General features: G+C 69.2%; 63 protein-coding genes, 1 tRNA gene and 1 pseudogene. 36 read left to right on the top strand and 29 right to left on the bottom strand.

Annotation, left to right across the window (positions count from 1 at the left end):
* Positions 1-54: 54 nt before the first annotated feature.
* The 4 genes from cofC to G9C85_RS07605 all read right to left on the bottom strand — a co-directional run bounded on the left by cofC (position 55) and on the right by G9C85_RS07605 (position 3,849).
* Positions 55-687 carry a 2-phospho-L-lactate guanylyltransferase gene (cofC, locus tag G9C85_RS07620; RefSeq protein ID WP_166038498.1) on the bottom strand — a complete coding sequence of 211 codons (633 nt, stop codon included), beginning with the start codon at positions 685-687 and terminating at the stop codon, positions 55-57.
* 16 nt (positions 688-703) lie between these two features.
* A complete protein-coding gene (locus tag G9C85_RS07615; RefSeq protein ID WP_205254315.1) occupies positions 704-1,531 on the bottom strand; it encodes a hypothetical protein in 828 nt (275 codons plus the stop codon).
* Complete coding sequence (locus G9C85_RS07610) at positions 1,500-2,669, bottom strand: tubulin/FtsZ family protein (protein WP_166038494.1); 1,170 nt, start codon at positions 2,667-2,669, stop codon at positions 1,500-1,502. Before G9C85_RS07610 ends, G9C85_RS07615 begins: the two co-directional genes overlap by 32 nt.
* A gap of 262 nt (positions 2,670-2,931) precedes the next feature.
* Positions 2,932-3,849, bottom strand: coding sequence for a complex I NDUFA9 subunit family protein (locus G9C85_RS07605; protein ID WP_166038492.1), 918 nt, complete (start codon positions 3,847-3,849; stop codon positions 2,932-2,934).
* Between the two features lie 155 nt (positions 3,850-4,004).
* Here G9C85_RS07605 and tmk point away from each other — a divergent pair.
* A pseudogene (gene tmk / locus G9C85_RS07600) lies at positions 4,005-4,580 on the top strand (dTMP kinase); the annotation flags it as partial.
* 147 nt (positions 4,581-4,727) lie between these two features.
* On the opposite strand, the gene G9C85_RS07595 reads toward tmk, so the two are convergent.
* Positions 4,728-5,051, bottom strand: a complete 324-nt coding sequence (locus tag G9C85_RS07595) for a hypothetical protein (protein ID WP_166038486.1) — start codon at positions 5,049-5,051, stop codon at positions 4,728-4,730.
* Between the two features lie 454 nt (positions 5,052-5,505).
* On the opposite strand from G9C85_RS07595, the gene G9C85_RS07590 reads away from it, so the two are divergent.
* Positions 5,506-6,555 (top strand): thiamine pyrophosphate-dependent enzyme, encoded by a 1,050-nt coding sequence (locus G9C85_RS07590; protein ID WP_166038484.1) that lies wholly within the window; start codon positions 5,506-5,508, stop codon positions 6,553-6,555.
* A gap of 49 nt (positions 6,556-6,604) precedes the next feature.
* Here G9C85_RS07590 and G9C85_RS07585 read toward each other — a convergent pair whose 3' ends face one another.
* Positions 6,605-6,835 (bottom strand): Lrp/AsnC ligand binding domain-containing protein, encoded by a 231-nt coding sequence (locus tag G9C85_RS07585; RefSeq protein ID WP_166038482.1) that lies wholly within the window; start codon positions 6,833-6,835, stop codon positions 6,605-6,607.
* Between the two features lie 99 nt (positions 6,836-6,934).
* Between G9C85_RS07585 and G9C85_RS07580 the strand changes: the two genes are divergently transcribed.
* Together G9C85_RS07580 and G9C85_RS07575 are read left to right on the top strand one after the other, a co-directional pair.
* Complete coding sequence (locus G9C85_RS07580; protein ID WP_166038480.1) at positions 6,935-7,627, top strand: TrkA family potassium uptake protein; 693 nt, start codon at positions 6,935-6,937, stop codon at positions 7,625-7,627.
* 1 nt (position 7,628) lies between these two features.
* Positions 7,629-7,862: an Lrp/AsnC family transcriptional regulator gene (locus tag G9C85_RS07575; RefSeq protein WP_166038478.1), complete on the top strand. Its 234-nt coding sequence runs from the start codon at positions 7,629-7,631 to the stop codon at positions 7,860-7,862.
* Positions 7,863-7,910: 48 nt separating this feature from the next.
* Here G9C85_RS07575 and G9C85_RS07570 read toward each other — a convergent pair whose 3' ends face one another.
* Together G9C85_RS07570 and G9C85_RS07565 are read right to left on the bottom strand one after the other, a co-directional pair.
* Positions 7,911-8,492 (bottom strand): DUF5813 family protein, encoded by a 582-nt coding sequence (locus G9C85_RS07570; RefSeq protein WP_166038476.1) that lies wholly within the window; start codon positions 8,490-8,492, stop codon positions 7,911-7,913.
* A 108-nt stretch (positions 8,493-8,600) separates the two neighbouring features.
* On the bottom strand, positions 8,601-8,978 hold the full coding sequence (locus G9C85_RS07565) for a hypothetical protein (RefSeq protein ID WP_166038474.1): 378 nt from the start codon (positions 8,976-8,978) through the stop codon (positions 8,601-8,603).
* A gap of 389 nt (positions 8,979-9,367) precedes the next feature.
* Between G9C85_RS07565 and G9C85_RS07560 the strand changes: the two genes are divergently transcribed.
* Both G9C85_RS07560 and G9C85_RS07555 read left to right on the top strand, forming a co-directional pair.
* A complete protein-coding gene (locus G9C85_RS07560; RefSeq protein WP_166038472.1) occupies positions 9,368-9,619 on the top strand; it encodes a hypothetical protein in 252 nt (83 codons plus the stop codon).
* 144 nt (positions 9,620-9,763) lie between these two features.
* Positions 9,764-9,934 (top strand): DUF1059 domain-containing protein, encoded by a 171-nt coding sequence (locus tag G9C85_RS07555; RefSeq protein ID WP_166038470.1) that lies wholly within the window; start codon positions 9,764-9,766, stop codon positions 9,932-9,934.
* Between the two features lie 46 nt (positions 9,935-9,980).
* On the opposite strand, the gene G9C85_RS07550 is transcribed toward G9C85_RS07555, so the two are convergent.
* The gene (locus tag G9C85_RS07550) at positions 9,981-10,724 is read right to left on the bottom strand and encodes a sensor domain-containing protein (protein WP_166038468.1); all 744 of its coding nucleotides are present in this window, start codon (positions 10,722-10,724) and stop codon (positions 9,981-9,983) included.
* A 246-nt stretch (positions 10,725-10,970) separates the two neighbouring features.
* On the opposite strand from G9C85_RS07550, the gene G9C85_RS07545 reads away from it, so the two are divergent.
* From G9C85_RS07545 to G9C85_RS07535, 3 genes are all read left to right on the top strand, one after another.
* Entirely contained in the window at positions 10,971-11,315 is a 345-nt protein-coding gene (locus tag G9C85_RS07545; protein ID WP_166038466.1) for a helix-turn-helix transcriptional regulator, read from the top strand.
* Positions 11,312-11,704 carry a hypothetical protein gene (locus G9C85_RS07540; protein WP_193570608.1) on the top strand — a complete coding sequence of 131 codons (393 nt, stop codon included), beginning with the start codon at positions 11,312-11,314 and terminating at the stop codon, positions 11,702-11,704. Before G9C85_RS07545 ends, G9C85_RS07540 begins: the two co-directional genes overlap by 4 nt.
* A gap of 114 nt (positions 11,705-11,818) precedes the next feature.
* Complete coding sequence (locus G9C85_RS07535) at positions 11,819-12,103, top strand: hypothetical protein (RefSeq protein WP_166038464.1); 285 nt, start codon at positions 11,819-11,821, stop codon at positions 12,101-12,103.
* Positions 12,104-12,122: 19 nt separating this feature from the next.
* Here G9C85_RS07535 and G9C85_RS07530 read toward each other — a convergent pair whose 3' ends face one another.
* Positions 12,123-12,953, bottom strand: coding sequence for a DUF4097 family beta strand repeat-containing protein (locus G9C85_RS07530; RefSeq protein WP_166038462.1), 831 nt, complete (start codon positions 12,951-12,953; stop codon positions 12,123-12,125).
* Between the two features lie 106 nt (positions 12,954-13,059).
* Positions 13,060-13,144: transfer RNA gene (locus G9C85_RS07525), tRNA-Leu, on the bottom strand.
* A gap of 95 nt (positions 13,145-13,239) precedes the next feature.
* Between G9C85_RS07525 and G9C85_RS18570 the strand changes: the two genes are divergently transcribed.
* Together G9C85_RS18570 and G9C85_RS07515 are read left to right on the top strand one after the other, a co-directional pair.
* Entirely contained in the window at positions 13,240-13,785 is a 546-nt protein-coding gene (locus G9C85_RS18570) for a hypothetical protein (protein WP_193570607.1), read from the top strand.
* A gap of 180 nt (positions 13,786-13,965) precedes the next feature.
* A complete protein-coding gene (locus tag G9C85_RS07515; RefSeq protein WP_166038460.1) occupies positions 13,966-14,412 on the top strand; it encodes an SRPBCC family protein in 447 nt (148 codons plus the stop codon).
* A gap of 96 nt (positions 14,413-14,508) precedes the next feature.
* Here the strand turns inward: G9C85_RS07515 and G9C85_RS07510 are convergent, their stop codons facing one another.
* Complete coding sequence (locus G9C85_RS07510) at positions 14,509-14,913, bottom strand: ferredoxin (RefSeq protein WP_240148786.1); 405 nt, start codon at positions 14,911-14,913, stop codon at positions 14,509-14,511.
* 128 nt (positions 14,914-15,041) lie between these two features.
* Between G9C85_RS07510 and G9C85_RS07505 the strand changes: the two genes are divergently transcribed.
* Positions 15,042-15,257, top strand: a complete 216-nt coding sequence (locus tag G9C85_RS07505; protein ID WP_166038458.1) for a hypothetical protein — start codon at positions 15,042-15,044, stop codon at positions 15,255-15,257.
* Positions 15,258-15,399: 142 nt separating this feature from the next.
* Here G9C85_RS07505 and G9C85_RS07500 read toward each other — a convergent pair whose 3' ends face one another.
* On the bottom strand, positions 15,400-15,978 hold the full coding sequence (locus G9C85_RS07500; protein ID WP_166038456.1) for a peptidylprolyl isomerase: 579 nt from the start codon (positions 15,976-15,978) through the stop codon (positions 15,400-15,402).
* Between the two features lie 222 nt (positions 15,979-16,200).
* Here G9C85_RS07500 and G9C85_RS07495 point away from each other — a divergent pair, with 222 nt between their 5' ends.
* The 3 genes from G9C85_RS07495 to G9C85_RS07485 all read left to right on the top strand — a co-directional run bounded on the left by G9C85_RS07495 (position 16,201) and on the right by G9C85_RS07485 (position 18,748).
* The gene (locus tag G9C85_RS07495) at positions 16,201-17,169 is read left to right on the top strand and encodes a succinylglutamate desuccinylase/aspartoacylase family protein (RefSeq protein WP_166038454.1); all 969 of its coding nucleotides are present in this window, start codon (positions 16,201-16,203) and stop codon (positions 17,167-17,169) included.
* A 183-nt stretch (positions 17,170-17,352) separates the two neighbouring features.
* Positions 17,353-18,027: a cyclopropane-fatty-acyl-phospholipid synthase family protein gene (locus G9C85_RS07490; protein WP_166038452.1), complete on the top strand. Its 675-nt coding sequence runs from the start codon at positions 17,353-17,355 to the stop codon at positions 18,025-18,027.
* A gap of 106 nt (positions 18,028-18,133) precedes the next feature.
* The gene (locus tag G9C85_RS07485) at positions 18,134-18,748 is read left to right on the top strand and encodes a methyltransferase domain-containing protein (protein WP_166038451.1); all 615 of its coding nucleotides are present in this window, start codon (positions 18,134-18,136) and stop codon (positions 18,746-18,748) included.
* A 131-nt stretch (positions 18,749-18,879) separates the two neighbouring features.
* On the opposite strand, the gene G9C85_RS07480 is transcribed toward G9C85_RS07485, so the two are convergent.
* A complete protein-coding gene (locus G9C85_RS07480) occupies positions 18,880-19,950 on the bottom strand; it encodes an anthranilate phosphoribosyltransferase (protein WP_166038449.1) in 1,071 nt (356 codons plus the stop codon).
* A gap of 108 nt (positions 19,951-20,058) precedes the next feature.
* Here G9C85_RS07480 and G9C85_RS07475 point away from each other — a divergent pair, with 108 nt between their 5' ends.
* Positions 20,059-20,745 (top strand): HAD family hydrolase, encoded by a 687-nt coding sequence (locus tag G9C85_RS07475; RefSeq protein ID WP_166038447.1) that lies wholly within the window; start codon positions 20,059-20,061, stop codon positions 20,743-20,745.
* A 103-nt stretch (positions 20,746-20,848) separates the two neighbouring features.
* Here the strand turns inward: G9C85_RS07475 and G9C85_RS07470 are convergent, their stop codons facing one another.
* The 4 genes from G9C85_RS07470 to G9C85_RS07455 form a co-directional block, all read right to left on the bottom strand.
* Positions 20,849-21,793 (bottom strand): M48 family metallopeptidase, encoded by a 945-nt coding sequence (locus G9C85_RS07470; protein WP_166038446.1) that lies wholly within the window; start codon positions 21,791-21,793, stop codon positions 20,849-20,851.
* Positions 21,794-21,897: 104 nt separating this feature from the next.
* The gene (locus G9C85_RS07465; protein WP_166038444.1) at positions 21,898-23,592 is read right to left on the bottom strand and encodes a GTPBP1 family GTP-binding protein; all 1,695 of its coding nucleotides are present in this window, start codon (positions 23,590-23,592) and stop codon (positions 21,898-21,900) included.
* 101 nt (positions 23,593-23,693) lie between these two features.
* The gene (locus G9C85_RS07460) at positions 23,694-25,586 is read right to left on the bottom strand and encodes a PAS domain S-box protein (RefSeq protein ID WP_166038442.1); all 1,893 of its coding nucleotides are present in this window, start codon (positions 25,584-25,586) and stop codon (positions 23,694-23,696) included.
* A gap of 52 nt (positions 25,587-25,638) precedes the next feature.
* Positions 25,639-26,235: a J domain-containing protein gene (locus tag G9C85_RS07455; RefSeq protein WP_369680775.1), complete on the bottom strand. Its 597-nt coding sequence runs from the start codon at positions 26,233-26,235 to the stop codon at positions 25,639-25,641.
* A gap of 119 nt (positions 26,236-26,354) precedes the next feature.
* On the opposite strand from G9C85_RS07455, the gene G9C85_RS07450 reads away from it, so the two are divergent.
* Entirely contained in the window at positions 26,355-26,567 is a 213-nt protein-coding gene (locus G9C85_RS07450; protein ID WP_166038440.1) for a hypothetical protein, read from the top strand.
* Between the two features lie 33 nt (positions 26,568-26,600).
* Here the strand turns inward: G9C85_RS07450 and G9C85_RS07445 are convergent, their stop codons facing one another.
* The 3 genes from G9C85_RS07445 to G9C85_RS07435 all read right to left on the bottom strand — a co-directional run bounded on the left by G9C85_RS07445 (position 26,601) and on the right by G9C85_RS07435 (position 28,223).
* A complete protein-coding gene (locus tag G9C85_RS07445; protein ID WP_166038438.1) occupies positions 26,601-26,966 on the bottom strand; it encodes a hypothetical protein in 366 nt (121 codons plus the stop codon).
* Positions 26,963-27,268 (bottom strand): hypothetical protein, encoded by a 306-nt coding sequence (locus G9C85_RS07440; protein ID WP_166038436.1) that lies wholly within the window; start codon positions 27,266-27,268, stop codon positions 26,963-26,965. Before G9C85_RS07440 ends, G9C85_RS07445 begins: the two co-directional genes overlap by 4 nt.
* A gap of 73 nt (positions 27,269-27,341) precedes the next feature.
* Positions 27,342-28,223, bottom strand: coding sequence for a homoserine kinase (locus tag G9C85_RS07435; RefSeq protein WP_166038434.1), 882 nt, complete (start codon positions 28,221-28,223; stop codon positions 27,342-27,344).
* A gap of 144 nt (positions 28,224-28,367) precedes the next feature.
* Here G9C85_RS07435 and G9C85_RS07430 point away from each other — a divergent pair, with 144 nt between their 5' ends.
* Positions 28,368-29,756 carry an NAD(P)/FAD-dependent oxidoreductase gene (locus G9C85_RS07430; RefSeq protein WP_166038432.1) on the top strand — a complete coding sequence of 463 codons (1,389 nt, stop codon included), beginning with the start codon at positions 28,368-28,370 and terminating at the stop codon, positions 29,754-29,756.
* Positions 29,757-29,927: 171 nt separating this feature from the next.
* Here the strand turns inward: G9C85_RS07430 and G9C85_RS07425 are convergent, their stop codons facing one another.
* A complete protein-coding gene (locus G9C85_RS07425; protein ID WP_166038430.1) occupies positions 29,928-30,500 on the bottom strand; it encodes a DUF6149 family protein in 573 nt (190 codons plus the stop codon).
* A 269-nt stretch (positions 30,501-30,769) separates the two neighbouring features.
* Here G9C85_RS07425 and G9C85_RS07420 point away from each other — a divergent pair, with 269 nt between their 5' ends.
* From G9C85_RS07420 to G9C85_RS07400, 5 genes are all read left to right on the top strand, one after another.
* On the top strand, positions 30,770-32,014 hold the full coding sequence (locus G9C85_RS07420; RefSeq protein WP_166038428.1) for an NAD(P)/FAD-dependent oxidoreductase: 1,245 nt from the start codon (positions 30,770-30,772) through the stop codon (positions 32,012-32,014).
* Positions 32,015-32,152: 138 nt separating this feature from the next.
* The gene (locus tag G9C85_RS07415; protein WP_166038426.1) at positions 32,153-32,377 is read left to right on the top strand and encodes a hypothetical protein; all 225 of its coding nucleotides are present in this window, start codon (positions 32,153-32,155) and stop codon (positions 32,375-32,377) included.
* Positions 32,378-32,583: 206 nt separating this feature from the next.
* Complete coding sequence (locus G9C85_RS07410) at positions 32,584-33,003, top strand: hypothetical protein (RefSeq protein ID WP_166038424.1); 420 nt, start codon at positions 32,584-32,586, stop codon at positions 33,001-33,003.
* Positions 33,004-33,127: 124 nt separating this feature from the next.
* A complete protein-coding gene (locus G9C85_RS07405) occupies positions 33,128-33,667 on the top strand; it encodes a DUF5815 family protein (protein ID WP_166038422.1) in 540 nt (179 codons plus the stop codon).
* A gap of 118 nt (positions 33,668-33,785) precedes the next feature.
* Positions 33,786-34,007, top strand: coding sequence for a hypothetical protein (locus tag G9C85_RS07400; protein ID WP_166038982.1), 222 nt, complete (start codon positions 33,786-33,788; stop codon positions 34,005-34,007).
* 29 nt (positions 34,008-34,036) lie between these two features.
* Here the strand turns inward: G9C85_RS07400 and G9C85_RS07395 are convergent, their stop codons facing one another.
* Positions 34,037-35,068, bottom strand: a complete 1,032-nt coding sequence (locus G9C85_RS07395) for an LD-carboxypeptidase (protein WP_166038420.1) — start codon at positions 35,066-35,068, stop codon at positions 34,037-34,039.
* A gap of 172 nt (positions 35,069-35,240) precedes the next feature.
* On the opposite strand from G9C85_RS07395, the gene carB reads away from it, so the two are divergent.
* From carB to G9C85_RS07355, 8 genes are all read left to right on the top strand, one after another.
* The gene (gene carB / locus G9C85_RS07390; protein WP_166038418.1) at positions 35,241-38,414 is read left to right on the top strand and encodes a carbamoyl-phosphate synthase large subunit; all 3,174 of its coding nucleotides are present in this window, start codon (positions 35,241-35,243) and stop codon (positions 38,412-38,414) included.
* Positions 38,415-38,524: 110 nt separating this feature from the next.
* The gene (locus tag G9C85_RS07385; RefSeq protein WP_166038416.1) at positions 38,525-39,031 is read left to right on the top strand and encodes a hypothetical protein; all 507 of its coding nucleotides are present in this window, start codon (positions 38,525-38,527) and stop codon (positions 39,029-39,031) included.
* Between the two features lie 148 nt (positions 39,032-39,179).
* Positions 39,180-40,748 (top strand): methyl-accepting chemotaxis protein, encoded by a 1,569-nt coding sequence (locus G9C85_RS07380; protein ID WP_166038414.1) that lies wholly within the window; start codon positions 39,180-39,182, stop codon positions 40,746-40,748.
* Complete coding sequence (locus G9C85_RS19335; protein ID WP_240148784.1) at positions 40,745-41,779, top strand: 2Fe-2S iron-sulfur cluster-binding protein; 1,035 nt, start codon at positions 40,745-40,747, stop codon at positions 41,777-41,779. Before G9C85_RS07380 ends, G9C85_RS19335 begins: the two co-directional genes overlap by 4 nt.
* Positions 41,776-42,450 (top strand): hypothetical protein, encoded by a 675-nt coding sequence (locus G9C85_RS07370; RefSeq protein WP_166038412.1) that lies wholly within the window; start codon positions 41,776-41,778, stop codon positions 42,448-42,450. Before G9C85_RS19335 ends, G9C85_RS07370 begins: the two co-directional genes overlap by 4 nt.
* Positions 42,447-43,118, top strand: coding sequence for a plastocyanin/azurin family copper-binding protein (locus tag G9C85_RS07365; RefSeq protein WP_166038410.1), 672 nt, complete (start codon positions 42,447-42,449; stop codon positions 43,116-43,118). The genes G9C85_RS07370 and G9C85_RS07365 overlap by 4 nt, the downstream gene beginning before the upstream one ends.
* Before the next feature lie 445 nt (positions 43,119-43,563).
* On the top strand, positions 43,564-43,854 hold the full coding sequence (locus G9C85_RS07360) for a hypothetical protein (protein ID WP_166038408.1): 291 nt from the start codon (positions 43,564-43,566) through the stop codon (positions 43,852-43,854).
* Between the two features lie 72 nt (positions 43,855-43,926).
* A complete protein-coding gene (locus G9C85_RS07355; RefSeq protein WP_166038406.1) occupies positions 43,927-44,667 on the top strand; it encodes an NAD(P)H-binding protein in 741 nt (246 codons plus the stop codon).
* A gap of 78 nt (positions 44,668-44,745) precedes the next feature.
* Here the strand turns inward: G9C85_RS07355 and carA are convergent, their stop codons facing one another.
* Positions 44,746-45,810, bottom strand: a complete 1,065-nt coding sequence (gene carA, locus G9C85_RS07350; RefSeq protein WP_166038404.1) for a glutamine-hydrolyzing carbamoyl-phosphate synthase small subunit — start codon at positions 45,808-45,810, stop codon at positions 44,746-44,748.
* Between the two features lie 105 nt (positions 45,811-45,915).
* On the opposite strand from carA, the gene G9C85_RS07345 reads away from it, so the two are divergent.
* On the top strand, positions 45,916-46,329 hold the full coding sequence (locus G9C85_RS07345; protein WP_166038402.1) for an Lrp/AsnC family transcriptional regulator: 414 nt from the start codon (positions 45,916-45,918) through the stop codon (positions 46,327-46,329).
* A gap of 111 nt (positions 46,330-46,440) precedes the next feature.
* Here the strand turns inward: G9C85_RS07345 and G9C85_RS07340 are convergent, their stop codons facing one another.
* A complete protein-coding gene (locus G9C85_RS07340; RefSeq protein WP_166038400.1) occupies positions 46,441-46,806 on the bottom strand; it encodes a hypothetical protein in 366 nt (121 codons plus the stop codon).
* A gap of 668 nt (positions 46,807-47,474) precedes the next feature.
* On the opposite strand from G9C85_RS07340, the gene idi reads away from it, so the two are divergent.
* Positions 47,475-48,059, top strand: a complete 585-nt coding sequence (gene idi, locus G9C85_RS07335) for an isopentenyl-diphosphate Delta-isomerase (protein ID WP_166038398.1) — start codon at positions 47,475-47,477, stop codon at positions 48,057-48,059.
* A gap of 216 nt (positions 48,060-48,275) precedes the next feature.
* Positions 48,276-48,599 carry a hypothetical protein gene (locus G9C85_RS07330; RefSeq protein WP_166038396.1) on the top strand — a complete coding sequence of 108 codons (324 nt, stop codon included), beginning with the start codon at positions 48,276-48,278 and terminating at the stop codon, positions 48,597-48,599.
* Positions 48,600-48,751: 152 nt separating this feature from the next.
* Here the strand turns inward: G9C85_RS07330 and G9C85_RS07325 are convergent, their stop codons facing one another.
* Both G9C85_RS07325 and G9C85_RS07320 read right to left on the bottom strand, forming a co-directional pair.
* Positions 48,752-49,093: a hypothetical protein gene (locus G9C85_RS07325; protein WP_205254335.1), complete on the bottom strand. Its 342-nt coding sequence runs from the start codon at positions 49,091-49,093 to the stop codon at positions 48,752-48,754.
* Positions 49,083-50,132, bottom strand: a complete 1,050-nt coding sequence (locus tag G9C85_RS07320) for a zinc-binding dehydrogenase (RefSeq protein WP_166038394.1) — start codon at positions 50,130-50,132, stop codon at positions 49,083-49,085. The genes G9C85_RS07325 and G9C85_RS07320 overlap by 11 nt, the downstream gene beginning before the upstream one ends.
* 145 nt (positions 50,133-50,277) lie before the next feature.
* On the opposite strand from G9C85_RS07320, the gene G9C85_RS07315 reads away from it, so the two are divergent.
* A complete protein-coding gene (locus G9C85_RS07315; protein WP_166038392.1) occupies positions 50,278-50,955 on the top strand; it encodes a molybdenum cofactor biosynthesis protein B in 678 nt (225 codons plus the stop codon).
* 382 nt (positions 50,956-51,337) lie between these two features.
* Complete coding sequence (locus G9C85_RS07310; RefSeq protein WP_166038390.1) at positions 51,338-52,309, top strand: hypothetical protein; 972 nt, start codon at positions 51,338-51,340, stop codon at positions 52,307-52,309.
* 19 nt (positions 52,310-52,328) lie between these two features.
* On the opposite strand, the gene G9C85_RS07305 is transcribed toward G9C85_RS07310, so the two are convergent.
* Together G9C85_RS07305 and G9C85_RS07300 are read right to left on the bottom strand one after the other, a co-directional pair.
* Entirely contained in the window at positions 52,329-53,069 is a 741-nt protein-coding gene (locus G9C85_RS07305; protein ID WP_166038388.1) for an FkbM family methyltransferase, read from the bottom strand.
* A 106-nt stretch (positions 53,070-53,175) separates the two neighbouring features.
* On the bottom strand, positions 53,176-53,496 hold the full coding sequence (locus G9C85_RS07300) for a CTP synthetase (protein ID WP_166038386.1): 321 nt from the start codon (positions 53,494-53,496) through the stop codon (positions 53,176-53,178).
* Positions 53,497-53,556 lie beyond the last annotated feature (60 nt).

The raw sequence follows: 53,556 nt of genomic DNA, 5'->3' as shown, positions 1-53,556 counted from the left end.
GCGGAGTCGCGGGTCGTTCCCGGCGCGGAGTCGCGGGTCGTTCTCGGCGTCGACTCAGGACTCGTGTCGACGCGCGTGCACGGTCCCGTCAGCGCGCTCGCCGACCTCGAACCCGTGGTCGCGCAACCAGTCCGCGGCCGCCCCCTCGCCGTGGGCCAGCACCTCGACGAGGTCCGCTGGCTCGTCCACGTCCGTCGCCAGCCGATGCGAGTCGACGACCGCGACGTCCGCGCCCACCGACGCCGCCGCCGCCCGGTGGTCGAGGAACGACGCGCCGTGGTAGTCGACGCGGAACGCGGGGTGCCTGGCGACGATCGCGTTCGTCCCCACGCGCCGCCCCGGCGCCAGCACCACGTCCGCGTCCGGGGCGAACAGCCGCGAGAGCGCCGCCGGCGTCGCCAGCGCCAGGTCCGCCATCACCACCGCCACCGGGTCGCTCGACGACGCGAGGGCGTCGTTCACCGCCGGCGTCAACGCTCGGTCGTCCACGCGCACCGGCACGCCCGGGTCGACCTCGAGCGCGGCCGTCGACAGGACTGTGGGCTCCGGAATGCCGGCCGTCGCCGCGAGCGCGGAGAGTACGTCCTCGAGTAGCACGCGAGCGAACTCGCGGCGCTCGCGCGCCGTCAGTACTGGCGACAGTCGCGACTTCGGATCGGTCGGCGAGAACGGAACGACGACGTCCACGAAAAGCCCCCTCGATTCAGCCCAGACGACTGGTGTCCTGCTGGTTCTGCCGGTACCAGTAGACGCCCCCACCGACGAGGAGGAGGACGACTATGCCGACGCCCGCGTACATCAGCAGCTGCTGGGTCTGCTGGCTCGACTCCTGCTGACTCACCGCGTCGTTCGCGAGCTCCTCGGCCTCCTCGGCGTTCGTCACCGCCTGGTCGAAGTCGTCGTTCCGGTAGAACGCCTTCGCGTCACCGAGCGCGCTCTCGGCCTGCGAGACGTCCGCCCCTGCGTCCTCCGCGCTCGCGATGGCGTCCTCGGCCGACTCGATCGCTTCGCGGGCCTCCTGCGAGTCCGCCGTGAAGTGATGGACCTCGTACGACTCGACCGTCGACGGTGCGCCCGTCGACCCGTCGCTCGTCACCGGCACCTGCGCGACCGACATCGCCGCGAACGTCTCCTCGTTCGCGTACGAGTAGTTCCCGACCTCGGGCACCTCGCCCTCGACGGTCAGCCGCACCTTGTCGACGGGCGACGAGATCGTCGTGTCGCTGAACGTCACGTTCTGCCCGGTCAACGTCACGGTGTCCGTGACGTCGCCGTCGTCGATCAGTTCGAGCGTCCACAGCGGCTGGTTCTCCAGTTCGGTCGTTGCGTTCACCTGCCACTGGTCGTTCTGGCTGTAGAGGTCCTCGAAGGTCACCGTCGCCGAGTAATCGGAGCCCACCTCCGCCTCCTCCGGGACGTCTGCTTCGGCGACGCTCACGGCCGCCGCCGGGACGGCGACGGACAGCGCGAGCACCGCGACCAGACAGCACGTCAACAGTTTAGAATAACGGGTCGAGTTCATCTTCGTCATCTTCCACCAAGTCCTCCAAATTATCTTCGCTCTCCTCCCGGATCGACTCGATGTTGTCCTGCGCTTCGATCGCGACCTGCTGGAGCTCCTTGATGCGGGGCACGTCGTTCACGCCCGACAGCAGGATGCACGCCGCGACCTGCGGCTCGTTCACCGGGAAGTCGCCACCGCGGACCTCCATCGACCCCGTCTGCTCCTCGAGCCACTTCCGCCCGCGCTCTATCCCCTTCCGGTTCAGGTGCTTGGGCGGACCGCTCATGACGAGCAGCGCACGCTCCGCGCCCTCGATCTCGCAGGGGAGCGTCAGCCGGCCGAGCGCGGCCTTCCGGACGAGGCTCGTGATGCGGTTCGTCGTGTGCGCGGTGTCGACCTGCTCCTCGCTGCCCGTGAACCGCGACAGCAGCCCGCCGCTGTCGTCCACGTCCACGCCCTCGCTCGCGTACCCGACCGTCGAGACGCCACCGCCCGCGAGCGTGTTGATGATCTCGCTGGAGTCGACGACGCTCTCGGCGACCTCGTCGCCCTCGCCGACCTCGCCCGCGCCGAAGAGGACGCCGAAGCGCGTGACGATCTCCTTGTTGATGTCGTCGTACCCGCCCTCGACGGACTCGCCGGCCTGCCGCCAGGAGTCGTTGTCGAACACGAGGAGGTTGTCGACCTCGCGCACGAACGTCTGGAACGAGCGCGCGGCGTTCAGCGTGTAGATGCCGCCCTCGTCGCTTCCCGGGAGGACGCCCAGCCCGTAGACGGGGATCGTGTAGATGCGCTTCAAGTGCTTCGCGAGCACCGGCGCACCACCCGACCCCGTCCCGCCGCCCATCCCGGCGACGACGAGGAACGCGTCGACCTCGTGGGTCGGGATCGCGTCGATCGCGCCCTGAACCTCGTCGACGTCCTCCTCGGCGATCTCCGCGCCGAGTTCGTTGTCAGCACCGACGCCGTGCCCTTTGACGCGGCTCTGCCCGATGAGTACCCGGTTCTCCTGCTCGATGTTCTCCAGACCCATCAGGTCTGCCTTCGCGGTGTTCACCGCGATGGCGGCACGGACGATGCCGCTCCCGGTCCGCTCGTCGTATTGGACGAAGCGGTCCACGATCTTCCCGCCTGCCTGACCGAATCCAATCATCGCCAGTTTCATAGGTTGAGGGGGCTCCGTTGGCTTGAGTAGAGAGTGAAGAACGACATAAGGCTTTGGATGGTGAGAATACATATCCTACGCCACGTCGACGCCTGAAAACACGCGACTGCGCCGGGGTAAATCGATTCGTAGGCGGAGATTATAGATAAAATTCCGTGACAAGAACCACCTCTATTTAAGATAACGTGCGCTTACCGGCGCGAGCCGACCCGAGCGTCCCCAGCGACGGCCTGTAGCGACCCCGAGACGGGTTGCGTCGGCGTCACGCCGCCGCGGCTTCCGGTCGGCCTGCGTCGGCGTCTACGCCGAGGTAGTCCGCGAGCGTCCGCATCTCCGCGGGGTCGACGCCGAAGGCGGTGACGTCGTTCTCGTCGACCGTGTTCTGGATCTTCAGCGCCTTCGCCTGCTCGGGTCCGAACGGGAAGAACGGCACCGGGCCGGCGACGGTGAGGCCAGTCCGCATGAACCACATCGGTAACGTCACCATCTTCGGGTGCTTCCCCTCCGCTGCCCACGCGAGCTCCGTCACCTCCCGCATCGTGAGTACCTCCGGGCCGCCAATCTCGTAGATCTCGCCGCGGTGGGTGTCGTCCTCGATCGCGTCGACGACTAGGGGCGCGAAGTCCTCGATCCAGATCGGCTGGAACTCGTTCGTCCCGCCCGCCGGCAGCGGCGCGACGACGCCGGTCGTCAGCTGCTTCGTGAACTCGACGAACTCGCCGCCCTCCCCGAAGATGACCGACGGCCGGAGGATCGTCCACGCCAGGTCCGAATCTCGAACGATCCGCTCGGCCTCGCCCTTCGACCGGATGTACGACGTCAGTCCGTTCGGGTCCGCGCCGAGCGCGCTCTGCTGGACGAGGTGCTCGACCCCGTGGTGCTCGCACGCGTCGACGACGTTCCGCGTCCCCTGCGTGTGCACGAGGTCGTGAGTCAGATTCTTGGGCGGCTTGAACAGTGGGGAGAGCGCGACGAGGTTCACCGCCGCGTCCATCCCCTCGAAGTGCGGTTCGATCGAGTCGTACGCCGTCACGTCCCCCATCGCGGTGTCGACGACGTCCGGGAGGTCGGCGTCGTCCGGGCTGCGCGCGAGCGCGGTGACGTCGTGGCCGCGGTCGGCGAGTTCCGTACAGACGTGCCGTCCCACGTACCCGGTGCCGCCAGCGACGATAACTCTCATATCTCGAATACTATTCGCGGCGAGCGGATAAACCTACGGCCAACGAGACGCCCAGTCTCGCCGGCCCGGGGAGCGAAGCAGGCGCCGGCCGGGGAGGAGGACAGTGCCGGCCGGGGAGCGGAAGCGTAAGGTGGGCGCGCCCGCAACCCCGTCGCATGCTCGTCACGCTCGAAGGCCTCGACGGGAGCGGGAAGACCACCGTCTGGGAGGCGCTACGGGACGTCTACCCGGACGCGGTCTTCACGCGCGAACCGACGGAGTCGTGGTACGGCGACGCCGTCGCCCGCTCCATCGGGGACGACGACGCCGACCCGCTCGCGGAGCTGTTCACCTTCGTCGCGGACCACGCCGACCACCTCTCGCGGGTCGTCCGCCCGGCGCTCGCCGACGGCGACCTGGTCGTCTCGGATCGCTACGTCGACTCGCGCTGCGCGTACCAGGGTGCGTCGCTCGACGGCGTCGTCGACCGTCCAGTGGAGTACATTCGCGGCATCCACCAGCCGTTCACGGTCCAGCCGGACCTGACGATCTATCTCGACGTCGACCCGGAGACGGCCGTCGACCGCTCGGGGTCGACGAACAAGTTCGAGCAGTTCCAGTACCTCTCGGCGGTCCGCGAGAACTACGAGCAACTCCAGGAGTGGATGCCCGAGCGGTTCGTGCGCGTCGACGCGACCCAGTCGCCGGAGGCCGTCCTCGACGAGGTCGAGTTCGTGCTCGAACGCGCGATCGACGCCCACGACCCGGTGACGTCGCGGGGGTACGACCCGCTCGACGCCGGCGACGAGGCCGCCCACGACGACGTCGGCGACGGCCTCGGCGACGGCGTCCGCGACCCCGACGCCTGACTGGAGGTCGACCGCGTTCTCTCGGATGGGCTACGAGTCGAGCGACTCGGGGAGGTCGACCTCCTCGGGCGACGGCATCCAGAAGTAGTCGACCGTGATGCCGAGGACGAGTGGCGCCGCGATCACGACGAGCACGGTCGCGTACCGCGACCCGAGGTCGCCGCCGATGCCGAAGATTCCGGAGAGGACGAGCGTCGACGCGAACAGGACGAACCCACCACCGAGTGCCGCGTAGATCGCACCGCCCCACGCCGTGTCGAGTCGGTTCCTGCAGAGTCGCGTGACGACGGCGGCGAGCGCGGTATGCACCACCACCAGCACGACGATGCCGACGAGCCCGACGGTCGAGACCATACCCGAGCGTGAGGGCTCCGTGAACTAACCCGTGTCGCCACTCGCTCGCCGATCTCGACTCGCGGCCGCCAGCCCGCGGCCCGCCCGCGGCCCACCCGCCACTCACCACTCGGACCCCGACACCGCACGCCAGCCGGCGCTCGAACGCTCCATTCGCCGACCCACCAGGCCGCGAGCAGCGCGCGCAGAACTGCGCGCGCGCTGCGAGCAGGGGAAGGGCAGGGCGCGGTGCGGTGGCGGGGCGGTGCTGTCGCGGTGCGGTGGCGGGGGCGGTCGCTGTCGCGGTGCGGTCGCGGTTCGAGTGCACCCACCGCGAGTGCGCCCAGCGGGCGCACGAGCGGCCTTTTTTCATCAACGTTTTTTCAAGGAGCGGTGCGCCGAAGGCGCACCCGACGCAGAAAAAAGGTTGTCGTCGACCGGAAGTGACTTTTCTTGCGGGCGGGCATGGCTGCGTATGCACCGGGTTATCGGCGAGCGCGACCTCGCGGAGACGCCGTTTTCGGCGGACGAGGCGCGTGCGCTCTATCGGGATATGGTTCGAGCACGGCGGTTCGACGAGCGTGCGTTGGCACTCCAGCGTCGTGGGTGGATGAGTGGGTATCCGCCGTACAAGGGCCAGGAGGCGTCGCAGGTCGGGGCGGCGCACGCGATGGCGGCGGCGGACTGGTTGTTCCCGACGTATCGGTCGAACGGGATGCAGATCGCGCGGGACGTCCCGATGAGTGACGTGCTCCTGTTCCGGCGGGGGTTCCCGGAGTACGAGAGCGGGCACGACGTCCCGAACTTCCCGCAGGCGGTTCCGATCGCGACGCAGATTCCGCACGCTGCGGGCGCGGGGATGGCGATGAACTACCGCGGGGAGGAGGAGAAGGCGGCGCTGTGTTACTTCGGTGACGGCGCGACGTCCGAGGGCGACTTCCACGAGGGCCTGAACTTCGCGGGCGTGTTCGAGGCGCCCGTCGTGTTCTTCTGCGAGAACAACAACTGGGCGATCTCGCTGCCGCGGGAGCGCCAGACGGCGGCGGACTCGATCGCGCAGAAGGCCGACGCGTACGGGATGCTGGGCGGGCAGGTCGACGGGAACGACCCGCTCGCGGTCCGGGAGTTCACGGAGAGCGCGCTGGAGTCCGCGCGCAACGGCGAGCCGGTGCTCGTGGAGAGTCTCACGTACCGGCAGGGCGCGCACACGACGAGCGACGACCCGTCGCGGTACCGCGACGAGGAAGCGGACCTCCCGGAGTGGCGAACCCGCGACCCGCTCGAGCGGTACGAGGAGTACCTCTACGAGCAGGACGCGGTCACCGACGAGTGGATCGAGACGATCTACGAGGAGGCCGACGAGGAACTCGACGACGCGATCGAGCGCGCGGAGAGCGCGGACGCGGAGACGGTCGCGGACGTCTTCGAGCACGTCTACGACGAGATCCCGGACGGTCTCCGCGAGCAGCAGGCGTTCATGGAGGCCTTCGCTGCCGAGCACGACGTGATGGAACTCGACCACTGAGCGAGGGCGGCGGGCGGTCGTGGTCGAGTGCGGTTCGACTTCGGCGGTGCTAGTTCATCGAGATGTAGGTCTTGGTGTCGGCGACGCCGTCGAGTTTCTGCATTTCGCCGGAGACGGTGTGGAGGACGTCGTAGACTTCGGGGGCGTCGACTTCGCTGATGATGTCGTAGTTCCCGGCGACGATGTGGGCGGCGTGGACGGGTTCGAGGTCGCGGATCTGCGCGAGGAGGTCCTCGGACTTGCCGGCGGCGGTCTTGACCATGATGAACGCGTGAACCATCGGTGGTGTGGTACACGGTGGCACGCCAAAAAGGTTCCCCCTCGACCGGGAGACGGCGACGGGGTAACATTATTGAGGGGTCTCCCCGTACGCCATACCATGCGGTTCGTTATCATAGGCGGTGGTCGAGTCGGGCTTCGCACGGCCCGCGTCCTCCGCGAGGAAGGTCACGAGGTGACGCTCGTCGAACGCGACGACCGGAAGGCAAGCCGCGCCCGCGAGCAGGGATTCACGGTCGTCGAGGGCGACGGCTCGCGCGAGGACGTCCTCGAGGAAGCCGGCGTCGTCGACGCCGACGCCGTCGGCGCGCTCACCGGCGACCTCAACGTGAACTTCGCGGCGTGCATGATCGGGAAGCACCACGGTGCCCGCACCATCATGCGGATCGACGAGGACTACCGCGAGAACATCTACCGGAAGTACGCCAAGGACGTCGACGAGATCGTCTACCCCGAGCGACTCGGCGCCATCGGCGCGAAGAACGCCCTGCTCGGCGGCGACATCCGCGCGATCGCCGACATCGCCCAGAACCTCCAGATCGTCGAACTCTCGATCACGACTGAGTCGCCGGTCAAGGGCTACACCATCAGCGAACTCCAGCTCCCCGCGGACGCGACCGTGCTCGCGTTCGGGAAGGAAGGGTCGCCGGTGACGATCCCCGACCCCGACGAGTCGCTCGAACTCGGCGACCGACTCGTCGTCCTCGCGGACTTCGACGTGCTCGGGGACGTCCGGCAGATCGTCGTCGGCGACGCCGGCGGCCGCGCGAAGACCGCACCAGGAGGTGTCTGAGATGCCAGTGACCGCGTACATCATGATCAAGGCGAACACGGGCGAGGCGGATCGACTCAGGGACGACGTCGAGGCCATCGACGGCGTCGAGCACGCGTACATCGTCGCGGGCGACGTCGACCTCATCGCGAAGGTCAGCGTCGACTCTCCGGGCGAGGTCAAGGACGTCGCCGCGACGAAGATACAGGGTATCGCGGGCGTGGAGGACACGCAGACGTACATCGCGATGGACTGACCGAGCGCGACCGTCAGCCACACGTTTTGGGCCGTCTCCGCGAACGACCTACAGCGGCGTGCCGCTTCGGTCGCTCCCACCGTCGTCGCCGGCGGTGTTCTGGGAGGCCTGCGAGCGCAGTTCCGCGGCGACGCCGACGTAGTCGTACCCGGGGATGAGTCCCTGGACCCACGTTCCTTCGACGTACTCGGCGAGTGCCTTCGCGTCCGCGACGCCCTCGCTCGCGTCCCAGGATTCGTAGGATAGCGTCACGGTGACGACGTCGGTGTCCCGTTCGACGACGGGGTCGTCGCCGTAGCTCGTCTTCGCGACGTCGAACGCGTCCTCGAGACGCCGTTCGAGCGTCTCGAACCAGCCGTCCTCGACGACGGCCGCGACGTCGTCGGGGTCGGCGACGGTCGCCGAGAGCGTCGGCACGGGGACGACCACCGCGAACGCCGCCGCCTTCTCCGAGTCGACGGGCGTCGCGGTGACTGTGACGTCGAACGCGGTCGAATCCAGCCGGTACGCGTCGCCGTCGCCCGCGACCGCCTCCTCGAGGTCGACCGCCTCGTGGCGTTCGAACGCCTCGTGGCGCTCGAACGCCTCGGCGACGGCGGCCGGCACTGTCGCGTCGTCGGTGTCTGTCATCGATGCCGCGTACGGGCTGCGGCCGAAAGGAGGTTGCGTTCGGGACCCGGCACTGCCGGGCTCGGCGAGCGCTCGCCCGCGGTCACACCGAGTCGAGGTGGGCCGCGGTCACCGCGAGTCGAGGACTTCCCGGAGCGCACCCGCGACCTCCTCGAAGTCCTTGAGCGTGAGGCCGTCCGTGGTGACGAACACGCCGCCGCGGTCGACGGCGACGCGGACGAGGAACCCGTTCTCGAAGACGCGGATCGTGTACTCGTGCGCGCCGAGCTCGGAGCCAGCGTACGCGGACTGCGTGGTCTCCCACTCGCGCCACTCGTGACCGACGAACGTCCCCAGGTCGGCGTCGCGCTCCAGGTCCCCGCGGAGGTACAGTTGCTCGTAGTCGTCCCGCGAGAAGTACGTCACCGAGCGGAGACTGTCGCCGACCGCGGTCCGCGCGGCGGTCACCACCTGGTCCGCGACGTCGTCGTCGAGCAGGGTCGTCATATCGACCCCATCCAGCTACACGGACAAAAACCACCCGCCGCGTGGCCGCACTCGCCGCAGTTGCCGTACTCGCTGCGTTCGTCCGTCTGGTTGCCACCACCAGGGAATCGAAGCATTCGGCCGGTGAGACCCCCGACCGAGAGATTTACTTGCATTCGGCGAACATGTCCACGTGGTCTTCGAGGATTCGGGGGCCCAGTCGTCGACCGATTCAGGCACAGGTCGTCGACTGCGGGCGGTCACCCCTGCCATGCCCACTTCGGGTGGCCGCCAAGACGATTCGACGAGCGACCGCCACGGCGAGCACCGAACGCGCCGACGGGACCTCGAACGCGGTGACCTCGCTACGACCGGAACCGTTTTCTGCGCGTCGCGTGCGTCCCTCACGCATGGTTCTCGACCTGTTCGTCGCCGCCGGCCTCGGCGTGATGCTCGTCGCCGTCGTTCAGACGGGCACGGCGCCGATGCCGACTGCAGAGCCCGTGCCGCACGTCCTCGGGGCGACGACCGCCGCCGCGACCGTCGCGTACTCGATCGGGAGTTTCGGGACCCTCCGCGGGTACGCGCTCCTCGCCGCCGCCGCGGTCGTCGCCTTCCTCGCGGTCGCGCTCCGAACGCCCCCCGCGACCTCGGCCGCCTGACCGACCAATCGACCGGCTTCGAGCGCACTCGCCGGCGAGCGACCCGTTCGGGACACGAAGTCGATTCAGGCGGGCGATTCACGTCACGTTTCCACGCGAAACAGGGTCATAACGATACCCGCCCGCTGCCATCGTCCTCGCGTCATGCCACGACACTTCGAGTGCATCGTCGACGGCTGCGACGCCGTCATCGAAGCCGACACCGACGACGCGATCGTCGAACAGGCACAGGCGCACGCCCGCGAGAACCACCCGGACCTCGAGATGGACGACGAGATGGAGCGACGCATCCGCTCGGAGATCACGACGATCTGACGATTGCCGCCGCGACCGATTCGATCACGCAATCGCTTCTCGGTTCCTAGCGGCCGACGCCGAGGACGTCGTAGGCGTCGGCGAGCATGAACGCGGTGTACCACTTCGAGACGCGAGCGAGCGCGTTCGTGATGTGCAGGCCGGCGAGGAGGAGGAGCGCGCCGAGGGCGGCGACGACGACGGCCTCTGCGAGCGTGGATACGCGCCACGCGCCGAGCGTCCACACTGCCTCGAACCCGACGAGGAGCGTGTCCCACGCGACGTACAGCGTCGGATGCAGCTCCACGGGCCGGTCGCTCACCACGCCGACGTACAGTCCCGGTTCGTGGTAGTAGAGTGGGACGAGCAGCATGCTGACGCCCGTCGCGATCACGCCCGTTCCGACGACGAGCGTCGCCAGGCCGAGGGCGAACTTCGTCGGCAGGTAGACGACGGTCTTCCACGTCCCGACGTCCGTCGCGAGCGCGACGGCGCGCTCCGTGATCGACGCGTCCGCGTCGAACGCGCGAGCCTCGACGTCCAGGTCGAGCAGGAACGCCGCGAGCGCTCGCTCCAGCGAACCGAGGCCGAGTGCGACGACGAGCACGCCGAGCAGGAGCGGGACGCCGACGAGCACGACGGCGAGTCCGACGCCGAGACCGACGCCGAGCGCGACGAACAGGAGGTACGCGAACCCGAGCGGGAGCGACAGCGAGAGGTAGAGGAGGTTCAGGTACGTCTGTTGTCGCACCGGCACGGCGAGGAACGCCCCGGCGTACTCGCGGACCCGAGCGGACGCCATCGCGACCATTCGTATATAACGCAGCCCGGAGTTCGAGCATAAACGTTCGGGTCGAGTTGCCGACGCGACAACTCGACGCGGGGATACGTGGAGGTCCGGTCGCGACGTCGACGCGGTGTGGAACGCACGACCACCTCGGTCGACGCAGGCGACGGCACTTGCGACGTAGCCGCCGGCACTTGCGACGCAGCCGACGCAGCCGCCGGCGCTCGCGACCCGGACGCTTTTGTCGTCGGTCCAAGTAGTCGCGTAACGATGCCCGAGGAGGCCGAAGTCGACGACGTCGTCGACCTCCTCAGCGACGGCTACGCGTGGCGCATCCTCGTCCAGACGCGGAACGAGGCGAAGTCCGTGGACGCCCTCAGCGACGCGTGCGACGCCGACCCGTCGACGATCTACCGGCGCGTCGAACGCCTCCAGGAGGCGGACTTGCTGACGGACGATCAGGTACTGGACCCTGACGGTCACCACTACAAGGTGTACGCCGCGAACCTCGACGCCGTCCACGTCTACCTCGAAGAACACGGGTTCGACGTCGAGGTCGACCGTCGCGAAGCACCGAGCGACCGCTTCACGCGACTCTACGAGGGATTCAAATGACGCCCGACGCCGCACTCCCCGTCGTCGCCATCGGGCCGGGCACGCCGCTCCAGACGACGCCGGGCGGCGACGTGGGCGCCGCGCCACTCCAGACGACGACGGGCGGCGACCCCGTCGTGGTCGTGCTCGCGCTCGCCGCGCTGTTCGTCGCGACCGCGCTCTCGCTGTACCTCGCCGCTCGCCTCTACCGCGGGTACCGGGACGGCGGCGAACCCGGGATGGCGGTGCTCGGCGTCGGCCTCGTCCTCCTGACGACCGTCCCGATGACGCTCCGGGTCGCGCTCGCGACCACGCCCGGCGTCTCCGGAACGACCCGCATCCTCGCCGTGACCGCGAGCCAGCTCGCCGGCTTGCTTCTCATCCTGGGGGTGGTCTACGGTGGACGATGAAGCGTACGGCCGCCTCCGGGCGGCCGTTTCCGCCTGGATGGAGGTGGTCTACGGTGGACGATGAAGCGTACGGCCGCCTCCGGGCGGCCGTTTCCGCCTGGATGGAGGTGGTCTATGGCGGGCGTTGACGTCGCGACGCTGGCGGCGCTCTCCGCGGCCGCGACTGCGCTCGCGGGCAGCGTCGTCGCCGGGCTCGCGTACCGCGGCGGCCGACGGAACGACAGCGCGGCTATGCGCTACCTCGCCGTCGGCATCGCGTGCATCGCCGTCCTTCCCGGCGTCCTCGTCTACGGCCTCACGCCACTCCTCGCGCTCTCGGACGCGATGGTACTCCTCGCGGTGATGCTCTCGAACGTCGCCGGCCTGCTCGCGATCCTCTACTCGCTCGAGGGCACCTGAGAGCGACCCGCCGCTCCGCCTACTCGAGCGTCTCCAGCCGCACGTCGCCGGTCCGCGTCTCGAATCGCAGCAGCGGCCCGCCGCCGCCGAGCGTCCCCGACGCCGACGTCTCGCCGACCGACGCGTCGTCGAGCGCCAGATTGCCGACCGCGACGTCGCCGGTGTTCGTCGACGCCCGCACGTCCGCGTCCATGCCCGCGCCGATAGCCGCGGAGACGTCCCCGGTACTCGTCTCGACAGTCGTGTCGCCGTCTATCGAGGGAATCTCCACGTCGACGTCGCCCGTACTCGACTCCGCGCCATCGAACCCGTCGACGTCACCGACGACGACGTCGCCCGTGCTCGTCTCCGCACGAGCCGTGCCCGACACCGACCGAAGCGTCACGTCGCCCGTCGACGTCCTCGCTCGAACGTCCCCGCGAACGTCCTCGACGTCCACGTCACCGACGTCCGTTCGCACCCGCGTCACCGCGAGCGACCGCGGCACCACGACGTCCAGATCCAGCGACGGCTGCCCTGACAACCCGCTGTCGCCCGTCCACTCGCCACGCAACCGCACGCGGTCGCTCGGGCGCTCCACGCGGAACTCGAGCTTCGACAGGTCCGCGTTCACCGAACTCGACTGCTTCACCACGTCCACGCGAACGTCATCGCGGTCCGCGGACCGAACCGAGACGTCGCCGACGTCCACGACCGCCGACAGCGCGCTCACGCCCTCGACGCCGACGCTACGACTCGACTCCTGACGCTTCCCGACGAACGGCGTCAACCCGCTACAGCCAGCGAGCGCCGCCGCAAGCGCCGTTCCCGTCCCCGCGAGCAGCCGCCGTCTGGAGAGCATTCGTTCCATATCCAACCGAACGGACGACACATACTTCAACCGGTCTTCACGACTGACGAGCGAACAACTCGCCCGAAGACTTAAATACACCTTCCGACACCGCTCGCGACGGCGATGCGAGGGGAGGGATTCGAACCCACGAACTCCTACGAGAGCGGATCTTAAGTCCGCCGCCTTTGGCCTGGCTCAGCCACCCTCGCGCACCCTCGGCTACCGGCGCGGATGCCAAGTCGGTTTCGCTTGCCCCGGCGCCCAACCGCCGCGCTTATGAAAGCATACTGATTAGACGTGGTCGATGCCCTCCGAGACGCCGTTCGTCGACCGTCGAGACGACACGCTCGATACCGACCAGATCCTCCTCGAAGCCGTCAGGCTCGCGAAACTCGTCGGGCTGTTCGTCGCCATCGCCGTCGTCCCGTTCGTCTTCGCGCTCCTCCTCGGCCCCTCCGGGATCGGCTTCGTCTTCGGGGTCGTCGGCCAGTTCGTCCTCGCCGTCGGCACCGGGATCGTCCTCATGTACGTGATCGCGCGCGCCATCGCCATCGCGACCGGCGGCACCGACGAACACGACCGTCGCGATCACCGCGACCGCCACGATCGCGGCGACGACCACCCTCGTCGCGCCGACGCCGCGAACGCCCGGAACGACCGCGCCGATCGCGACGGCAGGGAGGGCGACTCGAGCGCCGACGACACCGACGAGCCGTCGCCACGCGCCGACGACACCGACGAGCCGTCGCCACGCGCCGACGAAACGACGGAACAATCCGACGACGAACCGACGGTCGACGGGTCGAACCCGCCCGCAGACCGCGGAGACGACGGTAGCGGCGAGGAGTAACCGCGATTGCGCCCGTGGCCAGCATGATCGTCCCGCAGAACGAACGAGAACCACTTGATAACTTATGAGTAGTATCTATTTAAGTTCTCAGGGCTCCTCTTGGTAGGTGTACAACTCCCTTTCTCGCATCCGTCCACCGTCTGGGAACTGCGCGAGTCGGTTTGGTACAGAGCAATCACAATGCCCACATTCGAGCACACGATCGAGATCGCAGCGCCCATCGACCAAGTCTTCGCGTTCAACGACGACCCCAAGAACTGGCTCCGGACGAACCCCAGCCTCGTCTCCGTCGACGTCGGCGAGGAGACCGACGACGGCATCTGGATGGACACCACGTACAGGATGCTCGGTATGGAACTCGACGGCGGCCTCACCCTGCGCCGCGTCGAACCCACCGAACACATCATGACGTTCGAGAACGGCGGGATGAGCGGCGACATCCACTTCGAGTACGCCGAGACGCCCAGCGGGACGACCGTCGTCCAGCGCGCCGACTACGAGTTCGGCGACCGGCTCCGGGACCGCATCGTGGCACCCGTCGCCAAGCGGTACAACAAGCGCCAGTTCTCGCAGAGCCTCGAACTCACGAAGGACCTCGTCGAGGCCGAAGCGAAGGTCGCGGCCTGACGCTCCACGCTCGGAGCTCTCTCCTCGAATCGGTTTCTCCTTATAGCGCTCGACAGCGCTCCTTCTGCCGTCGGCCGACCCCCTCGAGCGAGCGCTCTACCAGTCCACGCTGAGCGTCCCGTCGCCGTGGGGGTCGGGCGCGATCTCCTCGTCGGTGCGGCGGTCGACGACGTGGATGATCCCCTGGTCTTTCTTCGCGGGACACGCCTCGGCCGCGGCGACGTTGTGCTCCAGGTCCGCCTCGTCGAAGAAGTACGCGCGCGGGGTCCCGAGGCCGGTGTCGATGCTGAGCTCCCAGTTCGTCGACTTCTCCGCGCACTTCCCCGCGCCGAAGCACTTGTTCGCCTCGAAGATGAGCTTGTACGGTGCCTCCTCGACGGGTGGCGCGTTCGCCTCCCCGATCTCGCTCGCTGCGTGCGCGTCCGCGTCATCCCCGGTGCCCTCGGCGTCCGGAGCGTCCGCGGCATCCGTAGCGTCCGCGGCGTCCTCGGCGTCACTCATGTGCCTCACTCGGGACTCGGCCACCTTTCGGTTGTCGGTATCCCACTGCCCCGAACCGACCCCTGAGCCGTGGCACGCAGTCGCAAGCAACGTGGCTTTTCGCCGCAATCGCCGACTCTCGGATGGACATGGCACGACACGACTTCGGGTGGCTCGGCTGGTTCTCCCTCGCGGGCGTCCTCAGCCTCGGGCCGCTCCTCCTGGTGGACGTCTACGTCGCCGACGTCTGGCCGTACTCGCAGTACTGGACGTTCCTCGTCCTCGTGCTCTCGGCCATCGGTACGGTCGCGCTGTACTACGGGAACGACCCGAGCGACGGCCTCAGCAGGGAGAGCACGACCTGACGCCACCCCTGACCGCGTCCCCATCCGCTACGCAGGGAGAGCAGTCGCGTCGCTTCCGGCGATCGAGAACGTCGCCAGCGGGAAGTCCGCACACCGCTGGGGTTACGAGAAACCGAATGCGTGGTCGGCTGCGGGTCCGCCGTCAGGCGTCGGCGGTCGTCAGGTCGAGGTGGTCGACGTCGTCGTGGATCGTGACGGACTCGATGCCGGCCTCTTCCTGGGGCTTGTCGCGGCCGTCCGTCGGGAGCGACCCGAGTTCCTCGACGACGTCCATCCCGTCGGTGACTTTCCCGAAGACGGCGTGCTTGCCGTCGAGGTGGGGCTGGGCGTCCAGGGTGATGAAGAACTGGCTGCCGTTCGTGTCGGGGCCGGCGTTCGCCATCGAGAGGACGCCCGGGCCGTCGTGGGAGAGCTCGTCGTCGAACTCGTCGTCGAACTGGTAGCCGGGGCCGCCGCGACCGGTGCCCTCGGGGTCGCCGCCCTGGATCATGAAGTCGGGGATGATGCGGTGGAAGTCCGCGCCGGCGTACAGCGAGTCGCCGCGGATCTCGCTCGTGTCGGGGTCCTCCCACGTCGTCGAAAGCGGCGACGGCTCGAAGTCAGCGGCCGGATCCTGGAGCGCGAGGCCGACGAAGTTCGAGACCGTTCGCGGGACCTTCTTCTCGTAGAGTTCGACGTCGACGTCGCCGTGTGTCGTGTGGATGGTTGCAGCTATCGTCATACCAGAAGGGAGGTGTCCCTTCGGGATAACGTTGCCCCATCTGGCTCACCAGCATCCGGCGGCCTCTTGGCCGGTGGTTCCGGTCGGGAGGGCGTGGTTCCATCTGGCTCACCAGCATCCGGCGGCCTCCGGGTCGGCGGTTCCGGTCGGCGGTGCCGTTTCCGACCTGTCCTTCGTCGGGGTGAGATTCAAGACTGCGCCCGTCGAACGTTCGCGTAATCGATGACGCGTTCCGCTCGTCACCGTCGCGAGGACGTCGCGCTCGCTCGGCTCCCGTCGGGCGTCCGCGTCGCGACGACGGTGCACGTGTACGAGGGCCCGGAGGCGGGGCCGACGGTGTACGTGCAGGCCGCTCAGCACGGCCGCGAGGTGAACGGGACGGAGGTGCTGCGGCGCGTTCACGACGAACTCCCGCTCTCGGAGCTGTCGGGGCGCGTGATCGCGGTCCCGGTCGCGAACCCGGTGACGTTCGACCGCGTCGGGTACACTGCGCCGGCGTCGCTGGACGCGGTGAACTCGAACATGAATCGGGTATGGCCGGGTGACGCCGAGGGGTCACTACACGAGCGCATGGCGGCGCGCCTCTGGGAGTTCGTCGCAGACGCGGACGCGGTCGTCGACCTCCACACGGGGAGCCCGGACTTGCTCTCGCACGTCGTCTACCCGCACGAGGATCGGGAAGCGCGAGCGCTCGCGGAGGCGTTCGGGACCGACCTCCTCCTCGGCGAGCGCCGCGGCGACGACGCGCCCGACGAGTGGCATCGCCGCGACTTCGACGGCAAGTTACGAGTCGCCGCCGCTCGCGAGGGCATCCCCGCCATCACGCCCGAACTCGCGCACTCCCGCCAGATAGTCGAGCCGGCGGTCGAGGCCGGGGTTCGAGGCGTCCTGAACGTCTGCCGGCACGTCGGCGTCCTCGACGGCCAGCCGATCACGACCGACCCCGTCGTCGCCCGCAACCACCTCGGCAGAGTGGACGCCACCGACAGCGGCCTCTTCCGCCCGAACCCCGCGCTCGAACTCGGCGAGCGCGTCGCCCCAGGCGACGACGTCGGCACCGTCTACGATCCGACGACGTACGAGGTCCTGCAGCGCCCGACGTTCGACCGCGACGGATTGCTGTACGCCATCACGCGCGAAGCCACGGTGAAGGCCGGGGACCGACTTGCGAGTGTGGCGATCACCGACTGACAAGCGTACGGCGACCGTGAGGTCGGCGTTTCCAATACTGACTGACAAGCGTACGGCGACCGTGAGGTCGCCGTTTCTGTCGCCGTCTGGGGAGAGGAGCGTCGTGGTCGTCGACTGTCTGGATCGCGTGCGTTCGTCGTCGACCGGTGGCTCTATTTCCCCGTGCCGAGTGCTCTCGTTTCCATGTCCGACGAGGACTCCGGCACCGGCTGGGAGGGCGCGTACGCGAGCAACGACGAGGTCGGCTGGGACACTGGCGATCCGCAGCCGGTCGTCAAGGCGCTCGTGGCGAGCGACGCGATCGCGAATCCGGTCCTCGACGTCGGCTGTGGACTCGGCACGGAGTCGTGCTTCCTCGCGAGCGAGGGGTACGACGTCCTCGGGGTCGACGTCGCGCCGACGGCCGTCGAGCGCGCCCTCGCCCGCGCCACCGAGCGCGGCCTCGACGACCGCGTGGAGTTCGCGGTCGGCGACGCGCTCGAGTTCGGGACGACCGGGGGCGTCGTCGACGCGAACGAGGCCGCGACGGTTCTGGACGTCGGCGTCTTCCACGCGCTCGGCGGCCCGGACAGCGATCACGACGACGGCCGGAGCGCCTACGCCGACGCGCTCGCTCGCGTCCTCGAACCCGGCGGGCGCGCGTTCGTCCTCTCGTTCGCTCCCGGTGCGCCAGAGGACTGGCCGCCGGACCTGATCTCGCGGCGCGACGTCCGTGACGCATTCGACGCCGACGGAACCGACGGTGACGGTTCGGACGGCGACTGGCGCGTCGTCGAGTTCCGGGACGAGACGTTCGTCTCCCGCGGCGGCGAGGTCCCCGCGCTACTCTCGGTACTTGAACGGAAACGGGGTCCCTAGAACCACCCCCAAGCGTTGTTTCCACCGGTAATTCGGTGACTTAGCCGTTAGAACGAGAGTGCGAATGTATCAGAGCCGTTAAGATGCCTGATGGAACGGTTGAGCCATGAAGTTCGCCGACCGAGAACGAGTATACGGGCTAGATGAGTATTACTGGGGTACAGAGCCAAACGGGATGGCCGAGAAGACGACGGAGATTGCTTCACAGGCTAATTCTGGCATCACGGCGATTGACGTTGGAGCCGGTGAGGGACGGGACGCGGTGTTTTTTGCTGAACAAGGATGGAACGTGTATGCGTTGGAGGTTTCTCCCAACGGCCTGGCGAAGGCCGAGCGTCTTGCCAACGAGCGAGAGGTCCCCCTCCAGACGATCGAAGCTGATGCAAACGACGCCACCTTCCCCGAGGCGGTTGATGTAGTTTATTCGGCCGGTGCGATTCAATATATTCGACCTGAGAACCGGGATCGACAGTTCGATCACTTTAAACAGAAAACGACTGCCGACGGGATTCACGCAATGTTCGCTTTCGTGGACCATCCCGACGTTCCGACGGCACCGGACTGGACGGAACGCGAGTATTTCTACGCCCGAGGCGAGTTGATGGAATACTATCGTGACTGGGAGGTCATCGAATCTGAGGAGATAATCTTCGACGACAACTCGGGGGGTGAACCCCACCGACACGCAGCAGAGATACTGTTCGCCCGGAAACCGAACTAACCCGTCAATCTATCCTTCCACCTGCCCCATCTGTTACACGTGGATGCTGTATCTACCGATTCACGTCGTGAGGACTGGTGGAGGCTGTGAATCGTTTTGTTCTGGTCTTCGGGAGTGCTGGACCGGGACGTTCAGAAGTCCCGCAGGTCCTCGAGGACCGCCTGCGCGCTGCCGTCGTCGACCGCCGCGCGTGCCTCGTCGATACCATTCTGGATGCTGTCGACGTCGTCGCGAGCGTACATCCGGAGTGCGGCGTTGAGCGCGACGGCGTCCGCGAACGCGTCGTCGCGCTCGCCGGCGAGCACCGCCTCGGTGATCGCGGCGGATTCCTCGGCGACGTCCTCGACCTGGAGGTCCTCCTCCTCGACGTCCATCCCGTACTCGGCGGTCTCGATCTCGTAGTCCGAGAGGTCGTCGCCCTCGCGACGCCACTCGGCGACCTTCGTGTAGCCGGGGCGGACGTCGTCGTAGCCCTCCATCCCCTGGAACATCACGACCTTCGAGACGTCGCTCTGCTCGCTCGCCTGGAACGTCTCGCAGACCTTCTTCGCGAACGCGAGGTGGTAGAACGACCCGAGGTGGACGTCCGCGTTCGCGGGGTTCGCGAGCGTCTCGACGGTGTTCACGAACGTCCGGACGCCCATGTTGTCGCGGCGCTCGAAGAGGTCGTCGATGCCGGGTGCGAACGCTGGCTGGTAGTAGAACCCGAACCCGGTCGAGTCGACCATCTCCGCGGACTCCTCGGGCTCGAGTTCGGTGCGGACGTCGAGTTCGTCGAGGACGTGCTTGTACGCGTCCTGCTTCTGCGTCGGCACCCTATCGCCACTGTGGGCGACGACGGGCGTGCCCGCGGCGGCGGCGACGACGCCGGCGGCGACGCCGAAGATCATCGACCGGCCCTTGCCGTCGTAGTTCGCACCGCAGTCCACGGGGTCGCAGTCGGGTTCGGCGGTCTCGACGGTCTCCTCGCGCATCACGTCGACGTACGCGCCGAGTTCTTCGGGATTGTTGCGCTTCCAGCGGTTCGCGAGCCAGAACGCGCCGAGCGTCGTCGGGTCGGGTTGGTCCGCGAGGATGCGCTGGAACGCCTCTCGCGCCTGGTCGCGGGTCATGTCCTCCGCGGACTTGTGTCCGGACCCGACGACTTCCGTCATCAGTCGCTTCAACGGCCACTCGCCGAACCGCTGCTCGCCTGTTGCCATGCACGGGGGTTGGGACGGTCCGCGCAAAAGCGTCTCGGAAGTCCTGAGTGCTCGGACACGGTCGAGAAACCGGGAATCCCAAGAGGGATCGAGTACGTACCGTATCGTATGACCGACGCCGTCGACGCCGTCCTCTTCGACCTCGACGACACGCTCTGTGAGTACCGGCGGACGAGCGCGGACCTCCTCCGGGCGAGCTTCGAGGCGGTCGGCGTCGAGCCGTTCTTCGACGTGCAGGAGTACTACGACGCCTACGAGCGCGTGGTGAACGACGACGACGAGCACGACGGGATGCGCGAGCTCCGCGAGATATGTTTCGCGAACCTCGCCGACGAGTACGGGCGCTCTCGGGACCTCGCGTACGAGATGGCGGACCACTTCGCGGAGGCGCGCGACCACACGAACGTCGACCCGCTGCCGGGCGCGCAGGCGGCCGTGGAGGCACTCGCCGAGGACCACGCGCTTGGCGTGGTGACGAACGGCGCGCCGGAGATGCAACGCCGGAAGCTCTCCGCGCTCGAGTTCTCGGACACGTTCCAGACCGTCGTCTTTGCGGGCTACGACGCACCCGCGAAGCCCGAGCCAGACGCGTACTACGCCGCACTCGACGATCTCGGGACGACTGCGGACCGCGCGGTCCACGTCGGGAACTCCCTCCAGACCGACGTTCCCGGCGCGCACGCCGCGGGCGTCCGCTCCGCGTGGCTCCACGACGGCACCACCGAACCCGACCCGGAACCGCACTTCACCGTCGAACGACTGGACGAACTCGCGACACCGCCGTGGCGGAACTGACTGCTATAGCATACGGCGGCCTCCAGGCCGCCGTTTCCGGTCGGTACTGACTCGTGTAGCATACGGCGGCCTCCAGGCCGCCGGTTCGGGTGGATACTGACCGCTACTCGACGTCGACCGTGATTCGCTGGCGGTCGTCGGCCATCGCTCGGAGGCGTTCGATGCGGTCGTCCATCGATGGGTGCGTCGCGAGCAGTTCCGTGAGGGCGTCCTCTTCGCCGTGGACGAATAGCGAACTCCAGAGGCCGCGGTAGGGGTCGCTGGCGCGCTGGATGCGTCGGAGGCCGCGGGCGAGCGCGAGCGGGTCGCCGGTGACGTCGACGGCGCGGTCGTCGGCGGCGAGTTCGCGGCGGCGGGAGTGTGCGCGGAGTGCGAGCGTGAACGCGAGGAGTGCGAGGACGACGAGCTGGCCGACGCGGTAGTGCGTACGCTGGAGGTGGACGCGGAACGGCTCGGGTTGCTGGCCGGCGAGGTAGGTCGCCGTTCTGGACAGTCCGGCGAACAGGAAGCCGACGGGGAGAATGGCGAGGAACGCGATGCCGGCGACGGTCTGGAGGACGCTCGCGGCGAGGGTCTGGACGAGGCCGTCGTACCCCTCGAGGTGCGCGAGTTCGTGCGCGAGGATGGCGTCGAGTTCCTCAGGGCGAAGGATGCGCGGGAGGCGGTGGTCGAGGACGACGACGCCGCCGCCGCGTGCGCCGACGGCGAGCGCGTTCGGTGCGTCGAGCGCCGCGACGTACACCGACGGCGCCCGGACGTCCATGCGGTCGGCGATCGCCTCTAGGCGCTCGTGGAGCCGTGGCGCGGTCGCGCGCGGCACCGGTCGTGCGTCGAGCGCCCCGAGGATGCGCGTCGGGCCGGCGCGATAGCTCAGGTACCCGAACGCGAGGCCGCTCGCGACGACCGCGGCGACGAGCACCCCCGGTGCTGGCGGGTCCGCGAGCACCACGGTTGCGACGTTCGCGAGGACGACCGCGATCGCGACGTAGAACAGGAAGGAGAGCACGCCCGTCAGGACGAGCAGCGCGCGACGGGCCCCGTCGGTCATGGTCGAGGGTAGGCGACGGCCGACCAAAACGTCACCGGGGTCGCCCCTCTCGTCGTCCGCGTCACCGAGTCGTCGGGCAGTCGCTCGACCGTACGCCACTGCACTCAGTCGTCGTCGGTGTGGACGCCGGTGACGGTGCCGACGCCCTTGCTCTGGCCCTCGCGGAACACGAACCGCTGGCCCGCCTCGACGAGGTACGGACGGAACTTGAACCGGACTCGCGTGTTCCCCTTGTCGCCGGGAAGCAACTGGCCGCCTTCGGGGTGGAACACCGCGGCTTCGCTGATGGTCTCCAGGTGGACGACCGGCTCGTAGCCGTCGCCGATCCTGGTCGGGTGATTCAGCACCATTACTTCGGCTTCGAACTCGCGGACCGGCTTCGGGTCGCTGTCCGCGGGCACGAGCACCATCCCGCGCTCGATGTCGGCCTCGTCGACGCCCTTGAGTGCGATGCCGACGATGCGCCCGGCCTTGGCCTCGTCGACGCGATGGTAGTGCATCTCGATGCTGCGAGCCTCGACCTCGCGGAACGAGCCGTCGGGCATCGGCCCGAGCAGGAGTTCGTCGCCGGCCTCGACCTCGCCGCGCATGATGGTGCCGGAGGCGACCGCGCCCACTCCGGTCACGGAGTAGGTGCGGTCGATGTACATCCGGAAGTCGCCGTCGTCGCCCGCGGTCTTCGGGAGGCGACGGAACACCTCGTCGAGCGCGTCCAGTCCGCGCCCCTCGACGGAACTCGTCACGAACACGGGGACGACGCCGTCGCCGACCTCGTCGACGGCCGCGTCGACGCCGTGACGACCGATCCGGAGCGGCGTCTTCCCGACGTCCCGCAGGAGCGTCTCGACCTCGCGCTCGACCGCCGCGAGGCGCTCCTCGGAGACGAGGTCGGCCTTCGTGATAGCGACCATCGTCGGGAGCTCGGTCGCGAGCAGGACGCCGAGGTGCTCGCGGGTCGTCTTCGTCGGCCCGTCGTCGGCCGCGACCGTCAGCAGGCCGTAGTCGAGCTTCTGGCCGACGAGGCCGCGGATCGTCGTCCGCAGCCACGGCTCGTGCCCGACGGTGTCGACGAACGACACGAGCTTCTCGGACTCGTCGACGACGCGCGCCCGGTCGGTCTTCCGGTGCGGGTTCTGCATCCGAACGGGCTCGTCGTCGCCGTCGAACCCGTAGACGGCGTAGGAGAGGTCAGCGGAGAGACCGCGCTCGACCTCGTGGGGCTTCACGTCGAGGTACGAGCGCGTGGCGCCCTCGCCGTCGTCCGCCTCGCCCGTGACGAGGGACCCGACGAGCGTCGACTTCCCGTGGTCGACGTGGCCCGCGGTCCCGACGACGATGTGCTCGTCGTCCGTCTCGAGGACCGCGCCCTCCTGGATCGTCGCGACGCCGACGATGCCGTCGGCGCTGTCGTCGTCGTCCGTCGCCGATCCGCTGCCCGCTTGTGCGCCCGCAACGTCGACGTCCGTACCGGCGCGTGCACCAGCATCGTCGACGCTCCACGTCTGCACCTCGTCGATGTGCGCGCCCGCCTCCTCGGCGAGCAGACTCAGGACGTCCATGGACTCCGAGAACTCCGCGGGCGGGACGCCCGCGAGTCCGCCGTCGTCGGTGACGCCGACGACGTACGTCGCTTCGCCGTCGCCCGAGAGGACGCGATGCCGGAGCTGCGCCGCGAGGGACTCCCGGCGGCCGTCAGAGAGGTGGAGGTCCTTCCGGAGTCGCTCCTTGAACTCGACGCTCCCACCCTCGCGCTCGCCGCGGTCGAGGGCGCGCTGCAACACGGCCCTGTCAGGGCTCATATCGCGTCGTTAGTGAGAGACTCGCATAAGGCTTCCCGTCACACGGGTGCGTTTGGCACACCAGCGTCTCGATTGCTCGGGTGGACACCGTGTGCGTGCTATCAGGCGTCGTCGGCGACGGCGTCGGCGTCCGCGCGAGCGTCCGCGACCGGCTCGACGTCCGCGACTTCGATGCGAGCACCGCCGTCTTCGCTCTCGGTCGCCCCGACCCGCCACTCGTGCGCGTCGGCGATCTCCGCGACGATCGCGAGCCCGAACCCGGTCCCGTCCGGGCTGTTCGTCACGCCGGACTCGAACACCGCCTCGCGCTCGCCCTCGGGGATGCCGGGACCGTCGTCGGCGACGTAGAATCCGGTCTCGTCCTCGAGCGCACCCACAGTCACCGTCACCGACCCGTCCGCAGTCCCGTGCTCGACCGCGTTCCTGAAGCAGTTCTCGAGCAGGCGCTTGAGTCGGTTCTCGTCGGCGCGGACGTGCGCGTCGTCGTCGAGGACGAACGACGCGTCGCCGGTGTCGACGACCGTCCACGCGGCGCTCGCGACCGACGAGAGGAAGACCCCGTCCGGGTCGACGACCGTACTCCCCTCGCGAGCGAGCGCGAGGACGTCCGTGACGAGCGTCGACATCCGATCGAGGGCCTCGCTCGCGCTCTCGAGGTGCTCGTCGTCGCCGGTCTCACGCGCCATCTCCAGGTTCCCCTCCGCGACCGCGAGCGGGTTCTTGAGGTCGTGACTGACGACGCTCGCGAACTGCTCCAGGCGCTCGTTCGTCCGCTCTAACTGGCGCTCGTGACGCTTGCGTTCGGTGACGTCCCGGGCCGCGCCCATGAACGCCGGCTCGCCGTCGTACGTGATCTGCGCGGTCGACAGCGCCATGTGCCGGACCGTCCCGTCCTTCCTGACGATGCGAGCCTCGCGAACGACCGGGCCGTCCTCGGCGCCTCGCGCCGACTCCTTGACGTTCTCGCGGTCGTCCTCGTGGACGAGCGACCACAGGTCCATCTCGTACAGGTCCGCCTTCGCGTACCCCGTGAGTTCGGCGACGCGGTCGTTCACGAACTGGAACGACGACCCCTGGTAGACGTAGATGCCGTCGTGGCTCTGCTCGACGAGCGTCCGGTACAGTTGCTCGGACTCGATGCGCGACAGCGCCGCCGCGGCGTGCGACGCGAGCAGTTCCGCGTGCTCGCGGTCGTACTCGTCGAACGCCCCCGTCCGGTCGCTGACCGCCTGCAGGACCGCTTGCTCGCCGACGGGGACCGACAGCCCGGACCGGAACTGGTCGTCTGCGGGCGTCGCGAGCGGCTCCGCCCGGAGGTCGTCGACGACGTGCGGTTCGCCCGACTGGAACGTCTCCCCGACGATGCCCTCGTCGAGCGCGAACGGCTCTTCGAGCATGAACGCGCCCTCGTGTTCGCGCGGCCGGCTCTCGAACTGGCCGTCGACGGGGACGGCGACGAACACCCACTCGAAGTCGAGGATGCGCTCGGCGGCCGACACCGTCGTCCGGTGGACGGCCGCCGCGCTCGTGCACTGCGCGAACTCGGGAGCGACCTCGTGGAGGTGCCGGACGCGCCGACGGTTCGACCGCAGGCGTTCGCGCGTCCGGGCCTCGCCGACCGCGCTCTCGACGCGGTTCGCGAGCAGCTCGAACTGGCTGCGTCCCCCGCTGCCCTTCTGGAGGTAGTCCGTCGCATCGGCGGCGATGGCGTCGCTCGCCACCTGCTCCGAGCCCTTCGCGGTGAACAACACGAACGGAACCTCGGGGTCGCGCTCGCGGACCGCGTCGAGGACGTCGAGGCCGTCGTACGCACCGAGGTCGTAGTCGCAGACGACGCAGTCGAACGACTCCTCGTCGACCGCAGTCATCGCGCTCTCGTACCCCGTTCGCGTCGTCACGTCGAACGACCCCAGTCGCCCCAGGAACGACGCCGCGAGCGCGCCGAAGCGCTCGTCGTCGTCGACGTGGAGGACGCGGATACCCCCCTGATTCACTATGGCTCTCAATCCGTTCCGGCTACATAATCGTAGGGGCTAACGGCGGCGGTTACTCGCCGGTGAGGCGCTCGTACGCGGCCGTGACGCGCTTGAACGCCTCCTCGTCGCCGTCGGCGGTGTCGGGGTGGACGTCCTTCACGCGCTCGCGGTACGCCTCGCGGACGGCTTCCTCGCTCGCGCCCGGGTCGAGCCCCAGGCGGTGGTACGCCTCCTCGAGGCTCGGCCCGTCGCGCTGGGCGACGCGTCGACCACGATCGCCACCGCGACGGCTGGCGCCGCGGGCGGCACCAGCGCCGGCGCCGCCCGCGGTGCTCGTCCGCGCGCGCCGCCCGCTCGCTCGTGCCCGCCGTCGTCGCTCGCGGTCGATGCGACGGCGCGCTTCGCGCGCGAACCGACTCCGGCCGCGCTGGGCGCCCTCGCGAGCCTTCTGCTCGGCGAACCGGGAGCCGTCCGCGTTCACGCCCTCCGCGACGCGCTCGCGCATCCGCCCCGTCGCCTGGTACCACATGAAGTAGCCCGTCGCGGCGAAGGGAAGCGCGATCGCGAGCACGAACGCCTCCCTCGTGACGATGGCGACGACCGCGAGCATCGTCGTCAGGCCGGCGAACACGGACGCCAGCCCGAACAGCAGCGGGGAGTCCCTCACGTTCGGAGCCAGGGACTGCGAACGCCTAAAACGCTCGGCTCCCAACGACAGCCAGCCCCCGTGGCAGTCAGACGCCCGCGACAGCCAGACTCTTGCACGACGAACGCGAACGGGTCCACATGAGCGTCTCGGGCCTGTGCCAGATCTGCGAGTCCGCGCAAGCGGTCGACCGCTGCGAGCGCTGCGGCGCGCTCGCCTGCGACACGCATTACGAGCGCGACCCGGGGCTCTGTGCGACCTGCCTCGCGGAGACGTCGCGCGACGACGACGGGGACCGAGACGGCGGCCGCCAGTTCGACGACGCCGACGTCCAGGGCGAGTACCGGTTCTGACGGGGCGGCCGACGCGGGATCCAACTCGCCGGCCTACTCTCCCTGTCCACGAAACCAGTCGGTCGAGGGCGGGAGGACGCCGCCCGCGACGAGTGCGAGGAGCGCGAGGTACGCGAGGAGGCCGCCGGCGAGCGCGTTCAGGCCCCAGACCGGGACCGCGATGGTGGCGACGGCGACGACCGCGACGCCGAGCACGACCGCTACTGCCCGGACGCCCCGTCGCGTCCAGACCGCCCTGACGCGGGCGGCGCGAACGCTCGCGAACAGTTCCAACCCGACCGCACCCGCAGCTCCGGCGAAGACCGCGACCGGTGCGAAGATGACGTCTACTGCGACCACCGCGACGGCGACGAGACCGAGGACGCCCGCCGCCGCGAGCGCGTCACTGCCGGCGGTCACGACTCGACGAGGCCGTCCACGACGAGTCCCGCGCCGACGAGCCAGACGCCCGCCGCGACCGCGACCGCCGCGAGGTGGAGGACGACGGACTCCGCGCCGACGCCGACCAGGGGGCCGCCCAGCGCTCCGGTCGTCGTCGCCGCGGTCCGCGACACGGACCCGGTCGCCTCCAGGACGGACGCCGATGCGAGAACGCCCGCGACGAACCCGACGCCGATTAGCGCGAGCCCAGCGCTGTACAGCGACCTGACGACGCCGTCGAGGGGCGCGCTGGCGAACGGCCGACCGCTCCGCGTAGCCATGCGAACCACTAACACGCCCAATCGTGATAAAACCCCTCCAGTGGAGGCGACCACCAGTGGACCGAACCGACACTCAGTCCCGGTAGACGGTCGCCCCCTGCCCGATCTCCGTCTGGTAGGCGCGAGCCGACACGTCCGCGTCCTCGAACGCCTCGACCATCGCGCCCGCGACGCCGCGCCGGTCGCGCTCCCGGCACACCGCCAGCACGCTCGGGCCAGCGCCACTCACCGTCACGCCCGTCGCGCCCGACGCGAGCGCCGCCGCCTTCACGTCGTCGTAGCCGTCGACGAGCGCCGACCGCTTCGGCGTCACGACGTCTTCCTCCAGTCCCCGCCCGACCAGCTCCGGGTCGTCGCGGTGCATCCCGGAGACGAGCGTCGCTGCCGACCCGACCGTCCGAACCACGTCGTCCATCGACGCCGACGCCGGCACCACGTCCCGCGCGTCCCGCGTCGACACCACGACCTCCGGCAGGCACGCGACGAGCGACACGGACGCGTCCACCTGCAGCACGCCGTCGTCGCGCGCGATCGTGAACCCGCCGAGGATCGACGGTGCGACGTTGTCCGCGTGCGCGTCCCCCGAAACCACCGCCTCGCCCTTCGCCGCCACGTGCACGAGTTCCTCCCGAGAGCGCCCGCGGTCGTACAGTTCGTTCAACGCGACCGCCGCCGCCGCCGCCGACGCGGCCGACGACCCAAGCCCCGACGCCGGCCGCACGCCCTTGTCGATGTGGATGTGCGCCGGCGCGTCCAGGGCCTCCGCGACCGCGCCGACCGTGTTCCCCGCCGGGTCCTCCGGGATGTACTCGCTCCCGACGCCCGTCACCGTGATACTCGTCTCGTCGGCGCGCTCCACGCGCACCACGTCCGCGGGCACCCCCAGCGCCACGCCGAACACGTCGAACCCACTCCCGAGGTTCGCCGAACTCGCCGGTGCCCGAACCGTCAGCATGCCCCCGACTTACCCGGCCCCCACGAAAAACCTAGCGGAGACCGCAACGACCCGTCCGTTCGCTCCCTCGGAACGGCCGGCGCTCCCCTTGGCCGCCGCGAACACTCCAACAGACCCATACCGACCGGCATCGCACGTTCGAACATGACTGTCGGCATCGTCGGTGGCGGCATCGCCGGACTCGCCGCCGCACACCGACTCCAGGAACGCGGCCACGACGTCCGCGTCTTCGAGGCGAGCGACGACCTCGGCGGGCTCGCCGCCGTCTACGAGACGAGCGGCGACCCAATCGAGAAGTTCTACCACCACCTCTCGAAGAGCGAGGAGACCATCGTCGAACTCGCAGAGGACCTCGGCGTCGGCGACCGCGTCGAGTGGATCTACGGCAACGACGGCTACTACGTCGACGGCGTCGTCCACCCCCTGAACACGATCTGGGAGATCGCCGCGTACCCCCACATGAGCCTCTACGACAAGTTCCGTCTCGGGATGCTCACGATGGAGGTGGACGTCCGCGGCGGCATTCCCTCCTTCGACACGTACGACGACCTCGAGGCGTACGAGGACGTCCCAATCCGCGAGTTCCTCGTCGAGCACACCACCCGCGGCGTGTACGAGAACTTCTTCGAACCCCTGCTGGATGCCAAGTTCGGCGACCGGAAGGACGACGTGTCGGCGGCGTGGCTCCTGGGGCGGATCAAGTTCCGCGGCGAACGCGACCTCCTCAAGGGCGAACAGCTCGGGTACTTCGACGGGAGCTTCGCGGTGCTCATCGACGCGCTCATCGAGGGCGTCGGTCGGGAGAACGTCCAGACGGGTGCGCGCGTCGTCGACATCGATACGGGAGGAGAGGGGCGTGAGGGGGGCGCTGGCGCGGTCGAGTCCCTTACCGTCGAGACCGCGGCCGGACGCGAGCGTCACGACGTCGACAGCGTGGTCGTCGCGGCGATGCCGAACGTCCTCGAGGACCTCACCGGTTACACGTGCGACATCGACTTCCAGGGCGCGGTCTGCGCGGTCGTCACGCTGAACGAGTCGCTGATGGACGAGACGTACTGGCTGAACGTCGCGCACGACGCGCCGTTCGGCGCGCTCATCGAGCACACGAACTTCGTCCCCCCGGAACGCTACGGCGGCGACCACCTGCTGTACGTCGCGAGCTACGTGCAGTCGCCGGAGGAGTGGCTCTGGCAGGCCGACGACGACGAGGTCGAGCGCCGCTGGCTCGAGCACGTCGCGGAGATGTTCCCCGACCGGTTCGACGAGGAGATGGTCGAGTCCGTCCGGATCTCGCGGAACCCACGTGCTGCGCCCGTCTACGAGCGCGGCTACCTCGACATGGTCGTCCCCTACGACCTCGGCGCGGACGCGACGGGCGTCGCCGACGGCGTCTACTACGCGGGCATGGCGAGTCGCGCACAGTACCCCGAGCGCTCGCTGAACGGCGGGATCGTCGCCGGGTTCGAGTGCGCGGACCGCATCGACGACGCGGCGCGAGTTGTGGAGGAAGCTGGCGAACAGGCGATGCGGTAGGGGTGGGACGCCGTCACCGTCGACGACGGCGGCACGCGGTCGGTATTCGCGCGAGGGTGCATCGCACTCCCGTCTCGACCGCTCGCGCGCTCTCGGTCAGGACACGTCGCTCGTGGCCGCGGCTTCGCACTTGAACGTTCGTCCGAGAACGGCAGGGAGTCGGTCGACCGCTCACTCGCCGGTGACGTGCTCCTCGGGGTCGACGTCCTCGGGCTCGTCCTGGCCGCCGACGACGACGTCGCCGTCGGCGGTCTCGACGTACACGTCGTCCGCGAACCCGCCTTCGGCGTAGGGATGCTCTGGGTCGTCGAGCTGCTCCGGCGTCGACGGCGCGTCCGCGACGCCGCCCGGCGGCGCGAACTCCCCCAGGGGGTCGTCGATCGTGACGCCGTGGTCCTCGAAGAACTCCGCGTACCGGTCGTAGTGGGCGTCGAGCTCGTCGGTCGGGAACTCCATCATCTCCGTCCAGCCGTGGTTGTAGAAGTCGAAGTTCGCCTGGACGTGCGTTATCTCCCGAGCTTTCGCCTCCGGGTAGTAGTCGAGCGCGGCGACGTACGCGTCCATCGTCGCCGCGAAGAAGTCGTCGAGGTGCTCGCGGCGCGCTTCGCGGTGGTCGGCGTCGGCCTTCTCGAGGAAGATGTCCGTGTGCATGTCCACGAGCTTCCCGCGAGCGACGTCGCCGAGCACGGGCGCCGTGAGCGCCTGCTTGAACGCGAAGTGCGTGACGTTCTGGCGGATCTTCATGACTAGTCGGGGGTTGGGACTGCGTTACCAAGAACGTCCCGCTGGCGGTACCCCGTAGCGGCGTGCGGGGCGCGGTCTGGGTCTCGGTAACGCGATGCTACCGTCCGACACTCGACGACTACCGGCGGCCGGCGGCGTCGTCGCGAGCGTCGAGCGCGGTCGCCGTTGCCGCCGCCAACCCCGCCGCCGTCTCCCGGAACGAGATCCGCCTCGTCGCGCGTTTACGCAGATAGCAACCCACTTTAACCCCCGTACCGAACCGTTCGGACATGACCGATTCGTACGTGATCATCGGCGATGGGATCGCGGGGTCGTCAGCGGCCGAGACACTCCGCGAGGAGGCACCCGACGCCGACATCACCGTCATCACGGACGAGGGGGAGGCCCTCTACAATCGCATCCTCATAAAGGAGTTCGCGAAGGGCAAGATGCCCGAGGCACCGATCTCCATCCACGACGACGGGTGGTACGAGGAGCGGGACATCGAACTGGAACTGAACACGCACGTCACGCACGTCGACACGGACGGGCACGAGATCGAGACGCACGCCGGTAACGTCATCGAGTACGACAAGCTGCTGGTCGCGACCGGTGGGACGCCGACGCAGCTGCCCGTGGAGAACTCGGACGCCGAGGGCGTCCATCACTTCTGGACGTTCCAGGACGCGCGCGGGATCGAGGAGCACGCGAGCGAGGCCGAGACCGGGCTCGTGGTGGGGGCTGGTCTGCTCGGGATCGACCTGGCGGCGATCTGTGGCGCGCAGGACGTGGACGCGAAGTACCTGATGCGTGGAGACTGCTGGTGGCGGTACGCGCTCAGCGAGGAGGGCGCGGAGATCATCCACGACGGCCTGCGCGAGAAGGGCGTGGAGCCGGTGTTCCAGTCCGGCGTCGACCGGTTCACGGTCGACGACGACGGCACGGTGACGGGTGCGGTCGACCCGAACGGCGTGGAGTACGACGGGGAGTTCGTCGGCGTCGCCATCGGCCTGAACTTCAACACGGAGTTCCTCCGCGGGACCGACATCGAGCTGGACGACGGGATCGTCGTCGACGAGTACATGCAGACGAACGTCGAGGACGTGTACGCGGCGGGCGACCTGACGCAGTTCCACGACGTCATCCTGGGCGAGCAGGCCCAGAACGGCTCGTGGGGGTCGGCGAAGGAGCAGGGACAGGTTGCGGCGAAGAACATGGTCGCGGACGCCAAGTCGGAGGTGTTCGAGTGGGTGTCGTCGTACTCGATCACGCACTTCGACTTCCCGTTCCTCTCGTTCGGGCATCCGACGCTCGGCGACGACTACGTGGAGCAGAAGTACTCCGAGACGGAGTGGCGTCGCGTCGTGTTCAAGGACGGGAAGGTCATCGGTGGCGTCCTCATCGGGGACTTGGCGCCGCAGACGAAGCTGAAGAAGCTCGCTCGCGAGCAGCGCGACCTCGCCGGCCAGAAGGAGGTCCTGCTCGACGAGGAACTCGACCTGGATCGGCTGGACGCGCCGGAAGCCGAGCAGTAAGTCGGTCGTCTCGTTCTTCGCTTCGTCGACTGTGACCGATAGCGGTGGGGCCGCGATAGTCGGTGGGGGTTCGTCGTGATTCGTGAAGTGGTCGACGCCAAACTTTATCAGAAAGCGTGCCATACTGTACCACGCCCCATGGCAGTCTGTGACACCACGAGCGATGGCTTGCGTTTGCGCCGTACCGAATCCGTCCCGGCGGACGCCACCGCGAAGCACGTCGACCAACTCGAGGATCGAACCTACCGGCGCATCGCCGGGAGGAGCACGGGGGAGACAGTCGAGGTACCGGCCTCGAGGACGCGACTGTCCGCCGGCGACGTCGTGGTGTCGACAGATTACCTCCGCGTCGAACGCGTCTAGGGGGCGAGGGGCGTTCACTGGGGAGCAGGAGGGAGGCGGCGTTCTCGACGCCGACGCGAATTCTCGACGCCGACGCGGAAGCGGCACGCATCGCGCTGGCGACTCGCGTCAGCGTGGCCGATGCCGCCGGACGCCGGGCCGACTCGATCCGGCACGAGCCACCCCAGACCGACACGTTCTTTCGCGACGGGCGGCCATCCTCTTGCATGAACGGTCCCGATAGTGGCACGATGACGCTCGCCTTCGAGCTGTCGGCGCTGCAGGCGCTCGCGGACCCGGAGGCCGTCTTCGACGACGCGCGAGGCTGGGCGAAGTACGTCGGCGTCGTCTCGGACGAACCGACGTACGTCGTCACGAACTTCACGCGGAAGAACCGCGTCCGCCAGGACTTCTTCAGCGGCCCGCGCGGTCGCGAGGAGAGCCTCGACAGCGTCCACGACCAGTTCGACACGGACCGGCACGTGTTCGTCGGGACGGACGACGACGACGCGGACCTCGCCGACCGCGTCGGCTGGGAGTACCTCCCCGTGGAGGACGCGGCCGACGCCGCGGAGTGGCCGCTCGCGAGCGACGTCGGCGACGACGCGGCCGCCGAGGAGGAGCCGGTTCGGGACGACTGGCCGTAGCGACCGGTCGCTCGTTCGGGACGACTGGCCGTAGCGACCGGCAGTCGGCCGCTCGCATGGCGACGCGGGACGGCCACGACCGGGAGTCGCGCTGCTTTTAGGCGTTCGTTCCGAACCGACTGGTATGCCTGAGCCGCGGGTTCCGGGGGACGACGCGCCGAGTAGCGCACTGGAGCTGTCCTGTGGCGAGCGCGTCGACGTGAAAGACCTCGACATGGGCGTCCGCGAGTTCGAGTGCGCGTGCGGGGGCACGCACGCGGTCGTGCAGGACGTCCACCCGCCGTCGCGCTTCTTCCCGGAGAGCCTCGTCGCCGTCCTCCGGGAGACCGTCGAGCCGGCGGACGACTTCGAGGAGTTCGGGACCGTCCATCTGATGGGCGTCGTCCTGGAGGAGTTCCCGGACGCGGTCGCCGTGAAGGACGTGAGCGACGACGGGAGCGTCGGCTATACGATGGTGTGGGTGACGGAGTTCGACTCGCGGCGCCTCCACGAGATCGTCGTGGAACTCGTCGTCGAACTCATGGAGCACGCGGTGAGTCACGCGGAGGACCAGAACGCCGTCCAGGAGTTCGAGCAACAGATGCTGGAGTTCGACGTTGCGGAGTTCGTCGACGCGTACCGCGCGCAGCGGGACTTCGCCGACGAGCACGACAGCGCGCTGTGAGGAGCGAGGCCGCGCTGTGAGAGGCGACACCGCGACGAAGCGCGTTCGTCGTGCGAATCTGTCGCACTCGGGGCGTCGTTTTATCCCTGTTGCGTACGTGCGTTCGCGTGTGACTCCCGTGGACCACGGCGAGTTCGAGCGCATCCGCGACGTACTGGCGAGTGCCGGCGTCGACGAGCCGCTGTCGGCGAGCGAGATCGTCGCCGTCCTCGACGAGCACGACGTCGACGTCGAGAGTACGCATCGCGTCGCGACCGTCCTGGGGCGGCGCGCGGAGTCGGGCGCGGTCGAAGTGGTCGGCGACGATCCGCCGTACCGGTATCGGTTCGTGGACCGGTAGCGGGGCGGCGAGGGATCGCTCGGGTGACGTCAGTGGAAGGTGACGGATTCTTCTCGCGGGTCGAGCGTGACGCGTGCGCCGAGTGGGACTGGGACGTGCGGGTCGGTGTGACCGACGTCGAAGTCGAACAGGATGGGTGCGTCCGCGTAGTCGCGGACGGTCTCGGCGATCGCGGTCCGCTGATGGCGGCGGTAGGCGTCGCGCTCGCTCTGGGGCGGGCTGTCCTCGTGGCGGGTCTTCGGGCGGCCGACGAGGACGGCGTCGAGGTCGTCGAGCGTGCCGCGGGCGCCGAGGTTCTGGAGGACCCTGCGGACGTGCGCTGGCGACGGGAGTTCCTCGCTCGTCTCGACGAGGAGGACGCGGCCGTCGTCGTGGGCGGGTTCGCTGGCGGGGACGAGGTCGCCCGCGGGGTCGGCGGCGGCGACCCACTCGAGGACCTCGAGACAGCCACCCCGCACGCGGCCGGTGACGGGGCCGTCGAAGCCGTTCCACGTCCAGCCGTGTGCGGGTCGCCACTCGCGCGGTTCCTCGGTCTCGAAGTCGAAGTGGCCGTCGGTGTAGCTGTCGGCGGGTTCGACGACGCCGAGCGATTCGTCGAATAGCGCGCGCTCGAGGTACTCTGCGGTGTAGTCGGCGAGCGCGTTGTCGAGCGCGAGGCCGGGGAGGCACTGGCCGCCGTAGTAGGAGACGACGTCCGCGCTCGCGAGCGCGCAGTGGAGGTTCGTGTTGTCGCTGATGCCGAAGAACCGCGTCGGGTTCGCGGCGAGCGCGTCGCGGTCGAGGTGTTCGAGGACGCGGACCTGGCGGTCGCCGCCGCTGGCGGCGACGACGGCGCCGACGTCCGGGTCGCGGAACGCGGCCTCGAGCGCGCTCGCGACGTCGTCCGGTGCGGGTGGGCCGTCGGCGTCGAGGAGCGGCGAGCGCTCGACCGCGACGTCGAAGCGCTTGCGGAGGCGGTCGGCGGCGCGGTCGACGACGAAGCCTGGAACCTGACTGGACGTCGGGAGGACGAGGACGGACTGGTCGTCGGCGACCGGCGGTGACTGGACGGGTTTCGGCATACGCCTCTCTGTACGGGACGAGCGTGTAGTTCTTGGGGGCGCGTGGTACTCTCTGACGAGTGCTGGACCGGCAGAAAGGCGGCAAGATTTCGAACTTCGAAACCGAGTTACGCTCCTCGTAATCTATCGTGGGTCTTATTACGATGTACGGACTGAACATCGATAAGCAACCATGACCGGCGGGACACCAACCGACGACGCGGACGGACGCACAATCCTCCTCATCGGCTCCGGCCCCATCCAGATCGGGCAGGCCGCGGAGTTCGACTACTCCGGCGCGCAGGCGTGCCGGGCGCTCCAGGAGGAGGGCGCGCGAGTCGTCCTCGTGAACTCGAACCCGGCGACGATCATGACCGACCCCGAGATGGCCGACGAGGTGTACATCGAGCCGATCACGACCGACGCCATCTCCGAGGTCATCGCGCGCGAGAACCCCGACGGCGTCATCGCCGGCCTCGGCGGCCAGACCGGCCTGAACGTCACCGCGGAACTCGCCGAGGAAGGCGTGCTCGACGAGTACGACGTCGACATCATGGGGACGCCACTGGACACCATCTACGCGACCGAGGACCGCGACCTGTTCCGCGAGCGCATGGAGTCCATCGGCGAACCCGTCCCGAAGTCGGTCACCATCAACAGCGTCGACGAGATCGAGGACGCCGTCGAACGGGTCGGCGGCCTCCCCGTCATCATGCGGACGACGTACACGCTCGGCGGCGCCGGGTCCGGCGTCGTCGAGGAGATGGACGAACTCAAGGAGCGCGTCCGCAAGGGCCTCCGGCTCTCGCGGAACGACGAGGTGATGATCACGGAGAGCATCGACGGCTGGGTCGAGCTCGAGTACGAGGTGATGCGGGACGGCGACGACTCCTGCATCATCATCTGCAACATGGAGAACATCGACCCGATGGGCATCCACACCGGCGAGTCCACGGTCGTCACGCCGAGTCAGGTCATCCCGGACGAGGGCCACCAGCAGATGCGCGACAGCGCGCTGAAGGTCATCCGCGAACTCGGCATCGAGGGCGGCTGTAACATCCAGCACGCGTGGCGCGACGACGGCACGCCCGGCGGCGAGTACCGCGTCGTCGAGGTGAACCCGCGCGTCTCGCGCTCGTCCGCGCTCGCGTCGAAGGCGACGGGCTACCCGATCGCGCGCGTCACGGCGAAGGTCGCGCTCGGCAAGCGCCTGCACGAGATCGACAACGAGATCACGGGCGAGACGACGGCGGCGTTCGAGCCCGCGATCGACTACGTCGTGACGAAGGTACCCCGTTGGCCCCAGGACAAGTTCCCGGAGACGGACTTCGAGCTGTCGACCGCGATGAAGTCGACGGGCGAGGCGATGTCGATCGGGCGGACGTTCGAGGAGAGCCTGCTGAAGGCGCTTCGCTCGTCGGAGTACGAGCCGGACGTCGACTGGGCCGAATTGACCGACGACGAACTCGAATCCGAGTACCTCGTGCGGCCGAGTCCGGACCGGCCGTACGCGATCTTCGAGGCGTTCGACCGCGGCTATTCGGTCGAGGAGGTCATCGAGATGACGGAGATCCACGAGTGGTACGTGGAGCGCTTCCAGAACGTCGCGAACGCGGCGGCGTCGGCGGCCGAGGGCGACTACGCGTCGGCGGGCGAGGTCGGGTTCACGGACGCGGAGGTCGCGGAGCTGGCGAGCGACGGCGGCCGGGTCGCGGACGCGCCGACGGGGAGCGGCGACGCGGCGTCGACGCTGGACGCCGTCGAGGACGCGACGCCGGACCGGTCGTTCAAGCAAGTGGACACGTGCGCGGGCGAGTTCGCGGCGTCGACGCCGTACTACTACTCGGCGCGCGAGCCCGGATTCGCCCAGAGCCGGTACCGGAACGAGCTCCAGGTGGACCCGGAGATGGAGAGCGTGGTCGTCGTCGGCGGCGGCCCGATCCGCATCGGGCAGGGCGTCGAGTTCGACTACTGCTCGGTCCACGCCGTCCAGGCCCTGGAGGAACTGGGCATCGACGCGCACGTCGTGAACAACAACCCGGAGACGGTCAGTACGGACTACGACACGAGCGACGGGCTGTTCTTCGAGCCGATCACGGCCGAGGAGATCGCGGACGTCGTCGCGGCGACGGACGCGGACGGTGTGATGGTGCAGTTCGGCGGGCAGACGTCCGTGAACGTGGGCGAACCGCTAGAAGACGAGCTGGCGCGCCGCGGCCTGGACTGCGAGGTGCTGGGGACGAGCGTGGAGGCGATGGACCTCGCGGAGGACCGCGATCGCTTCAACGTCCTCATGGACGAGCTCGGGATCGCACAGCCCGAGGGCGGGTCGGCGACGAGCGAGGCGGAAGCACTCGACCTCGCGCGCGACATCGGTTATCCGGTGCTCGTCCGGCCCTCCTACGTGCTCGGCGGGCGCGCGATGGAGGTCGTGCACGACGACGAGGAGCTGAAGGAGTACGTCGAGGAGGCCGTCAGGGTCTCCCCGGACAAGCCGATCCTCGTGGACGAGTTCCTCGCGGGCGCGATCGAGCTGGACGTCGACGCCGTGAGCGACGGCGAGGACGTCCTGCTGGGCGGCATCATGGAGCACGTCGAGTCCGCTGGCGTCCACTCGGGCGACTCGGCCTGCGTCATCCCGCCGCGGTCGCTGGACGACGAGACGACCGAACGCGTTCGCGGGGTCGTCGAGGACATCGCGAGCGCGCTCGACACCGTCGGGCTCCTGAACGTCCAGCTCGCCGTCAAGGACGGCGAGGTGTACGTCCTCGAAGCGAACCCGCGTTCGTCGCGCACGGTACCGTACGTGTCGAAGGCGACGGGGGTTCCGATCGCGAAGGTCGCAGCGAAGGTGATGGCCGGCGAGACCCTCGAGTCGCTGGACGTCGCCGAGCAGGTACCCGAGCACTACTCGGTCAAAGAGGTCGTGCTGCCGTTCGACCGCTTGCCGAACTCGGATCCGCGCCTCGGGCCGGAGATGAAGTCGACCGGCGAGGTCATGGGGACGGCGAGTTCGTTCGGGATGGCGTACTGGAAGGCCCAAGACGCCGCCGGGAACGCGGTGAACACGGGCGGAAAGGCCGTCGTGAGCCTCGACGGCGACGCGGGCGACCTCCCCGAGCGCTTCGGGGAGTTCTTCACGGTCGTCGAGTTCGAGGACGTTCCGCAGGCGATCATCGACGGCGCGGTCGACCTGCTCGTGAGCGACGACCGCGACGCGCTCACGACCGCGGTCGAGGAGGACGTCGCGTACCTCTCCACGGAGGCCGCCGCCGAGGCGTACCTCGACGGACTCGCGGTGCGCGACGGCGACCTGGAGGTGCTCCCGGTGAGCGAGCGTCCGCGCAGGACCGAGGACTGGGGATAGGGCCGCGCGCCAACCCCGGATGGGGCCGCGGGCCGACGACCGAACTCTCCGTGTGACTCGTTCGCGAACGTGGGCGAGCGTTATCACGGTCGCGACCGGACTCGGAGACGATGACCGACTGGGTGGACGCGTACGTCGACGCGACGGATTCGAACCGGAAGTACGAGCTCCTTCGCGAGGAGATGACGCGGCTCCGGGGGCGCCGGAACGACGTCGAGTTCTTCGACGAGAGCGCGGTCGTGGCGGACGTTCGACGGCTGAACGACGACGTCGCGGGCGACCTCGTCGCGTTTGTCGCGAACGACTTCGGGAGACCGCGAGCGTACCGGCCCGAAGCGCTCGGTCTCGACGCCCAGGACGACGTCCGGCAGGCGATCCTCGAGGACAAGTACGACGACGCGAACGACGACCTCGACGCGATCCGTTGCGAACTCCTCGACGAACACTCGGGGATCCACAAGGCGATCGTCGCCGAGTACGAGCCCGATGGCGTCAGGTACCACCTCCCAGAGGGGTCGAACGATTCGACGAACTTCCTCACCGTCCGCGAGATGGTCGGCCTGATCGACTACACGACGAACAGCTTCCAGCGCGACGGACTGTCGGTGACGTACTGACCGTCGGGCGCGTCCTCGCCGGGGCGCCTCGGGGAACCGCCCCCGTCATCGCCCCTGCCCGTTCGCAGTCGAGAATCCGCGGGTAGTTGGCACGAATTTGGGAGAGATTCGGCAAAATCTCCTTCAAGTGGTCTTCCCTGGGTCGGGTATGGTAACAGGGGTTCTTCGAGCAGGCGTGGGGGCGCTCCGCCAGCGCGTCCGTAGGGGGGCGGACCCGCGGGCGTCGCTCACGGGGAAGTTCGCGACCGCGGCCGTCGCCGCGGTCGGCGTGTCGTTCGTCGTCGTCGCCGTGGCGGTCTGGCAGGCGACGGTCGCGCTCGACGCGACCTACGAGCAGGCACGAGCGATCTATCGCGGGGGCGTCCTCGCGTTCGCGACGCTCGCCGTTGGCATCGTCGTGGCGTTCGCGCTCGTCGAGCGGTCGGTCGTCACGGGGCTGCGCGACCTCGACCGGGAGACGCGTCGCGCTGTCGAGCGCGGTCGGTACGACGGCTCGTTCGAGCCGACGCGGCGCGACGAGGTCGGCCAGCTATCCTGGAGCGTCGCGGAGTTACGCGAGCAACTCGGCGAGCAGGTAGCGACCGTCGAGTCCCTGAATCGCGACCTGGCGTCGACGGCGACCGCGCAGACGCGGACGCTCTCGACGGTCCGGCGCGGCGACCTGACGGGACGGATGGACGAGGAGACGGGCGTCCCGCAGTTCGACGCGCTCGCGACGTCGTTCAACGAGACGATGGACCGGATGGAGACGATGGTCGCGGAGGTTCGCGAGTTCTCGCAGTCCGTCGCGGGTGCCGCGCAGACGGCCGACGAGAACGCGGGCCGGGCGAAGGAGGGAACGGCGGCGGTGACGGCGGCGACGGCGTCCATCAGCGAGGGCGTCGAGGCACAGCACGCGGAGCTGGAGGAGACCGCCGACGCGATGGCGCAGCTCCTCGAGGACGTGCGGACGGTCGCGCGCTCGGCGGGCGCGGTCGCCGAGAAGTCAGAGCGGGCGGCGTCGACGTCGAGCCAGGGCGCGACCGCGGCGACGGACGCGCTCGACGAGCTGGAGACGATCGAGGACCGGATGGCGGCGTCGGTCGCCGAGATCGAGTCGCTCGCGGCGACGGTCGCGGAGGTGGAGGCGCTCGCGGACCAGGTCCGCGGGTTGACCGAGCAGACCGAGCACCTCGCGATGAACACGGCGCTGGAGGCGAAGAAAACGAACGACGACGGCAGCATGACCCACCTCGGCGACCAGATCCGGTCGCTGTCGAACGACACGGAGGCGGCGGCGGCCGCCATCGAGGACGGCCTCGCGTCGGTCGCGGCGGACACGGAGGCGGCGCTGGCGGAGATCGAGCGCACGGAGACGGCGCTCGAGCGGGGCGCTGACACCATCGGGGCTGCGCTGTCGTCGTTCGAGGACGTCGAGTCGGTGGTCGCGGAGACGGCGGAGGACGCGGCGCGCATCGACGACGCGACGGACGCGCAGACCGAGCGGGCGGTGGCGGCGCGGTCGAGCGTGACGTCGGTCCGCGAGATCGGTGCGGAGACGGCGACGGAGGCGGCGGCCGTGGCGGCGACGGCGCGCGAGCAGGAGGCGGTCATCGAGCGCATCGAGGAGCGCGTGGACTGGCTCGCTGACGGGGCGAGCCAGCTCGAGCGGGCGCTCGAGCAGTTCACGGTGCGGTCGCCGGAGGGCTCGGAGTCGGCCGTGGAGGCCTCGCGATGACCGAGCCCGAGGAGGACGCCGAGTTCGTGTTCGGGGCCGACGCGCGGTCGGCGAGGGACGGCGACGGCGATTCGTCCGCGGACGCCGCGGCCGAGGCGGGAGCGGATGCGGCCGTCGACGGGAGCGAGTCCGCGGTCGGTCCGTCGCCGGCGTTCGAGCCGGCGGCGGCGCTCCGCGTGCAGCTGGACGCAATCGAGGCGGCGACGGTGGACGCACGGGCGGCCCGTGACGCGGGGACGGTGCCGGCGGTCGTGCGGACGCTCTTCGACTTCGCCGCGCCGTCGTTCCGCCAGGCGCACGGCTCGCTCGAGGGGTTCGCGGCGACGCTGCTCGGCCCGATGTACGACCGGCTCGTCGGCGCGGACGCGATCGAGCGCGGCGCGGCCGAGCGCGACGGCGACCGGTTCACGCAGGCGGTGCTCGCACGACATCCCGACGGTGACCGAACGTACGAGTTCGCGCTCGCGCGCCAGACCGCGGGCAAGTACGCGGGCTGCTGGCTGACGACGAGCGTCGATCTCCTGTACGACGGGGAGAGCCCCGCGTTCCGGCGGACGCCGACGGTGACGTTCGGCGACACGTCGGTGACGTGCGAGGTCGGCGACCAGCTGCGGGCGGTCCTGCTCGCCGCCGAGGGGCACTCGCCGCACAACGACGTGACGCAGGTCGCGAACTGCGGCGGGAACGGCCTCTGCGGGACGTGCGCGGTGTCCTGCGACGGCGACGTCGACGAGATGGGAGACCGGGAGCGGCGCCGACTCAGTCTCCCGCCCCACGAGGCGGCGAGCGGGCTCCGGCTCGCTTGCCAGACGCACGTCCAGGGCGACGTCACCGTCGGCAAGCACGACGGCTACTGGGGACAGCACGTCGACGGTGCGGTGGACGCCGCGGATCGTGTCGATGCGGACGAGGTGGTTGCGTCGGACCGCCCGGACCAGATCGTGGTGACGGCGGCGGAGTACGCGGGCGAGTACGACTACGCCGCCGACGGTCCGAGCGGGTCCGCGACCGCCGGGGGTGACGGGCGATGATGGACACGGCCGCGGCCCAGACCGACGCGGAGATGCAGGAGGGCGTCGGTATCGACGCCGTCCTCGTCGTCGGCGCGGTCCTGGGCGCGCTCGGGTGGGCGCTCACGCAGTTCCTGGCTTCGACCCCCGGGTTCGCGCTCTCGACGGTCGGCGTCGACGGCGCCGTCGTGGTCGTCGGGTACTGGGCGCTCGCGAGCGTCGCGATGGTCGCGCTCGGCGTTCTCGCCGGCCAGCGCGACGTCCGGTACAGTCCGCTCCTGTGGGCGTGGGGCGTCCTCGTCGCGGGCGCGCTCTCCCTCGACGCCGTCGCCCTGGCGGGACTCGTCGGGCCCGAACTCGGCCGGACGCTCCTGTGGGCGCCGTGGCCGGTCGTCCTCGCGATCGGGTTCGCGCTCACGGGCGTTGTCGCGGCGCACCGCGCCCGCGCAGCGTACCTCGTCGCCGCGTTCGCGGCGGGACTTGTCGTCCTCGCGGCCGTTCTCTTTCCCTCCACGGTCCCGGACTGGGCGTTCGCGGCGACCGGCGTCGTCCACGCCGTCCCGTTGCTCGTGGACGCCCGCACGGGCGACCGCGCGACCGGAACCAGTCCGGACGCGAGCGGGTCGTCCTACGAGTTCCGCGACCTCGGAAACGCGCCAACGGACGACGACCGCGAGGAGGACCACGCATGACCGACCGAGACGCTGCCCTCGACGCGGACGGCGACCGCGACATCGGTCGCGGTAGCGACGGTGTCCACAGTCGCCGCTGCCTCCTCGCGGGCGCGGGCGGGGCGCTGTCACTCGTGCTCGCGTCCGCTGGTTGCCTCTCGAACCCGTGGGGTCCCGATCGCCCCGACGCCGGAACGTCGACGGACACGGCCACGTCGCCAGCGATCGACGGCTCGACTGACGGAGACGACGCTGCAGCCACGACGGCGGACGACGGCACCGGCGGTGAGACGACCACGGACACAGACGACGGTGCGACCACGAGTGATGGCGACAGAACCACGACCGATGGTGGGAGCGCGGAGACGGCGACGGAGACGACGCCGCCCGAGGAGCGAGAGCCCGACCAGGTCGTCGAAGTCGCGCCAGACGGGTTCCGGTTCGAGCCGGAGACGTTCGCGATCGACGCCGGCGATACCGTCCACTGGCAGTGGACGGACACCGGGCACAACGTCCGCGTTCGCGAGAAACCCGAGGGTTCCGATTGGACGGGCACGCCCGGGAGCGCCTCGGACACGTACGCCGAGGGGTACCTGCTCGCGCACACGTTCGAGGCCGCCGGAGACTACGAGTGCTACTGCGCGCCCCACCAGAGCCTCGGCATGGAGGGCTCGTTCACGGTTCGCTGACCTGGCGTCGAATGCACGCGGCCGACTCCGTAGTTCGGCCGCGCTTTCTCGCGCGGTCGCTCCCTGCTCGGACGTATCACGGGGTCGAGGGAGAGATGGCGGGAATCGGACGCTATCGACGGACCGGTCGATGACGACGAACCGGGTGATAGCGGCGAACCGGCCCCTGGCGGCGAACCGGCCCCTGGCGACGGACCGGTCGTTGACGACGCGTTCGAGGTGTCGAGCTGGGGGGCCGGGGTCGCCGCTTGCCCGGTCCGCGGTCCGCGACTACCGTGCCAGCGTCGCGACGCGGTGGATAACGTATAGATATTATTTTTCTCGCTTAGGGAGATCCTCGGCCGGTAGTTCTCGTTCGTTCGATGGCGGTTCGGTGACGGTTCGGTGGCGGTTTTCGGCGAAATTTTTACAATCGAACCGCTCGTACGTGTCGGTAGAGCGTACCATGAGCCAAGCACGCGCCGACCAGCGGGGTGTCGAATCGATCGCGAGCGAACGAGGCCGTGGCCTGCGGCCGTCGAGGTACGACGTGGTCCTCGGTGCGATTCCCGTGCTGCTCTGTTCGTCGGTGGTCGGTGCGTTCCTCAGTGGGTACTCGCCCGAGTCGCTGCTCGCGCCCGCCGCACTCGCGTGCGTGATCGCGATCGTCGACGTGCTGTTCGTCCATCCGCCGACGGAAGTCGGGGACGACGACGGGGTGGACGGCCGTGGGACCGGGGGCCGACGCAACGGGTAGGGACGTCACCGGGACCGGTCCGGCGGTGGTCGCACGGAACGTTTTACCTCCCCCAGTGCGTACTATGTGAACGTGCCACACGAATCGTATCGCGTCCTGGTTGCAGACGCCGCAACGCCGGTCGGGACCGCGCTCCTGTCGTACCTCGCGGACACCGAGTACACCGTCCGCGCGCTCGTGAGTTCGCCCGGCGCGGAGTCCGGTGCGCGCAGCGACGGGGCCGACGACGTGGTCGTCGCCGACCTCGCGAACGACGAGGGACTCGCCGCCGCCGTCGCCGACGTCGACGCCATCTGCTGTACCGTCACCGACGGCGCACTCGGCCGCGTCGTCGGCTCGCTCGACGCCGGCAGTGGCCTCCAGAACCTCCTCGACGCCACCGACGACGCCGACCGACCGTACGTCGTCCTGCACTCGACGATCGGCGTCGGCGACTCCACTCGTGGAATGGTCCTCCCGATCAGACTCTACAACCACCGCCTCCTTCGCGCGCTCGACGCGACGGAGCGCTCGCTCAGAGAACGCGGCGTCCCCCACACCATCCTCCGGACGGGAACCGTCACCGACGGCGCCCGCACGCGCGACGTCGTCACGACCGAGGGCACGGACGTCGTCAGCGGCCGCATCCCCCGCCGAGACCTCGCGTGGCTGATGGCCGCCGCCCTCACCACGCCCGAAGCCCGCAATCGCACGTTCGAAGTGGCGAGCGCGCGCGCCGCCACCACGACGGACAGCGTCTCCTTCGCGTGGGCCGGCCCCGAGACGGGGCTCGTCGCCCGCCGCTCCGGGTACTCGATTCCATCGCAGGGGTAACTCGCGGGTCGCCCGGACGTGAGCGACGCCGTCGCTGTCCGGTCGAGCGTTCGGAGGAGTGGACGCCTACGTCCGCCGCTAGTCCGCGAGGACCGTTCGCTTCGCCGACGCCATCCCGAGCACGTCGTCGAAGAAGTCCATGGAGTCGTGCGGGCCGGGGTTGGCTTCGGGGTGGTACTGGCGCGTGATGACGTCCAGGTCGTCGCTGTCGAGGCCCTCGGCGGTGCCGTCGTTCACGTTGATCTGGGAGACGTCGAGGGCTTCGGGGGCGTCGGCGACCGTGTAGCCGTGGTTCTGCGTGGTCATGACGACCTTCCCGGAGTCGACGTCCTGCACGGGCTGGTTCACGCCGCGGTGCCCGAACGCCATCTTCTCGGTGGTGCCGCCGAGCGCGCGAGCGACGATCTGCTGGCCGAGGCAGATGCCGGCGACGGGGACGTCGCCGACGAACGCGTCGACGACGTCGACGGCGGCGTCGAAGTTCGCGGGGTCGCCGGGGCCGTTCGACACGAACAGGACGTCGGGGTCGACGGCGTCGACGTCCTCGGGCGTCGCGTCGTAGGGGAGGCGGTGCACGGTCGCGCCGCGCTCGTTCAGGGACTCGACGATGGACTGCTTCGCGCCGCAGTCCAGCAGCGCGACGGTCGCGCCGTCGGCGTCGCCCGTCGTGACCTCGAGTTCGTCGACGGAGACCTGCGCGCCGATGTCCTCGTGGTCGCTCATCGCGGTGCAGTCCTCGAGTTCGGCGAGGGCGTCCTCGGGCGTGACGTCGTCGCCGACGGCGATCCCACACGCCATCGCGCCGTCTTCGCGGACGTCCGTGACGAGGTCGCGCGTGTCGATCTGGTCGACGGCGGGGACGCCCTCGGCGGTCAGCCACTCGGCGACGTCGTCGGTGAGTTCGCGAGCGACCGCCGCGTTCGGGTGGACGCGGTCGGACTCGAAGCGCTCTTCTCGGACGCCGTAGTTCCCGATGAGGGGGTACGCGAACGTGAGGATCTGTTCCTCGTAGGACGGGTCGGTGAGGCTCTCCTCGTATCCCGTGTACGCTGTCGTGAAGACCAGTTCGCCGTTCGTCGTTCCTGGAGCGCGGCCACGTGCTTCGATCACGTGTCCACCCTCGATGGCTACGTAGGCGTCCATCGTTACGAGATACGTATCGCGGCCGGCCCCATAAGCGTTGCTTTCGTAGCATCGTTACGAATTTCGCAATCGTTTAGGTGGGGGACGGTGTACTACCGCATCTCCATGGACGAACTCGACCGCCGCATCCTCAACGTCCTCCGTCGAGACGCACGAACGCCGTACACCGAGATCGCCGAGGAGGTCGGCACCAGCGAGGGCACGGTCCGCAACCGCGTCGAACGCATGACCGAGGAGGACGTCATCGAGCGCTTCACCGTCTCCACGCGCACGGGGAACGTCAAAGCGATGATCGAGGTCGGCGTCGCGGTGGACGTCGCCACGGGCGAGGTCGCCGACCGCATGGCGGACTGGGACGAGGTCGACTTCGTCTGGATGGTCTCCGGCGAGGAAGACATCGTCCTCGTCGTCGACGCCGCCGACACCCAGGGCGTGAACGAACTCATCACGCAAGCGCGCGAACTCGAGGACGTCGACGCGACCAAGACCCGACTCATCCTCGACGAACGCCTCGGGTGACTCGACTCCGACGTCGAACCGCAACGTGGCGCACGCCCGAACGATTCCACCGAGCACGTGTCACTCCACGTCCCACGAATCACGGGAGAGACAGGGTGTGCATCCGCCGGTTCAAAATATCCCGCAGCTAGGAGAGTTCTCGGGGGGAGAAGCAGTCATCGCATAGACTTGGTCCGTGATACTAATCCATAGTCCGTATGACTCACCGTGATATTCGAGGTACGGTCGTTCGCTCTCGATGCGGTTGGCGAGGGAGCGAACGGCCTCAGGGAGTTCCGGACAGGCATGATAGAACTCCTCTTCGACGGCGATCTCGACGATTCGTTGCTCTGGCCCAGGTAAGTCGCGGAATGCAATGTCGATGGTCCCGGCAGTCGCGGACTGCTGGTCCGCTTTCACGACGGCGTCCTGTGGCATTCCCGTACAGCCTGCAAGCGAAACCGTTCCGGAGAGCGCAAGGAAATGCCGACGTTGCATATTCGGAACTCAAATCGAGACATCAAGTGCTTTGTCCGTCTCTCTCAGTCGCGTCTGACGGCTACTAGCCGCGGGCAGTCGGTTCCGTGGCTCTCTTCTCGGAAGTTCGTGGTGAGACCTCGGAGAACGCCCCAGGCCGGCCCCGTTCAGTCCCATCCCACCGCAGCAGCACCGCGTCCACACCGCAGCCTCGTCCTCCCCAGCCGACTCCCGCTCGTTTCACTCGCGGGAACCTCGCACGGTATCGACGCAGCCGCGCTCGCCTTCACTCGCGCGACTGCGACAGCGCGCGCCAACCGGCGCTCGCACGCTCGACTCGTCACTTCACCCGGGCCGCGAGCAGCGCGCGCGGAACTGCGCGCGTGCTGCGAGCAGGGGGAGGGCAGGGCGCGGTGCGGTCGCGGTTGCGGTGCAGTCGAGCCGGGGCTTTCTGGGTGTTCGCGGTGTGGTCGGTCGGTGTGTATGAGCGAGCGAGTGCGTGTGGTGGTGGTTCTGGGTCGTGGCGGTGGTGGGGTGCGGCGATGCTGTGGGTGGTTTTGTGGGTGGTCCAGTTGTTCTCGGTGCGTGAGGTGCGTTCTCGATACGGTCTTTCGTGGCGAACTCGCCAGCGAATTGGTATCGGGTGCGAGTCGAAGGTGGTTTCAATTCGGTTTGCGTTCGGTTCGGGTATGAGCGCACCCGATTCGCCCGCGGACGCAGACGCTGGCGCGAACCTCGAGCACGAGAACGCCTCGCAGGACGTCATCGCGGTCGACGCGAACGACGACCCGGAGGGCCTCGTGAACCGCCTGGACGCGCACACCGGCGACGGCATCCGGCATCGCGCGTTCACGGCGCTCCTGTTCGACCAGGACGACCGCATCCTGCTCGCCCAGCGCGCGCCCGACAAGCGCCTGTGGGGGACGTGGTGGGACGGCACCGTCGCGTCGCACCCGCGCGAAGGCGAGACGCAGGAGGAGGCGACCCGACAGCGTCTCGACGACGAGCTCGGGGTCACGCCGGACCAGTACGACGACTTGCGCGTCACGGACCGCTTCGAGTACAAGCGGTACTTCGAGAACGCGGGCGTCGAGCACGAGGTCTGCGCGGTCCTGCAGGCGACGCTGCACGACACCGACCTCGACCCGAACCCCGAGGAGGTCGGCGGCCTCATGTGGGTGCCCTACGAGCGCCTCCACGAGCAGCCGGAGTTCTACCGTCAGCTCCGGCTCTGCCCGTGGTTCGAGATCGCGATGCGTCGCGACGTGGAGTGAACTGCCGCCCGAGTACGACCGGTGGCGGTATCGGCGCTCCGGCACCGAACGGCGGCGTCGGAATCGACTGACCGGTTGCGAACGGTCGGTTCTCCGTGGTGGCGAGTTCGTCCCCGGTCGACCGCTCTCGTCTGTACGTCACTTGTTAACACACGCCAATGTTTATATCCGGCGACCGCGTACTGCCGGGCGAGGCCTCGCGCCTCGTGATCGATCGTGTCGACCGAACCAGCACCGGACCGGACGCCGACGAACCGCCTCGAGCTCTCGCGAGCCGAAGCCTGGGTCGTCCATCACGTCGTGCTCGCGCACCTCCTCGACGAGGACGCGGACGCACAACCCTGGTGGGCCCTGGAGGTCGCCGAGAAACTCGAAGCCGGCGAGAACCGGTTCACAGCGTTCGAGGCGTGGCGACTGCGGTGCGCGCTCGTCGAGTACGCCGACCGCGACGCGACGCCCGAGGCCGACGTCGCGCTCTCGGTCGCCGTCGTCGACCGGATCGACAGCGAGTTCGACGGCCCCCCAGCAGCCCTCTGCTAGCCCGAGGCGCGAGCCCTCGCCATCGTCGTCCCGGACGACGACCCCCCCTCTACCCCTACCCGTTCCACGTTCGCCGCGAGCCATCGCTGGCGGATTACTCGACCGCCGAGAACGGCGAGGAGTCGGTCGCCACCAAGCGTATCGTCGGCCGGCTACGGGCGCGTCGTCGCCCAGACGCCGACCGCCCCCAGCAGTATCGCGGGCAGCATCGGGAGCGCCAGGAGCGCCACCCAGTACGGCAACACCGGCGGCCGCCAGAGGATGAGCAGCGGCGCGCCCAGGAGCGAGAACGCGAGCACGCCGATCAGCACCCAGCCGCGACCGTCGAAGCCCCGGTCCACCGCGTCGGGATGCGCGCCCTGGACGTCATCGTCCACCGAATCGGTCGTTCCCGTACCCGGGTCGTCGGCGGGGCCGGTGGCGTCGTCACCGTCGGCGTCGGTGTCGCGGGCCGCGCCCGGTCGGTGGACGTACCCGTCGTCGTCAGCGCTCACTATCTGGAATTACGACCACCTTGCCAAAGCCCTCACGGTTCTCCAGGCGTTCGTGCGCTCGCGCGGTCTCGCTCATCGGCAGTTCCGCGCGGATTCGCGGCTCGAACGTGCCGTCCCAGACCTTCTCGAGCGCGCGTTCGGCGCTGCCGTGGCTCGCCATCGTCGACCCGCGAACGTCCAGTTGATTCCAGAAGATGCGGCCGATATGCGTCTCCGGTCGCGGCCCCGTGGTCGCGCCACACGTCAGGAGGCGACCGCCGCGCGCGAGGCTCTTCAGCGAGCTGTACCACGTCGCCGCACCGACGTGGTCGACGACGACGTCGACGCCGCGGTCGCCGGTCTGCTCGCGAATCGCGTCCGCGAAGTCCTCGTCCTCGTAGTTCACCACGAAGTCGGCGCCGCACTCGCGCGCGTGCTGCATCTTCTCCTCGGTCGACGCCGTCGCGTACACCGTCGCGCCCGCGTCCGCGGCGATCTGGACCGCGGCGTGCCCGACGCCGCCGGACGCGCCGAGGACGAGCACGGACTCGCCGGACTCCAGCTCGCCGCGTTCCAGGAGCATCCGCCACGCGGTCTGGAACACGAGCGGTGCCGCCGCCGCCGTCGCCCAGTCCACGCCCTCGGGGACGGGCGCGAGCTGGTCCTCGTGGACCGCGGCCTGCTCGGCGTGCACGCCCTGGACGTGCTCGCCGATGACGTGGTAGTCCACGCACAGCGTCGGCTCGCCGCGCCGGCAGAACTCGCACGTCCCGCAGGAGACGCCCGAGAGCAGCGCGACGCGGTCGCCGGGCGCGAAGCGCGTGACGTCGTCGCCGACCGCGTCGACGACGCCCGCCATGTCGCTCCCGGGGACGTGCGGCATCTCGAGGTCGAGTCGACCCGTCGCGCCCAATCCCTTGCGCGTCCACACGTCCAGGTGGTTGAGTGCACCTGCCTTCACGTCCACGAGGACGTCCTCGGGGCCGACCTCGGGGTCGGGGAACTCGTCGTACTCGATGACGTCGCGTCCGCCGTGCTTGCCGAACTGGACCGCCTTCATGCTCGGGCCGTCGCCCGGTCGGTCAAAGAACGTTCCGACCGGTAGCGCGCGCTGGGAGGTCGGTCACCAACGGCGATCGGGTCGTCGCCGTCGCCCGGGATGGGTCGTCGGTGGGCTTACGTCGCTGCCCCCGAATGCGACCCACATGACGGACGGTGACGGGCACGACCACGGTCAGGCGGGCGGCGACGGCGAGCACGCGTCCGAGCGCGTCCCCGACAGCGAACGCGGCCACGACCACCCGGCCGGCGGCGGTGGGGACGACGAGCGTCGCCCGGTCGAGGACGGCCAGCAGGCGGGCGACGACGCGCATCACGCTGGCGACGCAGCCGTCGTTCGGGCGGCGGTCGTCACGGTGTCGTCGACGCGGTCGCTCGACGACGACCCGAGCGGCGACTTGATCGCGGACGCTCTGACGGACGCCGGGCACGCGGTCGTGACGCGCGAGCTGATCCGCGACGAGTTCGACGGCGTCCAGGGGACGGTCGCGCGGCTCGTTAACCGCAGGGACGTGGACGTCATCGTGACGACCGGCGGGACGGGCGTGACTGACGACGACGTGACGCCGGAGGCGGTCGACCCCGTGCTCGGGAAGCGACTGCCGGGGTTCGGCGAGGAGTTCCGGCGTCGGTCGGTCGCCGAGATCGGCGCGATGGGTATCGTCTCGCGCGCGCTGGCGGGTGTGGCCGACGGGACAGTCGTCGTCTGCCTCCCGGGGAGCGAGTCGGCTGTCCGGACCGGGATGGACCTCCTGGAGCCCGTCGTCGGACACCTCGTCGGACTCGCCGAGGACGGGAACGAGGACGTGGACGCGAGCGACTGACGAGCTCCTGGCTCGCCGATGGCGTCGAAAGAGAGGGCGTCGGTCGCGTGGAACGAGTGGGAGTCGGTCGTGTAGAAATGAGGGGGGAGTGAGTCGGAGGGCGTGCCCGTAGCGGGGGCGGCGTGCCTCTGACGGATGCGGTCGCGGGGGAGCGACCGCGGGAGGGAGGGGAGGGAGGCTCGTCGCCTCCAGTTTTTTCGAGGAGGGAGAGCTACATGAATCATCGACACCCTCCACGTCGTTTTACCGGGATGAACGACCGTGAACGGTCTGAACCGTCACGGGAGGCGACCGTTAAACGAACGAAACGTCGTAAATTCACGTCACCCGTCTCGAGATTTAATCCGTCCCCGATCCCTCACGGTCGACCGGGTGAACTCGAATGACGAATCCCTCCACTTCGCGACGCACCGCTCTGAAGGCGCTCGGCGCGGCCGCGGCCACGACGCTCGCCGGCAGCGGCGCCGTCGTCGCTTCGGTCGCGGACGATTCCGGTTGGACGATGCGGGAGTCCCCGACCGGGAACGCGCTCTACGACGTCGAGGAGACGGCCGCCGGCGTGTACGCCGTCGGTGCGGGCGGGGTCGTCCTCGAGCGCACGCCGAAGGGGTACGTGACGGTGCTCGACGGTGGCCCCACCGGGAACGGGAACTCGCTGTACGGCGCGGACGTGACCGACGACGGCGACCGGTTGTGGTTCGTCGGCGCGTCCGGCGCCATCGGCGAACTCGACGTCGAGACCGGAACCCTCCGCGATCGCTCCGCGCCGATGGACGTCACGAACAACTTCAACGACGTCTCCGTCACCGGTGCTGCGGGCGAGGCGAACGTGTACGTCGCCGGCGACAGCGGGAAGCTGTACTATAGCTTCGAGAACGGCGAGCCCCAGACCTGGGAGTACGCCACGCCCGCGAGCGGGTCCGCGATCAACGCCGTCGACTTCCACGACGACACGAGCGGGCACGTCGTCGACGGGAACCAGACCGTCCTCTACACGCGCGACGGCGCGACGTGGGATCGCCTCGGCGTCGCGGACGCGAACCACGACTTCTACGGCGTCGACTCGGACGACTTCGACGACGTCTGGGTGAGCGGCGGCGGCGGGACCGTCTACCACTGGGACGGCTCGGAGTGGGTGCGGAGCGACACCGGCGACGCCGGCCTGCGCGACGTCGAAGTCGCGGGCAACGACGCCGGGTACGTCGTCGGCGGCGGCGGTCGGGTCTACGACCGCGAGAACAGCGAGTGGCGCCAGGACGCGACGCCGACCGGCGAGAACCTGAAGGCGGTCGTGCGACTCGGCGACGAATCCGCGGTCGCCGTCGGCGCCGGCGGCACCGTCGTCGAGCGGTGAACTGCCTCGGGGTCGCGGCCTACTCGTCGCGGACCGCCGTCAGCACGAAGATCCCGTCCTCTGCGATCTCCGCCTCGCGGTCGACGACCTCGTAGCCGAGGCGATCCAGTTCTTCGCGGACGTCGCCCTCCGGCGACCCGAAGTTCGCGTGGGTCTCGACGACGACGACGCGCGGCTCGATCTCGAGGTTCCGGAGGACGTCCAGTTCCGCACCCTCGCAGTCCATCTCGAGGACGTCGCACGCCGGGAGTTCGGTGGCGTCGACGACGCGCGCGTCCCCCGGCGGCGTGTACAGCGACACCGCCGACCCGACGATGGCGTGCTCCACGTCGACGCGGTCGGTCACGCCGTTCAACTCCAGGGCCTCGCGGACGAGGCCGTACTGGTCCGCGCCGCCCTCGTAGGTCGTCACCGACCCCGTCTCGCCGACGTGGTTCGCGGCGACGACGGAGGACACGCCGAACCCGCCGCCGACGACGACGACGTCGTCGCCGGTCCGGACGCGCTCGCGGAGCGAGTCGATGATCGCGGCCTCGTACTCCGGGAACCGGTCCGTGAAGTCGAACAGCTTCGCGCCGCGCGCCGTGACGCCGTTGTGCGTGCTGAGCTTGTACGGCAAGTGCGGTCGCAGGAAGCGGTTGTAGACTGACTGGACGGTACCGGGCTGGTCGACGCGGTCGGTGTCGCCGTCGTCGGTCGCCGACCCGACGCGGCTGGTGACGCTCCCGAGCATGCCCGTAACCTGGGCGCACTCGGTCATCAAGCCGCGTTCGCGCTCGAGAGCCGACTCGGCGCGCGTTTCGAGACTCGATACGTGCGACTGCGACGCGATGCCGCCCCAGAGAGCCACTGCGGTCGCGTAGCCGTCAGGCCGCGAGTTCCTCGGCGACGGTCGCGGAGTCCAGCAGCGCGGGGTCGACGGAGAGTACCTCCTGGCCGCTGACGAACTCCGGGAGCGAGTCGTCCGTGTAGCAGACGACGCGCACGTCCTCGTTCAGGTCTTTCGCGACCGGGATCGACGTCGCCTGGCCGACGTCCGTGAGGACGAACAGGTCCGCGTCGTGGACGCCTGCCTCCTCGAGCGCGGGCCGGTTCGCGACGTCGGCGACCACGCTCACCTCGTACCCGACGGCCTCCAGTTCGCCAACTAGCTCGTGTTCGTCGACGCCCGCGAAAATCGCCTTCATTGCGACCACGTTGGGGCCGTACCGGTTTGTGCCTTTCCTGTCGACGCGCCCCTGCCGCCG

This window comes from Halorubellus sp. JP-L1, from assembly GCF_011440375.1.
GTDB lineage: Archaea > Halobacteriota > Halobacteria > Halobacteriales > Natrialbaceae > Halorubellus.
This window is presented reverse-complemented; position numbering and strand designations above follow the sequence as displayed.

Coding starts and splice junctions, on each gene's coding strand:
- G9C85_RS07615 (WP_205254315.1), bottom strand. CDS start 1,531: ATGACGAAGATGAACTCGACCCGTTATTCTAAACTGTTGACGTGCTGT.
- G9C85_RS07610 (WP_166038494.1), bottom strand. CDS start 2,669: ATGAAACTGGCGATGATTGGATTCGGTCAGGCAGGCGGGAAGATCGTG.
- G9C85_RS07605 (WP_166038492.1), bottom strand. CDS start 3,849: ATGAGAGTTATCGTCGCTGGCGGCACCGGGTACGTGGGACGGCACGTC.
- G9C85_RS07595 (WP_166038486.1), bottom strand. CDS start 5,051: ATGGTCTCGACCGTCGGGCTCGTCGGCATCGTCGTGCTGGTGGTGGTG.
- G9C85_RS07590 (WP_166038484.1), top strand. CDS start 5,506: ATGCACCGGGTTATCGGCGAGCGCGACCTCGCGGAGACGCCGTTTTCG.
- G9C85_RS07585 (WP_166038482.1), bottom strand. CDS start 6,835: ATGGTTCACGCGTTCATCATGGTCAAGACCGCCGCCGGCAAGTCCGAG.
- G9C85_RS07580 (WP_166038480.1), top strand. CDS start 6,935: ATGCGGTTCGTTATCATAGGCGGTGGTCGAGTCGGGCTTCGCACGGCC.
- G9C85_RS07575 (WP_166038478.1), top strand. CDS start 7,629: ATGCCAGTGACCGCGTACATCATGATCAAGGCGAACACGGGCGAGGCG.
- G9C85_RS07570 (WP_166038476.1), bottom strand. CDS start 8,492: ATGACAGACACCGACGACGCGACAGTGCCGGCCGCCGTCGCCGAGGCG.
- G9C85_RS07565 (WP_166038474.1), bottom strand. CDS start 8,978: ATGACGACCCTGCTCGACGACGACGTCGCGGACCAGGTGGTGACCGCC.
- G9C85_RS07560 (WP_166038472.1), top strand. CDS start 9,368: ATGGTTCTCGACCTGTTCGTCGCCGCCGGCCTCGGCGTGATGCTCGTC.
- G9C85_RS07555 (WP_166038470.1), top strand. CDS start 9,764: ATGCCACGACACTTCGAGTGCATCGTCGACGGCTGCGACGCCGTCATC.
- G9C85_RS07550 (WP_166038468.1), bottom strand. CDS start 10,724: ATGGTCGCGATGGCGTCCGCTCGGGTCCGCGAGTACGCCGGGGCGTTC.
- G9C85_RS07545 (WP_166038466.1), top strand. CDS start 10,971: ATGCCCGAGGAGGCCGAAGTCGACGACGTCGTCGACCTCCTCAGCGAC.
- G9C85_RS07540 (WP_193570608.1), top strand. CDS start 11,312: ATGACGCCCGACGCCGCACTCCCCGTCGTCGCCATCGGGCCGGGCACG.
- G9C85_RS07535 (WP_166038464.1), top strand. CDS start 11,819: ATGGCGGGCGTTGACGTCGCGACGCTGGCGGCGCTCTCCGCGGCCGCG.
- G9C85_RS07530 (WP_166038462.1), bottom strand. CDS start 12,953: ATGGAACGAATGCTCTCCAGACGGCGGCTGCTCGCGGGGACGGGAACG.
- G9C85_RS18570 (WP_193570607.1), top strand. CDS start 13,240: ATGCCCTCCGAGACGCCGTTCGTCGACCGTCGAGACGACACGCTCGAT.
- G9C85_RS07515 (WP_166038460.1), top strand. CDS start 13,966: ATGCCCACATTCGAGCACACGATCGAGATCGCAGCGCCCATCGACCAA.
- G9C85_RS07510 (WP_240148786.1), bottom strand. CDS start 14,913: ATGAGTGACGCCGAGGACGCCGCGGACGCTACGGATGCCGCGGACGCT.
- G9C85_RS07505 (WP_166038458.1), top strand. CDS start 15,042: ATGGCACGACACGACTTCGGGTGGCTCGGCTGGTTCTCCCTCGCGGGC.
- G9C85_RS07500 (WP_166038456.1), bottom strand. CDS start 15,978: ATGACGATAGCTGCAACCATCCACACGACACACGGCGACGTCGACGTC.
- G9C85_RS07495 (WP_166038454.1), top strand. CDS start 16,201: ATGACGCGTTCCGCTCGTCACCGTCGCGAGGACGTCGCGCTCGCTCGG.
- G9C85_RS07490 (WP_166038452.1), top strand. CDS start 17,353: ATGTCCGACGAGGACTCCGGCACCGGCTGGGAGGGCGCGTACGCGAGC.
- G9C85_RS07485 (WP_166038451.1), top strand. CDS start 18,134: ATGAAGTTCGCCGACCGAGAACGAGTATACGGGCTAGATGAGTATTAC.
- G9C85_RS07480 (WP_166038449.1), bottom strand. CDS start 19,950: ATGGCAACAGGCGAGCAGCGGTTCGGCGAGTGGCCGTTGAAGCGACTG.
- G9C85_RS07475 (WP_166038447.1), top strand. CDS start 20,059: ATGACCGACGCCGTCGACGCCGTCCTCTTCGACCTCGACGACACGCTC.
- G9C85_RS07470 (WP_166038446.1), bottom strand. CDS start 21,793: ATGACCGACGGGGCCCGTCGCGCGCTGCTCGTCCTGACGGGCGTGCTC.
- G9C85_RS07465 (WP_166038444.1), bottom strand. CDS start 23,592: ATGAGCCCTGACAGGGCCGTGTTGCAGCGCGCCCTCGACCGCGGCGAG.
- G9C85_RS07450 (WP_166038440.1), top strand. CDS start 26,355: ATGAGCGTCTCGGGCCTGTGCCAGATCTGCGAGTCCGCGCAAGCGGTC.
- G9C85_RS07440 (WP_166038436.1), bottom strand. CDS start 27,268: ATGGCTACGCGGAGCGGTCGGCCGTTCGCCAGCGCGCCCCTCGACGGC.
- G9C85_RS07435 (WP_166038434.1), bottom strand. CDS start 28,223: ATGCTGACGGTTCGGGCACCGGCGAGTTCGGCGAACCTCGGGAGTGGG.
- G9C85_RS07430 (WP_166038432.1), top strand. CDS start 28,368: ATGACTGTCGGCATCGTCGGTGGCGGCATCGCCGGACTCGCCGCCGCA.
- G9C85_RS07425 (WP_166038430.1), bottom strand. CDS start 30,500: ATGAAGATCCGCCAGAACGTCACGCACTTCGCGTTCAAGCAGGCGCTC.
- G9C85_RS07420 (WP_166038428.1), top strand. CDS start 30,770: ATGACCGATTCGTACGTGATCATCGGCGATGGGATCGCGGGGTCGTCA.
- G9C85_RS07415 (WP_166038426.1), top strand. CDS start 32,153: ATGGCAGTCTGTGACACCACGAGCGATGGCTTGCGTTTGCGCCGTACC.
- G9C85_RS07410 (WP_166038424.1), top strand. CDS start 32,584: ATGAACGGTCCCGATAGTGGCACGATGACGCTCGCCTTCGAGCTGTCG.
- G9C85_RS07405 (WP_166038422.1), top strand. CDS start 33,128: ATGCCTGAGCCGCGGGTTCCGGGGGACGACGCGCCGAGTAGCGCACTG.
- G9C85_RS07395 (WP_166038420.1), bottom strand. CDS start 35,068: ATGCCGAAACCCGTCCAGTCACCGCCGGTCGCCGACGACCAGTCCGTC.
- carB (WP_166038418.1), top strand. CDS start 35,241: ATGACCGGCGGGACACCAACCGACGACGCGGACGGACGCACAATCCTC.
- G9C85_RS07385 (WP_166038416.1), top strand. CDS start 38,525: ATGACCGACTGGGTGGACGCGTACGTCGACGCGACGGATTCGAACCGG.
- G9C85_RS07380 (WP_166038414.1), top strand. CDS start 39,180: ATGGTAACAGGGGTTCTTCGAGCAGGCGTGGGGGCGCTCCGCCAGCGC.
- G9C85_RS19335 (WP_240148784.1), top strand. CDS start 40,745: ATGACCGAGCCCGAGGAGGACGCCGAGTTCGTGTTCGGGGCCGACGCG.
- G9C85_RS07370 (WP_166038412.1), top strand. CDS start 41,776: ATGATGGACACGGCCGCGGCCCAGACCGACGCGGAGATGCAGGAGGGC.
- G9C85_RS07365 (WP_166038410.1), top strand. CDS start 42,447: ATGACCGACCGAGACGCTGCCCTCGACGCGGACGGCGACCGCGACATC.
- G9C85_RS07360 (WP_166038408.1), top strand. CDS start 43,564: ATGAGCCAAGCACGCGCCGACCAGCGGGGTGTCGAATCGATCGCGAGC.
- carA (WP_166038404.1), bottom strand. CDS start 45,810: ATGGACGCCTACGTAGCCATCGAGGGTGGACACGTGATCGAAGCACGT.
- G9C85_RS07345 (WP_166038402.1), top strand. CDS start 45,916: ATGGACGAACTCGACCGCCGCATCCTCAACGTCCTCCGTCGAGACGCA.
- G9C85_RS07340 (WP_166038400.1), bottom strand. CDS start 46,806: ATGCAACGTCGGCATTTCCTTGCGCTCTCCGGAACGGTTTCGCTTGCA.
- idi (WP_166038398.1), top strand. CDS start 47,475: ATGAGCGCACCCGATTCGCCCGCGGACGCAGACGCTGGCGCGAACCTC.
- G9C85_RS07320 (WP_166038394.1), bottom strand. CDS start 50,132: ATGAAGGCGGTCCAGTTCGGCAAGCACGGCGGACGCGACGTCATCGAG.
- G9C85_RS07315 (WP_166038392.1), top strand. CDS start 50,278: ATGACGGACGGTGACGGGCACGACCACGGTCAGGCGGGCGGCGACGGC.
- G9C85_RS07310 (WP_166038390.1), top strand. CDS start 51,338: ATGACGAATCCCTCCACTTCGCGACGCACCGCTCTGAAGGCGCTCGGC.
- G9C85_RS07305 (WP_166038388.1), bottom strand. CDS start 53,069: ATGACCGAGTGCGCCCAGGTTACGGGCATGCTCGGGAGCGTCACCAGC.
- G9C85_RS07300 (WP_166038386.1), bottom strand. CDS start 53,496: ATGAAGGCGATTTTCGCGGGCGTCGACGAACACGAGCTAGTTGGCGAA.